Source organism: Thalassobaculum sp., from assembly GCF_040219615.1.
Classification (GTDB): domain Bacteria; phylum Pseudomonadota; class Alphaproteobacteria; order Thalassobaculales; family Thalassobaculaceae; genus Thalassobaculum_A.
In genome coordinates, this window is the sequence record NZ_JAVJSE010000038.1 from 224209 (window position 1) to 280396 (window position 56188).

General features: G+C 68.7%; 55 protein-coding genes and 1 riboswitch (2 of these 56 running past the window's edge). Of the genes, 16 read left to right on the plus strand and 39 right to left on the minus strand.

Annotation, left to right across the window (positions count from 1 at the left end):
• From RIC31_RS19885 to RIC31_RS19925, 9 genes are all read right to left on the minus strand, one after another.
• On the minus strand, positions 1-155 hold the start of the coding sequence (locus tag RIC31_RS19885) for a PAS domain-containing protein (protein WP_350111814.1). It extends 541 nt beyond the left edge of the window; only the first 155 of its 696 coding nucleotides appear in the window; its start codon is at positions 153-155; the stop codon falls past the left edge of the window.
• A gap of 85 nt (positions 156-240) precedes the next feature.
• Positions 241-999: an ATP-binding cassette domain-containing protein gene (locus tag RIC31_RS19890; protein WP_350111816.1), complete on the minus strand. Its 759-nt coding sequence runs from the start codon at positions 997-999 to the stop codon at positions 241-243.
• Positions 996-1940, minus strand: coding sequence for a sugar ABC transporter substrate-binding protein (locus RIC31_RS19895; protein ID WP_350111818.1), 945 nt, complete (start codon positions 1938-1940; stop codon positions 996-998). Before RIC31_RS19895 ends, RIC31_RS19890 begins: the two co-directional genes overlap by 4 nt.
• A 31-nt stretch (positions 1941-1971) precedes the next feature.
• Entirely contained in the window at positions 1972-2913 is a 942-nt protein-coding gene (locus tag RIC31_RS19900) for an ABC transporter permease (protein ID WP_350111820.1), read from the minus strand.
• A 163-nt stretch (positions 2914-3076) separates the two neighbouring features.
• Positions 3077-4516 (minus strand): xylulokinase, encoded by a 1440-nt coding sequence (locus RIC31_RS19905; protein ID WP_350111822.1) that lies wholly within the window; start codon positions 4514-4516, stop codon positions 3077-3079.
• Positions 4513-4947, minus strand: a complete 435-nt coding sequence (locus RIC31_RS19910) for a hypothetical protein (protein ID WP_350111824.1) — start codon at positions 4945-4947, stop codon at positions 4513-4515. The genes RIC31_RS19905 and RIC31_RS19910 overlap by 4 nt, the downstream gene beginning before the upstream one ends.
• Before the next feature lie 9 nt (positions 4948-4956).
• Entirely contained in the window at positions 4957-5580 is a 624-nt protein-coding gene (locus tag RIC31_RS19915) for a glutathione S-transferase family protein (RefSeq protein WP_350111826.1), read from the minus strand.
• Between the two features lie 126 nt (positions 5581-5706).
• Positions 5707-6423 carry an orotate phosphoribosyltransferase gene (locus RIC31_RS19920; protein WP_350111828.1) on the minus strand — a complete coding sequence of 239 codons (717 nt, stop codon included), beginning with the start codon at positions 6421-6423 and terminating at the stop codon, positions 5707-5709.
• A 277-nt stretch (positions 6424-6700) separates the two neighbouring features.
• Entirely contained in the window at positions 6701-7996 is a 1296-nt protein-coding gene (locus RIC31_RS19925; RefSeq protein ID WP_350111830.1) for an Hsp70 family protein, read from the minus strand.
• A gap of 174 nt (positions 7997-8170) precedes the next feature.
• Here RIC31_RS19925 and RIC31_RS19930 point away from each other — a divergent pair, with 174 nt between their 5' ends.
• Positions 8171-8533 carry a hypothetical protein gene (locus tag RIC31_RS19930; RefSeq protein WP_350111832.1) on the plus strand — a complete coding sequence of 121 codons (363 nt, stop codon included), beginning with the start codon at positions 8171-8173 and terminating at the stop codon, positions 8531-8533.
• Positions 8534-8664: 131 nt separating this feature from the next.
• Here the strand turns inward: RIC31_RS19930 and RIC31_RS19935 are convergent, their stop codons facing one another.
• From RIC31_RS19935 to RIC31_RS19955, 5 genes are all read right to left on the minus strand, one after another.
• Positions 8665-8871, minus strand: coding sequence for a hypothetical protein (locus RIC31_RS19935; protein WP_350111834.1), 207 nt, complete (start codon positions 8869-8871; stop codon positions 8665-8667).
• Between the two features lie 64 nt (positions 8872-8935).
• Entirely contained in the window at positions 8936-9661 is a 726-nt protein-coding gene (locus RIC31_RS19940) for an ABC transporter ATP-binding protein (protein ID WP_350111836.1), read from the minus strand.
• Entirely contained in the window at positions 9658-11346 is a 1689-nt protein-coding gene (locus tag RIC31_RS19945; RefSeq protein ID WP_350111838.1) for a branched-chain amino acid ABC transporter ATP-binding protein/permease, read from the minus strand. The genes RIC31_RS19940 and RIC31_RS19945 overlap by 4 nt, the downstream gene beginning before the upstream one ends.
• On the minus strand, positions 11346-12236 hold the full coding sequence (locus RIC31_RS19950) for a branched-chain amino acid ABC transporter permease (RefSeq protein ID WP_350111840.1): 891 nt from the start codon (positions 12234-12236) through the stop codon (positions 11346-11348). The genes RIC31_RS19945 and RIC31_RS19950 overlap by 1 nt, the downstream gene beginning before the upstream one ends.
• A complete protein-coding gene (locus RIC31_RS19955) occupies positions 12233-13363 on the minus strand; it encodes an ABC transporter substrate-binding protein (protein WP_350111842.1) in 1131 nt (376 codons plus the stop codon). Before RIC31_RS19955 ends, RIC31_RS19950 begins: the two co-directional genes overlap by 4 nt.
• A 59-nt stretch (positions 13364-13422) precedes the next feature.
• A riboswitch (TPP riboswitch) is annotated at positions 13423-13526 on the minus strand.
• 113 nt (positions 13527-13639) lie between these two features.
• Here RIC31_RS19955 and RIC31_RS19960 point away from each other — a divergent pair.
• Positions 13640-14563 (plus strand): allantoinase PuuE, encoded by a 924-nt coding sequence (locus RIC31_RS19960; protein WP_350111844.1) that lies wholly within the window; start codon positions 13640-13642, stop codon positions 14561-14563.
• Here the strand turns inward: RIC31_RS19960 and RIC31_RS19965 are convergent.
• A complete protein-coding gene (locus RIC31_RS19965; RefSeq protein WP_350111846.1) occupies positions 14560-15162 on the minus strand; it encodes an exopolysaccharide biosynthesis protein in 603 nt (200 codons plus the stop codon). The two genes, RIC31_RS19960 and RIC31_RS19965, sit on opposite strands and share 4 nt — an antisense overlap.
• A gap of 194 nt (positions 15163-15356) precedes the next feature.
• On the opposite strand from RIC31_RS19965, the gene RIC31_RS19970 reads away from it, so the two are divergent.
• Positions 15357-17018: a tetratricopeptide repeat protein gene (locus tag RIC31_RS19970; protein WP_350111848.1), complete on the plus strand. Its 1662-nt coding sequence runs from the start codon at positions 15357-15359 to the stop codon at positions 17016-17018.
• 299 nt (positions 17019-17317) lie between these two features.
• On the opposite strand, the gene RIC31_RS19975 is transcribed toward RIC31_RS19970, so the two are convergent.
• Positions 17318-17857, minus strand: a complete 540-nt coding sequence (locus tag RIC31_RS19975) for a PAS domain-containing protein (RefSeq protein WP_350111850.1) — start codon at positions 17855-17857, stop codon at positions 17318-17320.
• 176 nt (positions 17858-18033) lie between these two features.
• On the opposite strand from RIC31_RS19975, the gene RIC31_RS19980 reads away from it, so the two are divergent.
• The 7 genes from RIC31_RS19980 to RIC31_RS20010 all read left to right on the plus strand — a co-directional run bounded on the left by RIC31_RS19980 (position 18034) and on the right by RIC31_RS20010 (position 25527).
• The gene (locus RIC31_RS19980) at positions 18034-18213 is read left to right on the plus strand and encodes a hypothetical protein (RefSeq protein ID WP_350111852.1); all 180 of its coding nucleotides are present in this window, start codon (positions 18034-18036) and stop codon (positions 18211-18213) included.
• 60 nt (positions 18214-18273) lie between these two features.
• Positions 18274-19014 (plus strand): hypothetical protein, encoded by a 741-nt coding sequence (locus RIC31_RS19985; RefSeq protein WP_350111854.1) that lies wholly within the window; start codon positions 18274-18276, stop codon positions 19012-19014.
• 111 nt (positions 19015-19125) lie between these two features.
• Positions 19126-20304, plus strand: coding sequence for a peptidase C39 family protein (locus RIC31_RS19990; RefSeq protein ID WP_350111856.1), 1179 nt, complete (start codon positions 19126-19128; stop codon positions 20302-20304).
• A complete protein-coding gene (locus tag RIC31_RS19995; protein ID WP_350111858.1) occupies positions 20301-21770 on the plus strand; it encodes a RimK family ATP-grasp domain-containing protein in 1470 nt (489 codons plus the stop codon). Before RIC31_RS19990 ends, RIC31_RS19995 begins: the two co-directional genes overlap by 4 nt.
• 61 nt (positions 21771-21831) lie before the next feature.
• Complete coding sequence (locus tag RIC31_RS20000) at positions 21832-23532, plus strand: peptide ABC transporter substrate-binding protein (protein WP_350111860.1); 1701 nt, start codon at positions 21832-21834, stop codon at positions 23530-23532.
• Positions 23533-23665: 133 nt separating this feature from the next.
• Positions 23666-24634, plus strand: coding sequence for an ABC transporter permease (locus tag RIC31_RS20005; protein ID WP_350111862.1), 969 nt, complete (start codon positions 23666-23668; stop codon positions 24632-24634).
• Positions 24631-25527 carry an ABC transporter permease gene (locus RIC31_RS20010; protein ID WP_350111864.1) on the plus strand — a complete coding sequence of 299 codons (897 nt, stop codon included), beginning with the start codon at positions 24631-24633 and terminating at the stop codon, positions 25525-25527. Before RIC31_RS20005 ends, RIC31_RS20010 begins: the two co-directional genes overlap by 4 nt.
• 57 nt (positions 25528-25584) lie before the next feature.
• Here RIC31_RS20010 and RIC31_RS20015 read toward each other — a convergent pair whose 3' ends face one another.
• The 3 genes from RIC31_RS20015 to RIC31_RS20025 are packed head-to-tail and all read right to left on the minus strand — an operon-like array spanning position 25585 to position 28496.
• On the minus strand, positions 25585-26316 hold the full coding sequence (locus RIC31_RS20015) for a hypothetical protein (protein ID WP_350111866.1): 732 nt from the start codon (positions 26314-26316) through the stop codon (positions 25585-25587).
• Between the two features lie 3 nt (positions 26317-26319).
• Complete coding sequence (locus RIC31_RS20020; protein WP_350111868.1) at positions 26320-27669, minus strand: hypothetical protein; 1350 nt, start codon at positions 27667-27669, stop codon at positions 26320-26322.
• A complete protein-coding gene (locus tag RIC31_RS20025) occupies positions 27666-28496 on the minus strand; it encodes a spermidine synthase family protein (protein WP_350111870.1) in 831 nt (276 codons plus the stop codon). Before RIC31_RS20025 ends, RIC31_RS20020 begins: the two co-directional genes overlap by 4 nt.
• Positions 28497-28972: 476 nt before the next feature.
• On the opposite strand from RIC31_RS20025, the gene RIC31_RS20030 reads away from it, so the two are divergent.
• From RIC31_RS20030 to RIC31_RS20045, 4 genes are all read left to right on the plus strand, one after another.
• Entirely contained in the window at positions 28973-29386 is a 414-nt protein-coding gene (locus tag RIC31_RS20030; RefSeq protein WP_350111872.1) for a hypothetical protein, read from the plus strand.
• Between the two features lie 98 nt (positions 29387-29484).
• On the plus strand, positions 29485-30345 hold the full coding sequence (locus RIC31_RS20035) for a polysaccharide deacetylase family protein (protein WP_350111874.1): 861 nt from the start codon (positions 29485-29487) through the stop codon (positions 30343-30345).
• 13 nt (positions 30346-30358) lie between these two features.
• Positions 30359-31744 (plus strand): phenylacetate--CoA ligase family protein, encoded by a 1386-nt coding sequence (locus RIC31_RS20040; RefSeq protein ID WP_350111876.1) that lies wholly within the window; start codon positions 30359-30361, stop codon positions 31742-31744.
• A 20-nt stretch (positions 31745-31764) separates the two neighbouring features.
• Entirely contained in the window at positions 31765-33105 is a 1341-nt protein-coding gene (locus RIC31_RS20045) for an amidase (RefSeq protein ID WP_350111878.1), read from the plus strand.
• Here the strand turns inward: RIC31_RS20045 and RIC31_RS20050 are convergent.
• From RIC31_RS20050 to RIC31_RS20140, 19 genes are all read right to left on the minus strand, one after another.
• Complete coding sequence (locus RIC31_RS20050; protein WP_350111880.1) at positions 33057-34235, minus strand: M20 aminoacylase family protein; 1179 nt, start codon at positions 34233-34235, stop codon at positions 33057-33059. The two genes, RIC31_RS20045 and RIC31_RS20050, sit on opposite strands and share 49 nt — an antisense overlap.
• Positions 34236-34292: 57 nt before the next feature.
• Entirely contained in the window at positions 34293-35483 is a 1191-nt protein-coding gene (locus RIC31_RS20055; protein ID WP_350111882.1) for a metal-dependent hydrolase family protein, read from the minus strand.
• A 60-nt stretch (positions 35484-35543) separates the two neighbouring features.
• Positions 35544-36458 (minus strand): PfkB family carbohydrate kinase, encoded by a 915-nt coding sequence (locus RIC31_RS20060; RefSeq protein ID WP_350111884.1) that lies wholly within the window; start codon positions 36456-36458, stop codon positions 35544-35546.
• A gap of 13 nt (positions 36459-36471) precedes the next feature.
• On the minus strand, positions 36472-37434 hold the full coding sequence (locus RIC31_RS20065; protein WP_350111886.1) for an ABC transporter permease: 963 nt from the start codon (positions 37432-37434) through the stop codon (positions 36472-36474).
• Between the two features lies 1 nt (position 37435).
• Positions 37436-38428: an ABC transporter permease gene (locus RIC31_RS20070; RefSeq protein ID WP_350111888.1), complete on the minus strand. Its 993-nt coding sequence runs from the start codon at positions 38426-38428 to the stop codon at positions 37436-37438.
• Between the two features lie 87 nt (positions 38429-38515).
• Positions 38516-40084: an ABC transporter substrate-binding protein gene (locus RIC31_RS20075; protein ID WP_350111890.1), complete on the minus strand. Its 1569-nt coding sequence runs from the start codon at positions 40082-40084 to the stop codon at positions 38516-38518.
• 112 nt (positions 40085-40196) lie between these two features.
• Positions 40197-41297: an ABC transporter ATP-binding protein gene (locus RIC31_RS20080; protein ID WP_350111892.1), complete on the minus strand. Its 1101-nt coding sequence runs from the start codon at positions 41295-41297 to the stop codon at positions 40197-40199.
• Complete coding sequence (locus tag RIC31_RS20085; RefSeq protein WP_350111894.1) at positions 41290-42333, minus strand: ABC transporter ATP-binding protein; 1044 nt, start codon at positions 42331-42333, stop codon at positions 41290-41292. Before RIC31_RS20085 ends, RIC31_RS20080 begins: the two co-directional genes overlap by 8 nt.
• Before the next feature lie 5 nt (positions 42334-42338).
• Positions 42339-43310 carry an ABC transporter permease gene (locus tag RIC31_RS20090; protein WP_350111896.1) on the minus strand — a complete coding sequence of 324 codons (972 nt, stop codon included), beginning with the start codon at positions 43308-43310 and terminating at the stop codon, positions 42339-42341.
• Complete coding sequence (locus RIC31_RS20095) at positions 43303-44346, minus strand: ABC transporter permease (RefSeq protein ID WP_350111898.1); 1044 nt, start codon at positions 44344-44346, stop codon at positions 43303-43305. The genes RIC31_RS20090 and RIC31_RS20095 overlap by 8 nt, the downstream gene beginning before the upstream one ends.
• 85 nt (positions 44347-44431) lie before the next feature.
• On the minus strand, positions 44432-46021 hold the full coding sequence (locus tag RIC31_RS20100; RefSeq protein WP_350111900.1) for an ABC transporter substrate-binding protein: 1590 nt from the start codon (positions 46019-46021) through the stop codon (positions 44432-44434).
• A 197-nt stretch (positions 46022-46218) separates the two neighbouring features.
• Complete coding sequence (locus tag RIC31_RS20105) at positions 46219-46833, minus strand: ATP-binding cassette domain-containing protein (protein WP_350111902.1); 615 nt, start codon at positions 46831-46833, stop codon at positions 46219-46221.
• A gap of 2 nt (positions 46834-46835) precedes the next feature.
• Positions 46836-47531, minus strand: a complete 696-nt coding sequence (locus tag RIC31_RS20110) for an ABC transporter ATP-binding protein (protein WP_350112592.1) — start codon at positions 47529-47531, stop codon at positions 46836-46838.
• Positions 47531-48274, minus strand: coding sequence for an ABC transporter ATP-binding protein (locus tag RIC31_RS20115; protein ID WP_350111904.1), 744 nt, complete (start codon positions 48272-48274; stop codon positions 47531-47533). The genes RIC31_RS20110 and RIC31_RS20115 overlap by 1 nt, the downstream gene beginning before the upstream one ends.
• A 3-nt stretch (positions 48275-48277) precedes the next feature.
• Entirely contained in the window at positions 48278-49297 is a 1020-nt protein-coding gene (locus tag RIC31_RS20120; protein WP_350111906.1) for a branched-chain amino acid ABC transporter permease, read from the minus strand.
• Between the two features lie 4 nt (positions 49298-49301).
• Entirely contained in the window at positions 49302-50225 is a 924-nt protein-coding gene (locus RIC31_RS20125; RefSeq protein ID WP_350111908.1) for a branched-chain amino acid ABC transporter permease, read from the minus strand.
• A 219-nt stretch (positions 50226-50444) separates the two neighbouring features.
• Entirely contained in the window at positions 50445-51743 is a 1299-nt protein-coding gene (locus RIC31_RS20130) for an ABC transporter substrate-binding protein (RefSeq protein ID WP_350111910.1), read from the minus strand.
• A 112-nt stretch (positions 51744-51855) separates the two neighbouring features.
• Positions 51856-52272, minus strand: coding sequence for a cupin domain-containing protein (locus RIC31_RS20135; RefSeq protein ID WP_350111912.1), 417 nt, complete (start codon positions 52270-52272; stop codon positions 51856-51858).
• Between the two features lie 17 nt (positions 52273-52289).
• Complete coding sequence (locus RIC31_RS20140; protein WP_350111914.1) at positions 52290-53204, minus strand: NAD(P)-dependent oxidoreductase; 915 nt, start codon at positions 53202-53204, stop codon at positions 52290-52292.
• A gap of 198 nt (positions 53205-53402) precedes the next feature.
• On the opposite strand from RIC31_RS20140, the gene RIC31_RS20145 reads away from it, so the two are divergent.
• Positions 53403-54260 carry a MurR/RpiR family transcriptional regulator gene (locus tag RIC31_RS20145; protein ID WP_350111916.1) on the plus strand — a complete coding sequence of 286 codons (858 nt, stop codon included), beginning with the start codon at positions 53403-53405 and terminating at the stop codon, positions 54258-54260.
• 11 nt (positions 54261-54271) lie between these two features.
• Here RIC31_RS20145 and RIC31_RS20150 read toward each other — a convergent pair whose 3' ends face one another.
• On the minus strand, positions 54272-55513 hold the full coding sequence (locus RIC31_RS20150; RefSeq protein WP_350111918.1) for a NupC/NupG family nucleoside CNT transporter: 1242 nt from the start codon (positions 55511-55513) through the stop codon (positions 54272-54274).
• A 218-nt stretch (positions 55514-55731) separates the two neighbouring features.
• On the opposite strand from RIC31_RS20150, the gene RIC31_RS20155 reads away from it, so the two are divergent.
• On the plus strand, positions 55732-56188 hold the 5' portion of the coding sequence (locus tag RIC31_RS20155; RefSeq protein WP_350111920.1) for a VOC family protein. 380 nt of this gene lie beyond the right edge of the window; 457 of the gene's 837 nt are visible here — the first part of the coding sequence; it begins with the start codon at positions 55732-55734; the stop codon falls past the right edge of the window.

The following is a 56188-nucleotide window of genomic DNA, read 5'->3' on the forward strand; positions in this document are numbered from 1 at the left end:
CGCAGCCGCTCAGGCCCGAGATCGTCGCGCGTCGGAAGCCGGCCACCGAGGCTCTCCCGCACCTGGGCATAACCCCGCAACAGCCGGGCGATCGCGTTGTCGCCCGGCAGCCCCGCCAGTCCCTCATCGCGATCGCCCTCGGCGGCCACGACCATCGGCGCCCCTCCCCCGGACGATGCATGATCCTGGAACAAATTATGCCACAGGCAGTTAAGCAAAACCTAATCGAGCACGACGGCGTCAGGCCGCCTGCCGGCCGGTCATGACCATGTGGCTGAGGGCGTCGGCGTCGAGGCCGGCGACCGGGCGGTCGATCACCTTGCGGCCCTGCTTCAGGATCGCCACCCGGTGGGCGACCGCCACCACGTCGGCCATGTTGTGGCTGACCAGCACCACGGTCTTGCCCGTACGGTTGAGGGCCCGGATCAGGTCCAGCACCTGGGCGGTCTCCTTGACGCCGAGCGCGGCCGTCGGCTCGTCCATCACCACCACCTCGGCGTTCCAGCGCAATGCCCGGCCGATCGCGACCGACTGGCGCTGGCCGCCCGACAGGCTGGCGACCGGGCGGCGGGCGTCGGTGACCGCCGAGCCGAGCTGCGCCATCCAGCCGCTCGCCTGCTCGATCATCGTCTTCTTGTCGAGCACCCGCAGCGGCCCCAGGCGGCGGGTCAGCTCGGCCCCCATGAAGACGTTCTGATAGATCGCCAGCCGCGGCGCCAGCGCCAGGTCCTGGTAGATGGTGGCGACGCCCCGGGCCAGGGCGTCCTGCGGCGAGGCGAAGCGCACCACCTCTCCGCGCAGCCGGATCTCGCCCGCGCTCGGGGTGTCGGCGCCGGAGACCATGCGGATCAGGGTCGACTTGCCGGCCCCGTTGTCGCCGCAGATCGCCAGCACCTCGCCGGCATGAACGTCGAGATCCATACCGGCGAGCGCCTGCACCGCGCCGTAGCGCTTGGCGAGCCCGCGTACCGAGAGAACCGGCTCGCCGGTCGCCGTCAATTCAGGAAGTCCTTGACGTTGCTCGCGTCGACCAGCACCGCATCGGTGAACAGGTACGGGCCCGACACGATCGACTCCTTCGGCTTGCCGCCGACCGCGATCCGGTCCATCGCATCGACCGCGGCATTGCCCATCGCCTCGAACGGGATCGACACGGTAGCCGACAGCAGGCTGGTCGGATCGGCGATCCGGCGATAAGCCTCCGGCCCGCCGTCGATCGACACCAGGGTGATGTCGCCCTTCTTCAGACCCTGGGCCTGCAGGATGTCGTCGATGATGAAGGCCTGGCCGTCGAACGACGCCCAGATGCCCTGGATCTGGCCCTGGTTCTGCAGCAGCAGCGCCTGCATGCCGTTGCGGACGTCGTCGCGCCAGGACTTGGTGCGGGCCATGGTGTGGCTGCCGGCGACCTTCACCGCGGTGTTCTCGGACAGCACCGCGTCCAGGATCCTGCCGCGGATGCGGGTGCCGACATTGCCCTCGAAGCGCTGGGTCAGGATCGCGCCCTGGTAGTTCAGCTGGCCGAGCAGGTACAGCGCCGCCTCGGCGCCGACCTTGTATTCGTTGACCTGGACGTCGAACAGGGTGTGCGGGCTGGTGCCGCTCATCACCGTGATCACCGGGATGCCCTTGGCCTTGGCGGCGGCCAGCTGGGCGTCGGCCTCGACCGGCTTGCCCATGGCCACCACGATGGCGCCGACGCCCTTCTGCACCAGGGTCTCGAGCTGCTCCAGATGGGTCGGCATGGTGCCCGACGAGTTCAGCACGGTCACCGACCAGCTGCGCGCCTTGGCCGCGGCCTCGACCGCGTTGGCGACCCGGGCGTGGGTCTCGGCCGACATCTGGAACGCCACCACGCCCAGCTCGAAGGCCAGCGCCGACGACATCGTGGCGAGCGACAGCGCCGCCGCCGCGATCATCCCCGTAACGAGCTTCTTCATCTCCATCCTCCCCAAGGAACGTTTGCGACAGTCAAACCCCGAACGCCGCCTTCTTCAACGTGCTCGCCGACAGCGCCACCGAGCCGATGATGATCAGCCCGAGCACGATGTCCTGCACATAGTAGTCGGCGCCCAGCAGGATCAGGCCGTTCGACAGCACGCCGATCACCACGCCGCCGACCAGCGTGCCCAGCACGTTCGGCCGGCCGGGCTCGAACATGGTCATGCCGAGCAGCACGGCGGCGATCGCCGTCAGCAGGTAGTCGCCGGCCATGGTCGGCGCCGCCGAAGACAGGTTGGCGGTCAGCAGCACCGCGGTCGCCCCGGCCAGCGCGCCCGACAGGGTCAGGCCCAGCAGCTTCATCGAGCGCACCCGGATGCCGGCCAGCCGGGCCGGCTCCTCGGCCTCGCCGGTGCAGATCATGTGGAACCCGACCCGGGTGTTCTTCAGCACGAACAGCGCGACCAGCACGACCGCCGCCATCCACAGCACCAGCACCGGGATGCCGAACAGGTGGGCGCGACCGAGCGCCACGAAGCCCGGGTCCCAGCGGCCGACGAAGGCGACCCCTGCGGTCAGGTAGAACGCGACGCCGTTGGCGATCGAGGCGGTGGCCAGGGTGGCGATCAGCGACGGCACCTTGACCCGGGTCACCAGCAGGCCGTTCAACGCGCCGCCGGCGATGCCGAGCGCCAGCCCGGCGGCGATCGCCAGGGCCGGCGGATAGCCGTTGTGGATCAGCCCACCGGTCGCCACCGCCGCCAGGCTGGCCAGGTTGGCGAACGACAGGTCGAGCTCGCCGGTGGTCAGCGCGAAGGTGAAGCCGATGCCGAGGATGGCGAGGAAGCTGACCTGCTTGAGGATGTTCAGCAGGTTGACCGGATTGGCGAAGTTCGGCGCCGCGACCACGAAGAACAGGAACACCGCCAGGCCGGCGAGCGCGGTCCCGTAGGTCCCGATGAATGCGCGCATGCCCTCGCCCCGAACGCCCGTCGCTTCCCTGTCCTTCGCGGCCCCCGCTTACGCGGGGGCGCCTCAGGACGACAGGGTAGTATTACGATTCAACGCTTTAAATCCATCGCCCTGAGGTGCCCGTCGCGAAGCGGCGGGCCGCGAAGGGTGCGAAGGGCCGGTATCAGCCGCCGAGCCGCCGACCGACCTCGCTCGTCGCCGCCTGCATCTCGGCCCACAGCTCCGCCCGCCGGTCCATCGCCGCCGCCCGCGCCGGGTCCGGCTCGATCCGCCGGGCGACCCGCACGGTCGCCGCCTGCGCCGCCGCCAGGTCCGGGTAGCGGCCGAGCCCGGTCCAGGCCACCGCCGCCGCCCCGACCAGGCCGGCCTCCGGCTCGTCGGTCAGCTCGACCGGCCGGCCGAGCGCGTCGGCCTTGATCCGGGCCCACAGGTCGCTGCGCGCGCCGCCACCGCCGAGCCGGACCAGCACGGCCGGCCGCCCGGCGGCGGCCTCGGCCCGGCGCAGCACCTCGCGGTTCAGCAGGGCGATGCCCTCCAGCGCGGACCACAGCAGGTCGGCCGGGCCGTGCGCGGACGAGAGGCCGATGAAGGCGCCACGAAGGTCGGCATCCCAGTACGGCACCCGCTCGCCCTCCAGGAACGGCAGGAACAACGGCGGCTCGCCGGCGAACTCCGCGGTGTCCAGCGCGGCAACCGCCGCCGCCGGGTCCTCGTCGCTGCGCCCCAGCATCCGCAGCACGTGGCGCAGGGTGGCACCGCCGGTCTGGCTCGGCCCGCCGACCTGCCAGCCCTCGCCCCAGTCCACCGTCACCAGCCCCGGTGCGGCGACCGCCCGTTCGGTAATCAGCCCCAGCACCTCCGACGTGCCGGAGACGTTGTAGGCCCGCCCCGGCACCAGCGCGCCGAGCCCGACCACGCCGGCCCATGTATCGTGCGAACCGCAGAACACAGGCACCCCGGCGAGCCGGTCGAACGGCGGCGGCAGGCCCGGCCGGACCCGCCCGACCTCGGCGGTCGGCGCCACGATCTCCGGCAACATGCGCGCATCGAGACCCAGGGCATCGAGCAGCGAGCGGCCCGCCACCGGCGCCGCAGCGGCCCGCAGCCGCGCGGTCGAGATCGCGTCCGACCGCGCCACGCCGGTCAGCCTGAACGCCAGCCAGTCCTTCGGCTCCAGCACGGTGCGGGTGGCGGCGTGGTTGTCGGGCTCGGCCTGCTGCAGCCACAGCAGCCGGGCCGCCGGGTGATACGGATTGAGGTTGGCGGCCTCCGGCAGGCCCGCGAGGTCGAGGGTTTCCTCGGCCCGCTCTACCGCCTCGGCCGCCCGGGTGTCGCCGAACCCGATAGCGGGCCGCACCGCATCGCCGTCGGCGCCGACGAACACCTGGGTGCGGGTCATGCCGCAGATGCAGATGCCGGCGACGGCGGCGTCGGTCGCCGTCATGCTGTCGACCGCGGCGACGCAGAGCCGCTCCCACCATACCCGCGGGTCGGCGTCGACGGTCGCCGCACGGGTCGCAAGCATCCGGCCCTGGAGGTCGAGCAGCCCGACCCGCAGCCCGGAGCCGCCGAGGTCGGCCGCGAGAATCGCCGGCCCGGTCACGCCGGGACCGCCCGGCCGTCGGCGATCAGGATGAACAGATAGCTCGCCGCCGCGCCGACCAGCGCGATCAGCGGAAACGAGACCAACACGGCACCGGGCTCGGCACCGAACACCGACGATGCGGCACCGCCGCCGACACCCCAGAGGATGGCGCCGAGCTTCACCAGGAACCGACGGTCCCTCGAAGCCCGCAGGCGCCGGTACAACACGGCGAACAGGATGATCAGCGGCAGCGTCACGGCCGCCGAGACCGCCAGGGCGGACGGGACCGACAGCCCGGAACCGCTGCCGAGCTTGCTGCCGGCGACCGCGACGTTCAGCAGGAGCGTCAGCAGCAGGGGAACCGCGGCCCCCAGCACCGCGATGCCGAGCAGCCAGCGCCGCCACCCAAGCGGCGCGAGGCTACCTGCGGCTGGCGCGCCGGTGTCCACCGTTCCGCCTCACGTCAGCGGCGTGACCCCGCACCACTTCTTGAACGCCGGCCGCGCCATCAGCCGGTCGTACCAGGCCTCCAGGTGCGGCATCGACGGCCGGTCCTGGATCAGCACCATCCAGCGGTGCAGCTGCGGGCCGAGCGGGATGTCGGCCATGGTCAGCCGGTCGCCCATGACGTAGTCGCGGCCCTTCAGCCGCTCGTCCAGGATCGACCAGACGCCGATGCCGTCGCGCCGGGCCTGCTCGATCACCTCGGTCTTGCGCTCGGCCTCGGGCGTGCGCACCAGGCCCCAGAAGATCGGCGTCATGATCGGCAGCACCGTGGTCTGCTGCCAGTCCATCCAGCGGTCGGCGTCGGCGTATTCCCGCGGGTCGGACGGCGCCATGCCGCCCTTGTCGTGCTTGCTGCAGAGATAGCGGGTGACGGCGTTGGACTCCCACAGAACGAAGCCGTCATCATCGATGGTCGGCACCCGGCTGTTCGGGTTCATCGCCAGATATTCGGGGGTCTTGGTGCGCCCGAACGAGCCGCCGACGTCCTCGCGCTCGAACGGTACGCCCATCTCGTCGCAGGCCCACAGCGGCTTCATCACGTTGGCCGAGTTGGCGCGGCCCCAGATCTTCAGCATGGTCGGCTCCTCCTGCCCTTCGCGGCCCCGCTGCGCGGGACACCTCAGGGCGACAGGGTTGGTGGGCGGCTCAAGGTGATTCTATCGCCCTGAGGTGCCCGTCGCGAAGCGGCGGGCCGCGAAGGGCTAGGCGGTGGCGTTCTTCTCGACTTCCGGGCGGTGACGGGCGTCCCAGGCCTCCGGGTCGGCCAGGAAGGCGCGGACCTCGTCGAGCTGGGCCTCGGTGTAGCCGCGCGCCGGGGCGGCGGCCAGCACGTCCCACCAGGTGCACAGCCCGTGCAGCTCGACCCCGCGCTCCTTGAGGTTGGCGACGCTCTGCGGGAACACCCCGTAGTGGAACACCACGAAGCAGTGGGCGCATTCCATCCCGGCCTCGCGGATGCCGTCGACGAAGGACAGCTTGCTGCCGCCGTCGGTCGCCAGGTCCTCGACCAGCAGGACGCGGGCGCCGTCCTTCACCTCGCCCTCGATCCGGGCGTTGCGCCCGAAACCCTTCGGCTTCTTGCGGATATAGGCCATCGGCAGGTCGAGCAGCTCGGCCATGAAGGCGGCGAACGGGATGCCGGCGGTCTCGCCGCCGGCGACGATGTCGAAGGCCTCGACCCCGGCCTTGTGCGCCAGCATCTCGACGCCGAGCTGCATCAGCCGGCGCCGGGCGCGCGGGAAGGCGATGATCTTGCGGCAGTCGACGTAGACCGGGGACAGCCGGCCGGAGGTGAAGGTGAACGGTTCCTCCGGGCGGATGTGCACCGCCTGGATCTCCAACAGGATGTCGGCGGCAACCGCCGCCGGGCCCTTGTGCCAGTCGGGCGTAAGACTGGCGGGCGTGAGCGCTCCGGTCATGTCGTCTCCTTCGGGGCGTGAGGCTCGCCCGTCATACGCCGGGGGGACCGGCTTCGGCAACTGTCCGACGACGCGGCGGCGGGTGGGTTCCGGATCCGTCCCGCCTTCGGCGGCCCGGCCCGGAATGACGTCAGGGAGGGCGGGCGTCCCGGCTCCTCCTCCTGACGCCGGAGAGGGCGGGCGCCCCGGCTTCCTCCCCCCTGACGTCATTCCGGACGGACGCGCCGCCCCGGCGCGGCCGAGCCGGAACCCACCCGCCGCTCCATCCTCCCGACCCTCACACCCCGTCGTAGGTCCAGGCCCGCCTGTCGTCCGCCAGCCCGATCAGGGCCAGGCCCTTGGCGACCGACTGAAACTCGTCGCCGGCCTGGATGCGGTCGGCCCCGAAGCGCCGCTCGAACAGCCGGCGCACGGCCGGGACCAGAGAGCTGCCGCCGGTCATGAACACCACGTCGACCTGGCCGGCGGCGCGGGCGGTGTCGTCGAGCACCAGGTCCAGGTGGCGCTCCAGCTCTGCCAGATCGTCGGCGATCCAGTCGTCGAAGTCGTTCCGGGCGATCTCGCAGGCGATGTCGACATCCAGGTCGGCGAGCGACAGGACCACCGAATCGGCCGCCGACAGCGCCGCCTTGGCGGCCGTCACCCGGTGGTTCAGGTGGAAGCCGAGATTGCCGTCGACCAGCGCCAGCAGCCGCTCCAGGCGCTCCGGCGCCTCGGCCTGGCGGGCCAGCTGGCGCAGGTCGCGCAGCACCTCCGGCGTGCGCAGGAACGAGAACTCGTGCCAGTTGGCGATTCGATTGAAATAGGCGGCCGGAATGTCGAAGCGCTTGCCGAACGAGCGGTAGCCGGTGCCCTTGCCGACCAGCGGCGCCACCGCGTTCTGCACGATCCGGAAGTCGAACCGGTCGCCGCCGATGCCCACACCACGGTGCGCGATTGGGGTCACCCGGGGCGGCCCGTCGCCGATCCCGTAGCGGATCACCGAGTAGTCGGTGGTGCCGCCGCCGAGGTCGGCCACCAGCACGGTGGCGTCCTGCGTCAGGCGGGTCGCGAAGTAGTAGGACGCCGCCACCGGCTCGTAGGCGAAGCCCGGACGGCCGAGCCCGGCCTCGCCGTAGGCGGCACGCAGCCGGGCCATCGCCAGGCCGTCGTCCGGGTCGCTGCCCCAGAACGTCACCGGCCGGCCGGCGACGCAGGCGGGAACCGGCCCGTCCAGCCCCTCGGCGCGTGCCGTCAGCTCGCCGAGGAAGGCGGCGACGATGTCCTCCAGCTTGTACGCCCGCCCGTAGATCCGGGTCTCCTGGAACAGCCGGCTGCCGAGATAGGACTTCGGCGACTGCACGAACCGGCATTCCGCCGGTGCCGCGAGGTAGCGGCGGATCGCCCAGGGGCCGATCTCCACCTCGACCGGTGCGGCGGCGGCGTCGCCCGGCGTGAAGGTCAGCACCGTGCGGCAGCCGCCGGCGGTGGTTCCGTCCAGCGTGAAGCGCGCGGTCGCGACGCTGCCGTCCGCCTGTGCCAGCGCCAGCACCGTATTCGTGGTCCCGAAATCGATACCGATCGAGGCGACCATGGCGGTCCTCCCGGTGCGCTGGGCGGGGCTGCGGGGATGGCGAGGGGCCGCGTGAGTAGCCGATACCGCGGTTGCAGTCAACGCATGGCAGAACTCGCCCATGGCCTGCCATAGCGAGGCCATGCCATCATTCCGTGCACATGCCCGATCAGGCTCCACGACCGGAACGACCCGATGCGCCGCACCCTGCCGACCGTGCTGACCCTTATCGCCGCCGGTCTGGCCGGCGGCTGTGCCACCCAGGAATACGTCGACGCCTGGAAGGTCTGCAGCCGGGAATGGGCCGGCCGCATCCCGCCCGACTACCGGCAGGTCCTGGTCACCAGGGAGCGCCGCACCGAGGTCCCGGACGGCACCGAGACCTGCAGGACGGACGGCTTCACCAAACGCTGCGAGAAGGGCATGCGGACCGAGTGGATCCCCTACACCGCGGTCGAGACGGTCGACGCCAATGCCCCGCAGCGCGAGCAGCGCACCCGCGAATGCACCGAGGCCCGCTGCGCCAGCATCTACGGCAACCCAGACTGCAAAGTGTGAGGCGCTGTTACCGCAAACCGGAAACCCTCATCCCGGCCGCAACGCAGCGGAAAGCCGGGCCCCGATCGCCGGCAGGTTGGCCGGCGCGGCGGGACGGATCGTCAACCCGCCCATGCCGCCCGCCCGCCCGCTCAGTCCGATAGCATGGACATGGCGGCGCGGCGCTCGCCGGGCTTCAGCTTCAGGAACAGGGTCCGCGCCCGCTTGGCGTCCGATTCGGTGCCGCTGTCGGCCGCCTTCTGCATGGCCAGGGTGGCCGCGTGCTGCGGCCCGCAGATGAAGCTCAGGGCCTTGGCCAACCGGCCCATGGCGGCCGGGTCGATGCCTGTCTCGTCCATCACGATGTCCTCTGTTGAGTCCCGGGCCCGCCGCCGATCCCGGCCGGATGGCGGCTCCCGGCGGTCACGCGCCGATTAGCGCCTGCTCGAAGTCCGGGTTGCCGACCGCGACCTCGGTCGGCCAGTCGAGCAGCAGCCGGCCGCGCGACAGTACGACAACCCGGTCCGCCACCGCCAGCGCCCGGCCGGTATCCTGCTCGGCCAGCAGCACCGCCGTCCCGGCCGCGGCCAGGCCGCGCACGCTCTCGAACACCTGGTCGCGCACCACCGGGGCGAGACCGAGCGACGGCTCGTCCAGCAGCAGCACCACCGGCTCGGCGATTACCGCCCGGGCGATCGCCAGCATCTGCTGCTGCCCCCCGGAGAGCCGCCAGGCGGTCTCGTGCCGCCTGTCCGCCAGCACCGGGAACCGGTCCAGCATGGCGTCGATCCGCGCCGTCCGGGCGGCGGCGTTGCCGGGGGCGGCCACGTCCAGCGTCTCCTCGACCGTCAGACCCGGGAACAGACGCCGCCCCTCCGGCACCCAGCCGACCCCGGCGCGCGCCCGGCGCTCGGGCGGCCAGTCGGAGATCTCCGCCTCGCCGACCCAGATGCGGCCGCGGGCCACCGGATCCGCCCCGGCGACCGCGCGCAGCAGGGTCGACTTGCCAGCGCCGTTGGCGCCGAGAACGGCGACCACCGACCCCGGCTCGACGACCACCGACACCGGGCCGAGAACCGTCGAGCCGGCGATCCGGACCTCGACGTCCCGGACGGACAGGCCATCGCCCTGCGACCCGTCGTCGATCATGCCGCCACCCCCTGGCCCAGATAGGCGGCGACCACGGCCGGGTTGCGACGGACCTCCTCGGGCGTGCCCGCCGCCAGGACCTTGCCGGCGTCCAGGCAGACGATCCGGTCGGCCAGTGGCATCAGGAAGTCCATGCCATGATCGACCACCAGCACCGCCAGCCCCTCGGTCGCCAGCCGGCGCAGCAGGGCTGCCAGCGCCGCGCGCTCGTCGCCGGTCAGGCCGGCCGCCGGCTCGTCCAGGATCAGCGCCTCCGGCCCGGTCGCCAGGGCCCGTGCCAGGTCGAGCCGTCGCAGCTCGGCGGCCCCCAGCGCCGCCACCGGGTCGGCCGCCCGCCCCGCCAGCCCGACCCCGTCCAGGGCCGCCATGGCGACCGTCCGGTCGGCGGCGCCGACGGCGACCGCCTCCAGCACGAAAAGCCCCTCCGGAACCTCCGGGTGCTGGAAGCCGCGGCCGAGCCCGAGGACGCTGCGGTGATGCGCGGCGCGGTCGCCGAGCGGCACGCCGCCCAGACGGATCTGGCCGCCGTCCGGCGTCTCCAGCCCACTGATCAGGTTCAGCGCGGTGGTCTTGCCGGAGCCGTTGGCGCCGATCAGCCCGACCACGGTGCCGGCCGGGACCGAGAACGAGACGCCGTCGAGCGCCGTCACCCCGCCGAAGCGCTTGCGCAACCCGTCGACGATCAGGGCCTTGCCGCGCCGGCGGACGGACGGCCTGGCGATCTCCGGCAGGCGCGGCGGCCGGCGCGGCAGCCGGTCGCGCAGCCGGCCGTCGAGGCCGCGCGGCACCAGCACGATGGCCGCCAGCAGCACCACGCCATAGGCCACCAGGTAGCCGCCCTCCAGGAAACGCATGAATTCCGGCAACGGGACCAGCAGCGCCGCCCCGGCGACCGCGCCCAGCGCGCTGCCACGGCCGCCGACCACGGCGATGGTCAGGATCGTCACCATCACCTCGAACCCGGTGACCGCCGGCGACACCACGCCGAGCCCGTGCGCCTGCAGGCCGCCCGCCAGACCGCCGAAGCCGCCCGCCACCGCGAACAGGGCGAGGCGCGCCGGCACCGGGTTCAGGCCCAGCGTCAGCGCGGCGTGCGGCGCGTCGCGAATGGTCGCCAGCCGGGCCAGGCGCCCGCCGGACAGCACCCAGCGCGAGACCAGCAGGGCGGCCAGCACGAGCGCCCATACCAGCGCCAGCATCGGCAGGCCGTTGCCGACCGAAAGCGGCCCGATCTGGACCGGGCCGCCGGCGATCGGCGGCACCCCGTACAGGCCGTTGGCGCCGCCGGTGATCTCCAGGTTGGTCGCGGCCAGCAGGGCGAGTTGGGCGAGGCCGAGGGTGGCGAGCGCCACGTAGTGCGACTCCAGCCGGGCGATCGGCAGCGCCACCAGCGCCCCGACCGCCGCCGGCACCAGCATCGCCGCCAGCAGGCCGATCGGCGCGGGCAGGCCCAGTTCGAGGCACATGATGGCGCTGGCATAGGCCCCGATACCGAACAGCGCACCCTGCGCCAGCGACAGCAGGCCGAGCCGGCCGAACACCAGCTGGTAGCCGATCGCGGCGATCGCGTAGATCCCGACCAGGGTGGCGACGCGCAGCACATAGGCATCGCCGAGGCCGACGACCGCGCCCAGGCCGAGGACCAGGGCGGCCAGGTAGACCAGGGTGCGGCGATCCGGTGCCATCACGCGCGTCGCCCCGCGGCCTCGCCGAACAGCCCGCGCGGGCGGAACGCCAGCACCGCCAGCACGCCGACATAGAGCAGCGCCTCGGCCACCAGATAGGATGCGGCGGCGGCGACCAGGGTCTCGAACACGGCGATCGCGAAAGCGCCGAGCGCGGCGCCCCAGATCCGCCCCCAGCCGCCGATGACCGTGGCGATGTAGGCCTTCAGCATCAGCATGCCGCCGTCGGTCGGCGTGACCAGGTACTGGTTCGACAGCAGCAGGCCGGCCGCCCCGGCCAGCGCCGCCGCCAGGGCGAAGCTGACCGCGATGGTGATCGGTACCGGGATGCCGATGGCGCGGGCCATCTCCGGGTCCTGGGCGGCGGCCCGCAGCCGGCGACCGAACCGCGTGCGCTGGAGCAGGACATGGACGGCCAGGATCAGCGCCGCGGCGGCGGCGATGGTCGCCAGCTGCTGGTGCGACAGCCCGATGCCGGCGATGTCGACGACACCGCCGTCGACCAGCGGCGGGCCCCGCCGCGGCTCCGGCCCGATGCCGGCGGTCACGCCGTGCTGGACGATCAGGCCGACCGCGATGGTGGCGATGAACACCGAGGTCGGCGGCGCCCGGCGCAAGGGCGCGTAGGCGACGGCGGCGACGACCAGGCCGGCGACCGCCATGACCGCCAGCACCGCCGGCAGCACCACCAGCCCGGGCAGCGCGGTGTCGGCCGGCAGCAGCGTCGCCGCCCCGACCGCGACCATGCCGCCGAGCATCACCAGTTCGCCATGTCCGAAATTGACGGCGCCGACCGCGCCGATCACCAGCACGAAACCGAGGGCCACCAGCGCGTAGATCGCGCCGAGCGCAATGGCATTGACCGCGAGCTGCGCCGCCGCCTCGATCACTTCACCCCGTCCACCGCGTCATATCGTTTCACGACCGCGGGCACCCGCCCCACGCCGTCGTAGCACACGATGACCGCGTCGTGCGCCATGTTTCCGGTGCCGTCCGACACATAGGTCATGGCCAGTCCCCGGTAGCGGTGGCCGGCCAGCCAGTCGCCGACGGCTGCCGGGGTCCGGGCCCCGTCGGCGACTGCCGCCAGCACCATGCGCATGCCGTCGTACTGGCCGAGCGCGAAGGCGTCCGGCTCGGTCCCGAAGCGCTTGCGGTAGGCCTCCGCGAACGCCGCCATCTCGCCGTCAGTGTCCGACACCGGGGAGGACGCGGTCTCGGCGCAGACCCCCTTCAGTTCCACCGGTTCCACCAGGGCGGCGGTGGTCGGCTGGTGCATCGCCGATCCGGCGACGATCGGCAGGCCGATCCCGAGGCCGTGGGCCTGCCGCACCGCCAGCGCGGTCGGCCCGGAATGCAGCTGCAGCAGCAGGCTGTCGGCGCCGGCGGCCCGGGCCCGCTCGAGCGCCGGGACCAGGTCCCGGATGCCCGGGTCGATGGCCTCCTGCAGCACCGGCTCGACGCCCAGTTCCTTCAGGGTGCGGACCAGGTGCTCGCGGCCGCTCTGCCCGTAGGCCGTCGTCTGGTAGAGGATCGCCGGCTTGCTGGCTCCCAGTTCCTGCACCGCGTAGCGTGCCTGGGCGACCTTGACCACGGCGTCGGTCGGGAAGAACCGGTACACCACCTTGTGGCCGAGTTCGGTCAGCTTGGCGGTGCCGGAGACGGTGATCAGCGGCACCCCGGCCCGGTCGGCGATCGGCGCCATCGCCAGCATCTGGGTTCCGAAGATCGGCGCCGCTATCGCCACCGGGTTCTCGCGGTCGAGCGCGCGCTGCAGGGCGGTGACCGCGACTTCCGGCGAGGTCGCGGTGTCGGCCACCTGGTAGCTCACGGTCACGCCCGGCGGCGGGTTGTCGAGCGCCAGCACCGCGCCGTTGCGCTGGGCGGTTCCTTCGAGCGCCAGAAATCCGGTGATCGGCACCAGCACCGAGACCGCGACCGGCTCGGTTGCGTTCGCGGCGACCGGGGTCGCGGTCAGGGCGGCGGTGGTCAGAAGGATCGGCAGCAGGCGGCGCATCGGTTTCGCTCCTCGGGCCCGGACGGGGCGGGAGGGACTTCGGCCTTGCGATGGGGATCGTCCAAGACCGTGACGTCTCCCTCCGCCGGCGCGACCCGGTTCAGGTTCGATGGGTTTGCTCTCAGCCCGCCGCACGACACGGCGGGCACCCCAGCATCACGTAACGGGCGCGAGGGTGCGGAATGCCGGGCGCGGAGTCAACGGGGGTGGCACGTACTGTTGGTGACACGTGTCGGACACGTTGCCGCCGGGCCCTCGCCATGCTCCCATCCCTCCATGACCGACCCCAACCTGCAGCCCCATCTCGCCCGCGACTTCGTCGGCTACGGCCGCACCCCGCCGAAGGCGGACTGGCCCGGCGGCGCCCGGGTGGCGATCAACTTCGTGATCAACTATGAGGAGGGGTCGGAGTATTCGATCCCCGACGGCGACGGGTTCTCCGAGGCCGGCCTGACCGAGTCCCCGGACTCGCCGAACGGCCCGGGCTCGCGCGACCTCGCCGCCGAGAGCATGTACGAATACGGCACCCGGGTCGGGTTCTGGCGGGTGCATCGGCTGTTCACCGAGCGCGGGCTTCCGGCCACCGTCAATGCCTGCGCCCTGGCGCTGGAGCGCCACGACGAGGCGGCCGCGGCGATCCGCGAGACCGACTGGGACATCTGCTGCCACGGCTGGCGCTGGGTCGAGCACTGGCGACTGAGCGGAGCAGAGGAGCGCGAGCACATCCGCCGCGCCGTCGCCTCGCTGGAGCGCACCACCGGGGCGAAGCCGCCCGGCTGGTACTGCCGGCACGGGCCGAGCGTGAACACCCGGCGCCTGCTGATCGAGCATGGCGGCTTCCTGTACGACAGCGACAGCTACAACGACGAGCTGCCGTACTGGACGCGGGTCGGCGACACCCCGCACCTGGTGGTGCCCTACTCGCTCGCCACCAACGATTCCAAGTTCGCGCGCAACCACTTCCCGACCGCCGACGACTACGTGGCGCATGTCCGCGACGCCATCGACATGCTGTGGGAGGAAGGGGCGGAGACCCCGCGCATGATGTCCTGCGGCCTGCACCTGCGGCTGATCGGCCACCCTTCAAGGGCCGCCGGCCTGGCCCGGCTGCTGGACTATTGTGCGGCCAAGGAAGGCGTGTGGGTGACCCGGCGCGTCGACATCGCCCGGCACTGGGCAAAGAAGCATCCGGCCCCCTAGAGCACGAGACTTCCGACGAAGAATCCGGCTGCCACGGTCAGCGCCAGCGCCATGATCGACAGCAGCCCGTCATGGGCCGACAGCGCCAGGGCGTACACCGCGACCACGGCCCCGATCACCGAACTGGCGGTCGGGAGCAGTTCCAGGAACGGGACGACCGATGCCATCAGCATGCAGATGGCCGCTATCAGCCGTGCGAACGGTCCCATCGTCAGGAACTCCAGCCGCGGCCCGACGACACGGTCGATGCGCCTTCCGACCCTGCCGAACCACTTGCCGGCGGCGCGCAACCGGTCGCGATCGATGCCGCGGTTCACCACGAGGCCGGGAACCCACGGCCGACGCCGACCGATCAGCATCTGGCCTGCCACGAGCATGATGCAGAGCGCGACGAGACTCGAGAAACCCGGTATCGCACTCAGCGGCGAGACCACCAGAAGGCTCGGCACGAGCAGCAACGGCCCGTAGGACCGCGGGCCGACATGCGCCAGGATCTCGCCGATCCGCACCTGCCGGCCATCGCCCGCCTCGAGGATCCGCTCGACGATCTCGCTCAGGCTCTGGACCCGCGGTGGCGGCCGCCTGCTGCAATCGGTCATGTCGCTCCCGGTTGTCGCTGCTGGAGGGCAAACGCGCCGCCGACGCCGGTACCGGCCGCTGCGGGGTGAACGCATGCCGACGCCCATCGTTGCGACCCTGGCGGACCGAGGACTCGGTTCGAGTGCTTCCCCTTCGGGGCGGGTCCGCCTAGTGTCGCCGCATCCGGCATGAACGGGGCCGACCGGGAGCGCGCATGGACTATCCCTTCGAACTGGGACCCTGGTCGCGCCGGGTCACCGCCGCCTCGAGCGCCGCCCAGGCCTGGTTCGACCGTGGCCTGAACTGGACCTACGCCTACAACCACGAGGAAGCCGTCGCCTGCTTCAGGCAGGCGCTGAAGGAGGATCCGTCCTGCGCCATGGCGTGGTGGGGCATCGCCTGTGCCGCAGGCCCGTTCTACAACCGGCCCTGGATCCGCTACACCGACGCCGAGGTCGCCGCGACCCTTGCGGTCTGCCGCGAGGCGATCGAGCAGGCCCTGGCCCTCGCCGGCAACGCCGACCCGGCCGAGCAGGCCCTGGTCCACGCCCTCGCCAGGCGCTACCGGAACCGGCACGACACCGACCGCGCGGTCCTGAACCGCTGGCAGTGGGACTATGCCGACGCGATGCGCGATGCCGCGCAGCGCTTCGGGGACGATCCGGACATCGCGGCGCTCTACGCCGAGGCTGCGGTCACCTGCACGCCCCGCCAGCTCTGGGACCTGACGACCGGCGAGCCGAACCCGACCGCCCGGACCCACGAGGTGATGCCGGTCCTGGAGCGCTGGGTCCGGCGGATCGAGCATGACGGGCCGGTCCACCCCGGCATCCTGCACATGTATATCCACGCCCTGGAGATGTCGCCGTTCCCGCAGCGCGCGCTGAAGGCCGCCGACATGCTGCGCGGCTACGCCCCGGACGCCGGCCATCTGGAGCATATGCCGGCGCATGTCTACGTGCTGTGCGGCGACTACGCCCAGGCGGTCGCGCAGAGCGAGCGGGCGGTGCGGGCCGACGACAAATACCTGGCGTTCGCCGGCGACGCGAACTTCTACACGACCGCGCGCTGCCACAACCTGCACCTGTTCATGTATTCGGCCATGTTCCTCGGCCAGTACGGCAAGTCCCTGCACGCCGCCGACCGGATCTGCCGGATGGCGACGTCCGACCTGATCGCCGCGAGCCCGCCTTTCATGGCGTCGATCCTGGACGGCTACTCCGCCATGCGGACCCATGTGCTGATCCGGTTCGGGCGCTGGGCCGACCTGGTCGCGATGCCGGCCCCGGACGCGCCCGCCCTGCGCCCGATCGGCACCGCCATGCACGCCTATGCCCGCGGCGTGGCGTACGCCGCCCTCGGCCGGATCGACGAGGCCGAGGCCGCGCGGCTGGCCTTCACGCAGGCGGCGCAGGCGATCCCCGAGGACGCGATCTTCCTCAGCAATCCGGTGCGGGTGATGCTGCGGATCGGCGAGGCGATGCTGGACGGCGAGCTGGAATACCGGAAGCGCAACCACGACCGGGCATTCGCCAGCCTGCGGCTCGCGGTCGAGCGCGACGACGCGCTCAACTACACCGAGCCATGGGCCTGGATGCACCCGCCGCGCCACGCGCTGGGCGCGCTGCTGGCCGAGCAGGGCCGGTTCGAGGAGGCGGAGGCGGTGTACCGGACGGATCTCGGCTACGACCAGGGCATCCCGCGCTGCTGCCAGCACTCGGACAACATCTGGGCGCTGCAGGGGCTGGCCGAATGCCTCGCACGCTCCGGCGACGCCGGCGAGCTCCGGCTCCTGCGGCAGCGGCTGGAGTTCGCGAAGTCACGGGCCGACGTGCCGATCGAGTCGTCGTGCTTCTGCCGCTCGGCGTGCCATTGACGGGAGCGTGTCCTCAGAGCTTGAGAATGTATTCCGGCATGGCCTGCGTCGCGTCAGGAAGTCCGGCGGCCAGGAGCGGCGGTGAAGGCGATGCGGCGCATCGGCGAGACGTCGCGACGCCGTCGGCGGGCTTCCTGACGCGACCCGAAGGGCCGGTTTTCCGCGCCCGTCCGCGGCGTCGGCCGGCTTGCCCGATGGCACCGCATCGCGCTGCGCCGCCCTCCTGGCGGACGAACGCGGAAAGCCGGCGCAGGCCATACCGGAATACATTCTCAAGCTCTCAGGCCCGGGCCGTCGCCTCACAGCTCCGGCTGGCGCGGAGCCCGCTCCATCCCGATCAGCAGCCGAACGACCTTGCCGTCGCGCATCAGCGGAAGCCCGATGCGCCACCAGGCCGACAGGAAGAACTCCATGGCCGGCGTGTATCGCAACAGCAGCGGTTCCGGGCGGAGCAACTGCGCGCGATAGGTAACGATCAGAAACGCCATGAACGGCACCGTCATCTCGCCGACCTTCATGCCGGTCATGTCCATGCCGAGCGTGTTGCCGACGTCGGAGCCGTGCAGGCGGATCTGGAACTCCCGGCCCTGGTCGAGGACGTCGAGCAACGAGACCGACCCGAGCGCCGGTCGGAGTGCCAAGGGATCGACCATCTCCGGCGGCGGCGGACCGTCTGCCTCGGCCATCGAAGCGTGCCACCAGCCTATGAGATGACGGAGAGCCTCCGACTCCAGGTCGTCCACCGGCGGGTCCCAGACGATCAGCGGCGGCGGGCTGCCGAGACTGGCCATCAACGCATCGCAGCAGTCGGTCTGCCCGTCGGCGAGGCGTCTGGCCAAAGCCCATGACTCGTCTGCCGGCAGCGTCGTGATCGAACGCCGGTACCGTTCCTCGCGAGTTCCGAAGGCCAAGCCCATGGCCTTGCCCTTTCCGGATGCCCGGCCAGCAATGCCCCGAATGTTACCCGAATCCGCGACCGATACTAAGTACGTATGACGAGACGCCGGCCCGCCCCGTGGTCGAGCGCACGGCGCACGCCTTCCAGGCCGCCCTGATGGTCGCCCACGCGCCGGCCGAGGTGGCGGCGGCGTTCTGCGCCACCCGGCTCGGCGACGGCTGGCGCGGGGATTTCGGCGGCGGCGCGGCCGATCTGCCGGTGCACGCCGTCGTCGACCGCGCGCGGCTGGCGAGCTAGGGAATTCGCGGCTTCTGCCGAGGCTCTCGACGACCCGGACCGGACCGATACACTCGCGCCATGCTGCGCGAAGCCCTCGACTGGCTGGTCACCCCCAGCCTGCCGTTCGCCCGCCGTTCCGGGCACCTGTCCGAGTTCGTGGCGATCGCCGCGCGCCGGCGGCGTCACCGCGCCGCCTGGGCCCCGCACGAGGCGCGCAGCCGGGCCGCGGTGCTGCGGGCGGCCATGACGGTCGATCCGGACGGCACCGCCGTAATCCTCGGGGCGGGCCACCTGTACGACGTGCCGCTGGCCGAGCTGGCGGCCCGGTTCCGGAGGGTCGAGCTGGTCGACCTGGCTATCTCGGCCGCAACCCAGCGGGCCGCGCGCCGGCTCGGCAACGTGACCTGCATTCGTCACGACGTCACCGAGTCGCTGCCCGAGCTGCCGCGGGTCGCCGCCCCCGGCTTCCTGCTCGACCGCCCGGACCTGCGCTTCGTCGCCTCGGTGAACCTGCTCTCGCAACTCGCCGTGGTGGCGACCCGCGAGCTGGAGGACGACGCGGCCGACCGGCTCGGCCGGGCCCTGGTCGAGGCGCATCTGGACTGGCTCGGCCGGCTGCCCTGCCCGGCCGCCCTGGTCTGCGACCGAGCCATCGAGATCGTCGGGCCGGGCGGGGAAATCGTCGCCAGCCTCGACCCGCTGAAGGGCGCGGCTGCGCCGACCGCCGACGAGACCTGGACATGGGACCTGGCGCCGCGCGGCGAGGTCGACCGGGTGCATTCGGTCCGCCATGTGGTCGGCGCAACCGATCGATCGTGAAACGCCGCCCAGTCATGCGCTTGACGCAGTTGACTTGAAACACGGATCATCGATCTAGAAGGCCAGCGGCACGTTGTGCTCCGCAGCCCCGACGCGAAAGGCGTCCCCGAGATGTCCCCGCACGCCCTGCAGGATCTCGAAACCCCGGCCCGGCCGCAGCGCCGGAGCGAGCCCGTCACGATCCGGCCGGGGTCGGTGGCGGACATCCCGGCGCTGGTACAGCTCGAGGAGACCTGCTTCGAGTCCGACCGGCTGTCGCGCCGCAGCTTCCACCACATGCTGACCAGGGCGAAGGCGTCGCTGTTCGTCGCCGAGGCGCCGGGAGCCGGCGGCGGCATCCTCGGCTACGGCCTGGTGCTGTTCCACCTGGGGACCGCGCTGGCCCGGCTGTACTCGCTGGCCGTGCACCCGGACGCGCGCGGCCGCGGCATCGGCATGAAGCTGCTCGACTACGCCGAAGCCGAGACCCGGCGACACGATTGCGTGGCCCTGCGGCTGGAGGTGCGGGCCGACAACGCGGCGGCGATCGCCCTGTACGAGGGCCGCAGCTACCGCCGCATCATGCCGCTGCCGCACTACTACGAGGACGAGGGCGACGGCTGGCGCTACGAGAAGCGCATGACGTTCAGCCCGCCGCCGACCATGCCGCAGGTGCCCTACTACCACCAGACAACCGAGTTCACCTGCGGACCGGCCTGCGTGATGATGGCGATGGCGGCGCTCGACCCGTCGCGCCAGATGCACCCGAACGACGAGATCCGGATCTGGCGCGAGGCCACGACCATCTTCATGACATCGGGCCACGGCGGGTGCGGGCCGTACGGCCTGGCCCTGGCTGCGCACCGGCGCGGCTTCGACGTCCGGGTGGTGGTGACCGAGAGCGGGCCGCTGTTCCTGGACACCGTCCGCAGCGCCGAGAAGAAGCGTATCATGGAGCGCGCCCAGGCGTCGGTCCGGGAGGACTTCCGCGAGGCCGGCCTCGAGGCCGAGATCGCGCCGATCACCCCCGCCGACCTGCAGGCCGCCCTCGAGGACGGCTGGATCCCGATCCTGCTGATCAGTTCCTATCGCTTCAACGCCGAGAGAGTCCCCCATTGGATCGTCGTGACCGGCGTCGACGATCGCTTCCTGCTGGTGCATGACCCGGACATGGACGACGACCTGCTGAAGACCGACATGGACTGCGTGCACGTGCCGGTCCCCCGAACCGCCTTCGACAGCATGACCCGCTACGGCCGGTCGCGGCTGCAGGCGGCCGTCCTGATCCGCGGCCGGGAGCTCGTGACGTGAGCGTCCTCGTCGTCCTGGTCGACCGCATGGAGGACCTGCCGATCCCGCCCGAGGGGCTGCGGGTCGTGCGCACGCGCGACTACCTCACCCAGCCGATCACCTTCGGCGACGAGACGGTCCGTATCGTCAACCTGTCCCGCGACCTGGTCTATCTCGGCCAGGGCTACTACGCGTCGCTGCTGGCCGAGGCGCGCGGCCACCGCGTGATCCCGTCGGCCGCCGCGATCCTGTCGCTGAAGGAACGCGGCCGGGCCTGGACCGGCATGCGCGCGGTCGAGCGGGTACTGCTGCGCGCGCTGTCCCGCATCAAGGAGACGCCGGAAGCCTCGTTCTCGATCGACGCGTATTTCGGGCGCACCGCCGACCCGCGCTACGAGCGCGTGGCGCGCGAGGCGTTCGACCGGTTCCGGGCGCCGATCCTGCGCGTGCAGATCCGCCGCGACCCGGAATGGGGCTTCTACGTCAAGGCGATCCGGCCGCGCACCATCGACGAGCTGCACGCCGCCGAGCAGCCGACCTTCGCCGCCGCCCTGGAGGCCTATACCCGCCGGGCCTGGCGCGCGCCCAAGGGAACCTCGAAGCGCGTCCGCTACACCCTCGCGGTCCTGCACGATCCCAAGGAGGCGCTGCCGCCGTCGGATCCCAAGGCGCTCGCGACCCTCGAGCGGGTCGGCGCCCAGATGGGGGTGTCCGTCGAGCTGATCCAGCCGAAGGACTACTCGCGGCTCGCCGAGTTCGACGCGCTGTTCATCCGCATGACCACGGCGCTCGACAACCCGACCTACCGGTTCGCCCGCAAGGCCGAGGACGAGGGCATGCCGGTGCTCGACGACCCGACCTCGATCCTGCGCTGCACCAACAAGGTGTTCCTGGCCGAGACCCTGATCGCCCGCAAGATCCCGGCGCCGAAGACCCTGGTGCTCGATGCCCGCAGCCTGAAGCGGGCCACCGAGGAGCTGTCGTTCCCGATCGTCCTGAAGATCCCCGACGGCTCGTTCTCGCGCGGCGTCACCAAGGCCGACAACCTCGACGAGCTGAAGCGCAAGTCGAAGGAACTGTTCGCCGACAGCGACCTGATCCTGGCGCAGGAGTTCATGCCGACCGAGTTCGACTGGCGGGTCGGCGTGCTGGACGGCAAGCCGCTGTTCGTCTCGCAGTACACCATGGCGCCCAAGCACTGGCAGATCTACAACCACGGCGCCACCGGCCGCGCCAAGCACGGCGGCTTCCGGACCTTCGCGGTCGAGGACACGCCGAAGCAGGTGCTGGACGTGGCAGTCGCCGCGACCCGGCTGATGGGAACCGGCCTGTATGGCGTCGACCTCAAGCAGAACGACCGCGGCGTGTTCGTGGTCGAGGTCAACGACAACCCGAACATCGACGCCGGGGTCGAGGACAAGGTCCTCAAGGACGCCCTGTACCGGACACTCCTGGAGTCCTTCGTGCGGCGCATCGAGGCCGGGTGAACAGACGGTAATTTGACGGGCCGCCGGACGCCCCTATCCTCGCTCAGAGGAGGTCCCGCCGATGATCCGACGCCGCCCGCTGCTCGCCCTGCTCGCCGCCCTGCTCGCTGCCGCCACGATCGGCGCCATGTCCGAATCGCAGGCATCGGCGGCTCCGCGCGACGCCCTGACCATCGGGCTGACCCAGTATCCGGGCACCCTGAACCCGATGATCGATTCGATGCTGGCCAAGTCCTATGTGCTCGGCGCCACCCAGCGGCAGATCACCGTCGAGGGCCCGGACTGGCAGCCGGTCTGCCAGCTCTGCGTCAAGCTGCCGAGCCTGGAGGACGGCGACGCCGTCCGCTTCCCGTCGAAGACCGAGGCCGGCGAGCCGGTCGACGGCGTGCGCAAGACCTACACCCTGCGCGACGACGCGTTCTGGGCCGACGGCACCCCGGTCACCACCGCCGACGTGCTGTTCGCCTGGGAGGTCGGCCGCCATCCGGACACCGGGGTCGCCAATTTCCGGGCCTACCGCGACGTCCTGGACATCGAGGTGCACGGGCCGAAGCGGTTCACCCTGGTCGAGCGCAAGCTCGACTACCGCTACCGCTCGGCCGGCGACTTCCAGGTGCTCCCCGCCCATCTCGAGCGTCCGGCCTTCGAGGTGCCGCGCGAGTACCGCAACCGCACCCTGTACCAGACCGACCCGGGCAATCCCGGGCTGTGGAACGGCCCCTACCGGGTCGCCGGAGTCGAGACCGGCTCCCGCATCGTGCTGGCCCGCAACGAGCACTGGCAGGGCCGGCGGCCGGCCTTCGACCGGGTCGAGATCCGGGCGATCGAGAACACCTCGGCTCTGGAGGCCAACCTGCTGTCCGGCACGATCGACATGATCGCCGGCGAGCTCGGCCTGGCGGTCGACCAGGCGATCGCCTTCGAGAAGCGGCACGGCGACCGATACGCCGTGACCTATCAGCCGGGGCTGGTCTACGAGCACATGGACGTCATGCTGGACAACCCGGTCCTGGCCGACCGCCGGGTCCGGCAGGCGCTGATCCTGGCGGTCGACCGGCAGGCGATCAACGACCGGCTGTTCGCCGGCAAGCAGCCGGTGGCGGACAGCAGCGTTCACCCGCTCGACTGGGTGCACGCGACCGAGGGCGTGCCGACCTACGGCTTCGACCCGAAGCGTGCCGAGGCGCTGCTGGACGAGGCCGGCTGGAAGCCCGGGCCGAAGGGCCTGCGCGTGAACGCCAAGGGCGAGACCCTGTCGGTCGAACTGATGACCACCGCCGGCAACCGCACCCGCGAGCTGGTCGAGCAGGTGCTCGCCGACTACTGGAAGCGGGTCGGCATCGAGACCCGGATCCGCAACGAGCCGGCCCGGGTGTTCTTCGGCGAGACCGTGCAGAAGCGCCGGTTCGCCGGTCTCGCCATGTTCGCCTGGCTGTCGGCGCCGGAGAGCCTGCCGCGCACCACCCTGCACTCGGAGTCGATCCCGACCGAGGCCAACAACTGGGCCGGCCAGAACGCCACCGGCTTCCGCAACGCCGAGATGGACCGCCTGATCGACGCCGCCGAGATCGAGCTCGACCGCGACCGGCGCAAGGCGATGTGGGCCGACATCCAGCGGATCTACGCCACCGAGCTGCCGGCGATCCCGCTATATTTCCGGGCCGAGCCCTACATCCTGCCGAAATGGCTGACCGGGCTGCGCCCGACCGGCCACAAATACACCACCACCAACTGGATCGAGGACTGGCAGGTGGTGGAATAGGCATGGCGCCCATCGCTCCCCGCCCGGCCCTTCGTGGCTCGCTGCGCTCGCACCTCAGGGCGACAGGGTTGTTCCTCCTCTATCGCCCTGAGGTGCCGCGCGGCGCGCGGCCGCGAAGGGCCGGGTAGCCGCCATGCTGCGGTATCTCGTCTTTCGCCTGCTGCAGGCCCTGGTCGTGCTGCTGCTGCTGTCGGCCGCGACCTACGGGCTGCTGGGGCTGATGCCGGGCGATCCGATCGACCTGATGGTCGGCGCCGACCCGCGCATCACCTCGGCCGACATCGCCCGGTTGAAGGCGCTGCAGGGCCTCGACCTGCCGCTGTGGGAACGCTACCTGAACTGGCTCACGGCGGCGCTGCAGGGCGACCTCGGCTATTCCCGGCTGTACACACAGCCGGTGCTCGACATCGTCGCCGAGCGGATGCCGCGCACCCTGCTGCTGATCGGGCTGGCGCTGATCCTGGCACTGGCCGTCGCGATCCCGGCCGCGGTGGTCGCGGCCCGCAATCCCGGCGGCGCCGTCGACCGCGGCGTCAACCTGCTGTGCTTCGTCGGCATCTCGGTGCCGGCGTTCTGGTTGGCCCTGATCCTGATCATCCTGTTTGCGGTCGTGCTGGGCTGGTTGCCGGCCGGCGGCACGGTCGGCGCCCAGGGCGGCGGGGTTGCCGACCGGGCAGCACACCTGGTGCTGCCGGTCGCCACCCTTGCCGCCGCCAGCGTCGCCGCCTACACCCGGCACCTGCGGGCCGCCCTGATCGAGGCGCTCGGCGAGGACTACGTCCGCACCGCCCGCGCCAAGGGACTGAGCGAGCGCGTGGTCACCACCCGCCACGCCCTGCGCAACGCCCTGCTGCCGGTGGTCACCCTGCTCGGCCTCGATCTCGGCAGCCTGGTCTCCGGCGCGCTGGTGACCGAGACGATGTTCGCGCAGCCCGGCATGGGCAAGACGATCTACGACGCGGTCATGGGCAACGACTACAACCTGGCCCTGGTCGGGCTGCTGGTGGCGGCGGCCGCCACCCTGCTCGGCAATCTCGGCGCCGACCTCGCCTATGCCCGGCTCGACCCGCGCATCGTCTACCGCACGGACCCGGCGACATGATCCGGCGGCTCGGTCCCGGCCCGGCCCTGGCCGCCGCGGCGCTGCTGATCCTGGTGCTGGCGGCGATCGCCGCCCCCCTGGTGGAGTTGGCGATGGGTCTCGACGCCGAGGCGGTCGACCTGTTCGGCCGGCTGCAGCCGCCGTCGGCCGAGCACCCGCTCGGGACCGACGAACTCGGCCGCGACCTGCTGCTGCGGCTGCTGTATGGCGGCCGGGTCTCGCTGACCGTCGGCGTGGTGGCGGCGCTGGCGGCCTCGTCGATCGGCACCGCGGTCGGGCTGGCCGCCGGGTATCTCGGCGGCCGGGCCGACGCCCTGCTGATGCGGCTGGCCGACGGGGTGATCGCGCTGCCGCTGCTGCCGCTGCTGATCGTGCTGGCCGCGGTCGACCTGACCAAGCTCGGGCTGTCGCCGGAGGCCGCCGGCTCGCAGACCGTGCTGCTGGCCCGGCTGGTGGTGCTGGTGGCGCTGGTCGGCTGGCCGACCACGGCGCGGCTGGTGCGGGCCGCCACCCTCAGCCTGCGCCAGCGCGAGTTCGTGGCGGCCGCCCGTGCCCTCGGCTTCTCGCCGCTGCGTGTCGCCGTGCGCCACGTGCTGCCGAACGCCGCGGCGCCGATCCTGGTGGCCACCACGCTCGCCGTCGGCAACGTGGTGCTGTTCGAGAGCGTGCTGAGCTTCCTCGGTCTCGGCATCCGGCCGCCGACGCCGTCCTGGGGCAACATGCTGACCGGCGCCCAGGAGCTGATCTGGGAGAGCCCGCGGCTGGCGGTCTGGCCCGGCATGCTGATCTTCGCGACGGTGGTCAGCGTCAACCTGCTCGGCGACGCCCTGCGCGATGCCCTGGATCCACGGTCGCGGCGCCGGTCGGCCGGCGGTGCTCAGAGCGGCCAATGAACGCTCTGCGTCAGGTCACATCGAGAACAAATTCACCAAAACAAATAATCCCATCATTCACTCACCATTTCCATTCACGTAACGGCATACAACGACAATCGACTTCTTCGTCACGGCATAGTAAAATCCCTTGATTTCTGCAATAAATGCTAAGCAAAAAAATCCACTAAATGCAACAAAAACATAACCCAAAGACTGTCCAGCAATCAATCCTCCTGCGGCCAGGAATACTAAAAACATGCTGATAGAGTACATAAGATCCGCCAGAACAATATTTATCGCATTAGAATCATTACCAGCAAATAACACGCGGTTCATCACCAATATATAACCGACGATTGCAGATATTTGGACAAGACCAAAGAATATTGCAAAAAATAGATATGGCTTATCAAGGGCTCCAACGAAAAGCAAAGAACTCGAGTACAATAAAAATCTCAATATCACCTCGCGGCGCTTCGTTACCTCTGGCTCGCCGCGCAAATGCAGCACAAACTCGCTATTGTAATCCACAAAATGCGTACCAAAATAAATACGCAAGTACCCGAACCCCACCAGAGCCCATAGTATAACATTCAATACACCGCCATCCTCCCCATCCCCCAATAGATTTTTATGCGCGGCCGAAAGAATTCCTGAATCCACACCGCCTATCACACTTGAATAAAATTTAAACCCAAGACTGGCAATAACGTAAGAGGTCAAAGCCAACTCTAGTATTAACTTAGCTGCCTCCTTCCGCTCATCATCGCTCGGCTCACTGGTGGCGAGACCCGTTGGCTCAGTCATGGCTCACCGCTCCACTTTTCCAAAGCGACAAAGGTACAAAATTACTATCGCTAAAGGAATCCCAAAGGTCGGAACAATCAGCAGGTAAATATTTTCTATTGATACAGCACCAGAAATAGCGGCCGCCGCAATTAAACATACATTCAAACCTATAGAAATAGCAATGCCAAAATCTGACAGATACCTCTTCACTCCAAACAAAAGAGGACCTGGCAATGCTAATAAGAAATACAAAAGCCACGTATATATTTGTACTAGATTCACAAAATAAATCGCGAACAGTGCACTCATCCCCGTCACCACGGAAAGAGAGCAAACATAGGAGTAGTTTGCATATTTTGGACGTACCGACTTTCCATACGTCTCAATAACCGCCTTCGTAACAAGCCCCGAGACTAAAAACAACTCGGTGTCCGCTGTCGACAAGAGTGCTGCCAAAAGCAAAAAGACAATTACGTACGGGGCATCTCCCGCGAGGGTTGGCCCGATGGCGGTAAAAAACGCATCATCCGGAGAAGAGTTTGGGTCAATGGCAAAGGCTGACATTCCGATATAGGATAACAAACCTCCATAGATAAGCAAAGCGATCCCACCGCAAATACCGCCTCGCAACGCACTTTGTGGTTTATTGGTCGCCAGTATTCGTTGCCACACATCCGCACTACAGATTCCGACCAAGAAACCCACTACGGCTAGCCCCCAACTGTACGCGAACGGGGCCGACTCGAAAGCTGTAATATCTGGCTGCGACCCATTAGTAGCGATTTGAGCCACGAAGACAAGCAAGAGCGCAAACATTAATATTGCTTGAAAAATATCCGTTCGAAATACTGCTCGCATTCCTCCGCGGTATACATAAACCATCAGAACAAAACTTGATATAACAATAACCACTTCGCGACTAAATGAAGTTACATTCGTTAACACCAACCCGAGTGTTGAAAACTGAAGCATTAGCAACGAAAAAAACGCCAATATTGAAATAATAAGAACTGCACTACCCGTCAAGGGGCCAAAGTGAATTTTACAATAATCAACAAGTGTCGATGACTTTATTGCTTCTTTTGTTGAAACAAGTCGACTTGAGAGAAGGCCCACTCCTATAAATGCTAAACCGTAACCGAGAAATAAAAACATCCCTGCAAATCCAAATAGAAAAGATAAGGTTGAAAGCGCGACTATTTCACCGGCTCCAATCAAAGTGAACATTCCCGCAGCAATTTGCAGAAAAGATGCTTGTTTGTTTGCAGAAAAAAGATCTACCCAATCGGAACTGTTTGCTCGGCGTGCCGATAGCCCCACAACAAGAAATGCTATGAGAGCGACAAGGATGGCGATCTCTGATCCATTCATTTTCTTAACACCACAACGTTGACAAACTCGCCCTGCGCATACTTACAACTCACTGGAATACTCGAAGAAACAGGAACGTATTTAACGTTCGAGAATCCAGATTCTATTAGCTCGGCTTCATTAATATTCACTCTTCCGGTCACATCTAACTGAACTAATTTTCCACCCGGCGAAATGATATCATGAAGTGCTCTCGCACTGTTCATGATATATTTAGACAAATCAACGGGGTCATAAAGACGATCAGCAGCGATATCCGTAAATGGCAAATACGCATCGTTAATTATTGCATCAAAATACTGATGGCGAAGCGCAGGAACAACCAGCTGCCAAGCTCCGTTAATTATGACCGCACTGCTATCCCGTGACAATGCATTTGATGCAATGGCGGCTATTAGAGGATGAACTTCAATACATACGTAACTATCGTAACTATTACGCCTGAGAATGTCTTCCGATGCGATTCCGGCTCCATAACCTAACTCTAATATGTTTGCTGGATTGCTTACCAATGCTTCACCGACCATAGAGAGCTGCGCAGGAGTTTCCCAGGATTCGATCTGGGTAGACTCGCCTATTCGTAAACTAGAAAACGTATGCTGAACTGTTGCGTTTGCAAAATCCCTCATCGCAAGAAGTTCTTCGGCCGCGAGAAATGATGATTTCATTTGATATTTCATTTGAACGCTGATCTCATTCTTAAAATCTGAGCTAGGTTTATTTGGGCTTGTCGCTTCACGCAATCCAGCATAGCCGCGGCACTTCTTAATGCGATCCGGTGCAGGCCTAGCGCGCAGACCATAATACTGGTGATTGCTGATCGTCATTGCGTTGATTCCCAGCCCTCTGAGAATGATGATAACCCAAGTTTGCTGCAACTATGAAGTGGATTCCTGTCCTGGCGCAATCGCCGCGGATCCACATTAAGCCCGACCGTGTCGTTCGAATTTGCGTCTGTCCGGGTGTGTGCAGGCAGTGCTGTCGACTTTCGAGGCCGCTGAGGTGAGTATGACAGTGTCGCTTTGCCGTCCTGGTTCGACGACCGTCATTGCCGGGAGTACAGGCTTAGCACTGTGTCGATTGGGGGCTTGTTGATCGATTGACACAGCCATCGGGCTTGCTACTTGCTATTTCGGTGACCGGACCGACGTCGTGCTGAGGCGGCTGGCTGACGGGATGATCGCGCTGCCGCTGCTGATCGAACTGGACACCGTCGACCAGACCGATCTCGCGACGCCGGTCGGCCGGCGGCTGACGGTCGGCCGCGATTGCGAGCGGCGCGCGAAACCGCCACAGTCGGGGCATGAGTCCAATCCGCACCGCCCTGCTCACCACCGCCCTGGCGTTCGGCCTGCTCACCGGCTGCGAAGAGCAGCAGCAGGCCACCGGCCCGGAGAACCTGCGCGAGGTGAAGCCGCCCTCCGGTCCGGAATACACCGGCGACCTGTGCGCGGTGGTCCGCAACCGCGCGCCGTTCACCATCACCGGCCGGATCATCATGAAGAGCCGCGAGCGCGCCACCTTCCGCCTGGCGCGCAACGAGACCCGCAGGCTGTGCCTGTCGGGCACCACCTACGGCAACTACACGGTCTCGTTCGTGCTGACCAACTTCGTCACGATCCCGCTGTTCAGCTGCTACACCACGACCGACCAGGCGATCGAGGTGTTCGCCTATCAGCGCGGCGACAGCTGGCTGTACAACGCGACCTGCCGGTAGGTGCCCTTGTTGTGGCCACGCGGGCCTTCGCGTCCGGCCGGAACTGTGCTCCGAATAGGCTCCGCATCCCGCGGCGGGTTCCGAAGTTGGGAGAGGCAATGAGCTCCGTCACCTGGCCGAACGGCGCGCGTCTGGCGCTGTCGATCGTCGTGAATGTCGAAGAGGGGTCCGAGCTTTCCATTGCCGAGGGCGATCGCGGACCCGAGCCGGTGGACGAGCTCGGCGTGACCCTCAAGCATGCGCTGCGGAACTACGGCAACGAGAGCAACTACCGCTACGGCCTGAAGGCCGGCGCGCCGAGGGTGATGAGGCTGCTGCGGGACCGCGGCGTCCGAGCGACCTTCACCGCCGCCGCCCTCAGCCTGGAGCGCGCGCCGGACCTGGCCCGGCAGATCGTCGCCGACGGACACGAGGTCTGCGCGCATGGCTGGCGCTGGATCCACCAGTTCCGCATGGACGAGCCGACCGAGCGCGATTTCATCCGCAAGGCGGTAGCCTCGATCGAGCGCACGACCGGCGAGCGCCCGCACGGCTGGTTGTCGCGCTATCTTCTCACCGACAATACCCGCCGGCTCCTGGTCGAGGAGGGCTTCACCTATCACATGGACGACTACTCGGACGACGTGCCGTTCTGGGACGCGACCGCCGACAGGCCGATCCTGATCCTGCCCTATGCGATCGACAGCAACGACATGAAGATGTGGACCGCCCCGGGCTTCATGCCGGCGGACTGGCTGCAATACGCGATCGACAGCTTCGACTGGCTCCGGCGCGAGGGGGCCGACGCGGCGCGCATGATGTCCCTGGGCGTGCATCTGCGGATCATCGGCCGACCGGGCCGCATCGGCTATCTCGAGCGGTTCCTGGATCACGTTCTGCGCCATGACGACGTGTGGGTCGCCCCACGGATCGAGATCGCGCGGCACTGGGCCGAGGCCGATCCGTATCGGCTGGTCTGAGGGGCCGGGACACATGGCGGCCCGGTACTTCGACGAGGCGGACCCGCGCCGGATCCTCTCGGAATACCCGATCGGCGAGGCGTTCCTCAGCGGGCCCGCAAGGATCGGTGCGGATGAGCTTCGCGCGCTGCAGGACAGGCGGTTTGCTGTCCTGATGCGGCGCGGCTGGGAGATTCCCTTCTATCGCCGCCTCTGGGGGCGGGCCGGCGTCGAGCCCGGCGACGTCCGGGACATCGACGACCTGCCGAAGCTGCCGAGCTTCTCGAAATCGGACCTGATGGCGAGCGTGGAGGCGCATCCCCCCTATGGCGACTTCCACGGCATCGACCGGGCCGACGGCCGGCGCAGCGTGGTCATGCACACGACCAGCGGAACCACGGGAACCCCGCAGCCGCTGTTCTTCGGCGCCTGGGATCGCGAGGTGCAGAACGCCCTTCTGGCGCGGGCTTACCGCCTGCAGGGCATGACCGAGCGGGACGTCGTCCATTCGGTCTACGGGTTCGGAATGGTCAATGGCGGGCACTACATCCGCGAGGCGATCCTGCATTTCGTCGGCGCCATGCTGCTGCCCGCCGGAACCGGGCTGGAGACCCGGTCGGAACAGCAGGTCGAGCTGCTGCACCGCTTCGGGGCCACGGCGATCGTCGGCTTCGCCGACTACATCCTGAAGCTCGCCGCCGTCGCCCGGGAGAAGGGGCTGGAGCCCGGTCGCGACCTGCCGGTCCGCATGATCTCGGGACATCTATCGGCCGACGGTCACGAGGCCATGGCCCGCGCCTGGCCCGGCGCGGAGACCTACGACTGGTACGGCGTCGGCGATACCGGCGTCATCGCCGCCGAAGGACCGGACCACGACGGGCTCTACATCTGGGAAGACGCGCACATGGTCGAGATCCTCGATCCCGACCGTCTCACGCCGGTCGCCGACGGCCAGCGCGGCAACATCTGCGTGACCGTGCTGTTCAAGAACACGATCTATCCGGTCATCCGGTTCAACACCAACGACGTCTCGTCGATCCTGCCGGGCCGCGGCGGCATGGGCGTCAACTTCCGTCGGCTGGCGGGCTTCCAGGGGCGCAGCGACAACATGGTCAAGCTGCGCGGCATCAACGTCTATCCGACCGGCATCGGCGCGATACTCGGCGACATCGGGGACCTGAACGGCGAGTACGTATGCCGCTGGATCCGGCAGGACGGACGCGACGAGCTGATCGTCGTGGCCGAGGTGCGGCGTCCCGGCATCGAGTCCTCGGCCGGACTGCAGCGGCAGACAGGCGACCTGCTGCGCCAGCGGCTCGGGGTCGGGGTGCTCGTCGAGCTGGCGCCGCCCGGCGGAACCGCGCTGCTGACCCAGGTCGACTCCCGCCAGAAGCCGATCCGGCTGGTCGACGAGCGATGAGCGCGCCGGCGGACATGGGGGTGAGCGAGGCGGCGGCGGCGCTCGCCGGCGGGACCGTCTCGGCGCTCGAGCTCGCCGAGGCCTGCCTCGAGCGACTCGAGGGGCCGCGCGGCCGTGCGCTCAACGCCTTCATCCATGTGGCGGGCGAGCTTGCCAGGGACCAGGCCCGGGAAAGCGATAGACGGCGGGCGGCCGGCAGTCCCAGATCCCCGCTGGACGGGGTGCCGATCGCGATGAAGGACAACATCGACGTTCGCGGAATGCCGACCACCAACGGTCTCGCGACCAGTTGGATTCCAGGCTCCGACGCCCCGGTCGTCCGGCGCCTGCGCGAGGCCGGCATGACGTTCCTCGGCAAGCTGAACATGCACGAGGGTGCCCTCGGGGCAACCACCGACAACCCGCATCACGGGCGCTGCATGCACCCTGCGCTGCCCGGCTTCACGCCGGGCGGCAGCAGCGGCGGGTCGGCGGCGGCGGTCGCCGGCGGGCTCTGTCCCGTCGCACTGGGCACCGACACCATGGGATCGGTCCGCCTGCCCGCCGCCTACTGCGGCATCGTCGGCTTCAAGCCTTCGGCGGAGTACTGGCCGGTGACGGGCGTCATGCCGCTCGCCTTCGGGCTCGACACGGTCGGGGCGCTGGCCGGCCGGGTTGCGGACATCGCCCTGCTGTTGGGCGAGACCTTGGACGGGCCCGTCCTCGGCCGGCTGCGTTTTGCCCGGCTGGCCAATTCCGATGCCATCGATATCGAGCCGGAATGCCGGGCCGCGTTCGATCGCGCGCTCGCCCGGATGGCCTCCGCCGGCATCGACATCGAGTGCGTCCAGGTTGACGGATACGACCCGGGGGCTTGCCGGCGGGCGGGCTTCGTCGTCGCCGAGACCGATGCCGCCGTCGCCCATGCCGAGCTGCTCTCGACCGTCCCCGGGGCCTTCTCACCGGCCTTCCGGGCCATGCTCGCCTATGGAGCGACGGTTTCGCCCGAGCGCTATAGCCGGGAGCGGGAAACGATCGAGCGGGCGGGAGCCGCTCTCAGGGCCGTCCTGGACCGGTTCGACGTGGTGATCACCCCGGCGACGCCGCAGCGTGCCTTCCGTTTCGAGGACCCGGTGCCCGCGAACCAGGCGGACTTCACCGCGATCGCCAATTTCGCCGGGTGTCCCGCCGTCAGTATCCCGCTGCCTCCGCCGGGCGACGGACGGCCGGTCGGCCTGCAATTGCTGGCGGCACCCGGCCGGGATTCCACGTTGCTGTCGGTCGCATCGGCCCTCGAGGCGGCGTGCGGACCAGCCCCGCGGCCGCGCTCGGGTCAGGCCCCGGCGCGCGGCAGCTCGCTCTCGACCAGCTTCGACCAGTAGCTGGCACCCAGCGGCAGCACCTCGTCGTTGAAGTCGTAGCCCGGGTTGTGGAGCATCGCCCCGGCCTCGGCCTCGCCGTTGCCGATCCAGATGTAGCTGCCGGGCCGGGCGTTCAGCATGTAGGCGAAGTCCTCGCCGCCCATGCTGGGAGTCGGGTTGCGGTCGACCTTCTCCTCGCCGACCAGCGCCGCCGCCACCCGGGCCGCGATCTCGGTCTCGGCCTCGTGGTTGACGGTCGCCGGATAGCCGCGCCGGAAGTCGACCTCGCCGCGGCCGCCATGGGCCGCGGTGATGCCGTCGACCAGTTGCCGCATGCGCCGCTCGGCGATGTCGGTGACCTCGTCGCGGTAGGTCCGCACGGTGCCGCACAGCTTCACCTGCGGCGGGATCACGTTGTAGGCGTCGCCGCCGTGGATCTGGGTGACCGACACCACCACCGAGTCGAGCGGGTGGGTGCTGCGGCTGGCGATCGACTGCAGGGCGCCGACCAGCTCGGACGCCACCAGGATCGGGTCGACGGTCTGGTAGGGCATGGCGGCGTGGCCGCCGCGGCCGTGCACGACGATGTCGAACTCGCTGGTGCCGGCCATCATCGGCCCGGCCTTCACCGCGAACTCGCCGACCGCCATGCCGGGGATGTTGTGCATGCCCCAGACGCTCTCGACCGGGAACTTCTCGAACAGGCCTTCCTTGACCATCCGGTCGCCGCCGGCCCCGCCTTCCTCGGCCGGCTGGAAGATGAAGTAGACGGTGCCGTCGAAGTTGCGGGTTTCGGCCAGGTACTTGGCCGCCCCCAGCAGCATGGTGGTGTGGCCGTCATGGCCGCAGGCATGCATCCGCCTCGGGTTCAGCGAGGCATGCTCGGCGCCGGTCGCCTCGGTGATCGGCAGCGCGTCCATGTCGGCGCGCAGCCCGATCGCCTTGCCGTTGTCGGAGCGCCCGACCAGCTTGCCGACCACTCCCGTGACTGCCAGGCCGCGATGCACCTCGATCCCGAAGGACTCCAGCTGCCGGGCTACGAAATCGCTGGTCCAGCGCTCCTCGTAGGACAGCTCCGGATGCCGGTGCAACTCGCGCCGCCAGGCGGTCATGTCGGCATGGAAGTCGGCGATGCGGTTGATGATCGGCATGGGTCGGATCCGAAGAATGTGAGGTCACGCGAGAGTAGTGCCGGTTTCCGGTATGCGCTACCGAACCTTCGCCACCACCCCATTCTTGACGACCATCCGATGGTTGGCCGCCAGCGCCGCCATGGCGACGTCCTCGACCGGATTGCCGTCGACGATCAGCAGGTCGGCGGCCTTGCCCTCGGCGATGGTGCCGCGGTCCGGCACCCCCATCAGCTCGGCGCCGTTCCTCGTCGAGAAGATCAGGCTGTCGGCCGGCGAGATGCCGGCCTCGTCGACCATGTACTGCAGTTCCAGCGCGTTCAGGCCGTGCCTGTTGTACGGGGTGCCGGCGTCGGTCCCCATCGCGATCCGGCCGCCGGCCTGGTAGAACATGCGGATCGAGCGGATGTGGTCGACCACCACCCGCTCGCACTTCTCGACCGCATAGGCCGGCACGCCCTGGTCCTTGTGGGCGATGATGTTCTTCACGGCCGCCAGGGTCGGCACCAGGTAGGTGCCGCGCTTCGTCATCTCCTCGACGCACTCCTCGGTCATGAAGATGCCGTGCTCGATCGAGTCGATGCCGCCGCGCACCGCGTTCAGGATGCCCTCCGAGCCCTGGGCGTGGCTGGCGCAGCTCTTGTGGAAGCGGTGGCCCTCGGCGATGCCGGCCGCCATCTCCTCGGCGCTGTAGTGGGCGTCCTCCGGGTTCACGCCGGGGGTCATCACGCCGCCGGTCGCCATGATCTTGATCAGGTCGGAGCCGGCATGCACCTGCTCGCGCACCGCCTTGATCACCTCGTCGACGCCGTCGGCGATCCGGCCGAGCCGGTTGCCGTGGCCGCCGGTCATGCAGATCATCCGGCCGGACGCCCGGATCGTCGGGCCGAGCTGCTGGCCCGAGTTGCAGGCGTCGCGCACCGCGAATTCCAGGTAGTCCTTGCCGCCGCAGTCGCGCACCGAAGTGATGCCGCCGCGCAGCGTGGTCTGGGCGTTGGCCAGCGCCTTCATGACGATCTGGCTGTCGCGCAGCACCACCATGGCGGCGTGCGGGTTGGCCTCGCCGCCATGGCAGAGATGGACGTGGCAGTCGACCAGCCCCGGCAGCAGGGTGCCGCCCGTCGTGTCGACCCGCTCGCCCGCGAAGCCATCGAACTCGCCGAGCGGGGCGACCCGTGCGATCGCCGCCCCCTCGACCAGCACGCCGTGCTCCTTCAGCACCCTGCCGGTGCCGTCGAATACCAGCCCGCCCGCGTAAAGCGTCGCCATGCGTCTGTCTCCTGAGCGATTGAGGGCCGGCGTCCGGCCGCAACGAGGGATCGACGATGGTTAGTCCAGCCGGCGGGCCGGGGCAAGTTCGCCGAGATGGATCTCGATCGCCGCCGCGTCCGGCAGGCTCGGCATCGCGCCCTCCCTAGTGCAGGCCAGGCCGGCGGCGACGCTGGCGCGATGCAGGGCCTCCGGTAGCGTGGCCCCGCCGTCGAGGGACGCCGCCAGCACGCCGACGAAGGCGTCGCCGGCACCGACGGTGTCGACCGCCTCGACCGCCAGCACGCCGACCGACCAGGCATTGCCGTCCGGGCCGGCGGCGATCGCACCCTCGCGGCCAAGGGTGACCACGCAGGTCAGGTCGTGCCGGGCGGCCAGGGTGCGCGCGAGTCCGAGCGGCGTGCCGGCCTGGCCCTCCAGGCTCTCGGCTTCGGGCTTGTTGACCACCAGCATGTCGACTTCGGCCAGCGCAGCAGCCGTCACCGGCCTGGCCGGCGCCAGGTTCAGGACGGTGCGCGCGCCCGCCGCCCTGGCACGCCGCAGGGCCTCGGCGGTCTGGTCCGGCGGGATCTCCATCTGGCAGACCAGGGTGGTGCCCGGGCCGAGCGGCACGGCGTCCAGCAGGTCGGCGGTCACAGACAGGTTGGCGCCGCTCGCCACCACGATCTGGTTCTCGCCGCCGGCCTCGACCATCACGACCGCCGTGCCGGTGACGCCCGGCAGCCGCCGCACCCGCGACACGGCGCAGCCGGTCTCCGCCAGCGCCGCCAGCACATCGCCGCCGGCGGCGTCCTCGCCGATGCAGCCGAGGAACAGCGTCGACGCTCCGGCCCGGGCGGCGGCGGCGGCCTGGTTGGCGCCCTTGCCGCCGGGCCGAACCGTCATCCCCGGCGCCAGCACGGTCTCGCCGCGCCCCGGCAGCCGGTCGACCGCAAAGAACAGGTCGACGTTGATCGAGCCCAGGACCACGATCATCGGGCCGCCTCGATCAACGCAGCTTCGGGTTCAGGGCGTCGCGCAGCCAGTCTCCGAGCAGGTTGACGCTGAGCGCCAGCACCACCAGCGCCAGGCACGGGAAGAAGGTGATCCACCACTCGCCCGAGAACAGGAAGTTGTTGCCGATGCGGATCAGGGTCCCGAGCGACGGCGTCGTCGGCGGCATGCCGACGCCGAGGAACGACAGGGTCGCCTCGCTGATGATCGCCAGCGCCAGGCCGATGGTGGCGATGACCAGCACCGGTCCCATGACGTTCGGCAGGATGTGCCGAAGCATGATGAGCGCCGGATGGATGCCGATGACCCGGGCGGCCTGGACGTACTCCTTGTTGCGCTCGACCAGGGTGGCGCCGCGGGTCACGCGGGCGTATTTCGGCCAGTCCGAGACGCCGATCGCCAGCACCAGCACCATGATCGCCAGCTTCTCGTCCATCTCGCCGCCGAACTGCACCCGCACCACGCCGTCGATCATCAGCGCGACCAGGATGCCCGGCACGGTGAGCTGGATGTCGGCGGTGCGCATGATCACGGTCTCCAGGAAGCCGCCGACATATCCCGACAGGATGCCGAGCGAAATTCCGAGAACGGCCGAGAAGATCACCGCGGCGAAGCCGACCAGCAGGGAAATGCGGGCGCCGTAGACCAGTGTCGAGAGAATGTCCCGGCCCTGGTCGTCGGTCCCGAGCAGGTAGGCCGCCATGCCGTCCTCGGTCCAGGCCGGCGGCGTGAAGGCGTCGGCATAGACCAGGCTGGCGGGATCGAAAGGGTTCTGCGGCGTGATCAGCGGGGCGAACAGCGCTGCCAGGAAATAGGCAAGGGTCACCGCCGCCGCGGTCACCGTCAGCGGCGACCGCGTGAAGCTGAACCACATGTCGGTGTCGCGCAGCCGCTCAAGCGCCGACCGACCCGGAGACTGGACTGCGGCCGCCGTCCGCGGCTCGACCTCGACCGCCATCTCAGCTCAACCGCCCGACGGCGGCCCCCTTGTCGACCTTCAGGCGCGGATCGACTGCGTAGTACAGCAGATCCACCATCAGGTTGATGGAAACGAACACGAACGCGACCATGGTGAGATAGGCGGCCATGATCGGCACATCGGCGAACTGCACGGCCTTGATGAACAACAACCCCATGCCCGGCCAGTTGAAGACGGTCTCGGTGATGATCGAGAACGCGATCAGCGATCCGATGTTCAGGCCGACGATGGTGATCACCGGCACCAGGGTATTCTTGAGCGCGTGGCCGAAATTTATCGCCCGGTCGGACAGGCCGCGGGCGCGCGCAAACTTGATGTAGTCGGTGCGCATCACCTCCAGCATCTCCGAGCGGACCAGCCGCAGGATCAGCGTCAGCTGGAACAGGCTGAGCGTGATCGACGGCAGGATCAACGCATGCCAGCCCGACACGGTCAGGAAGCCGGTGCTCCACCAGCCCAGCTGCACGACTTCCCCGCGCCCGAACGACGGCAGCCACAGCATCTGGACCGAGAACAGGTAGATCAGCAGGATGCCGATCACGAAGGTCGGCAGCGACACGCCGACCAGCGACAGCGTCAACAGCGTTCGGCTGATCCAGGACTCGCGGTGGATCCCGCAGTAAACGCCGAGCGGAATGCCGGTGATCAGAGCCAGCACCGCCGAAACCGCAACCAGCTCGAGGGTGGCCGGCATGCGTTCGACGATCAGGTCCTCCACCGGTCGCTGCAACCGGTATGAGATCCCGAACTCGCCCTGCAGGGCATCGATCACGAAGTTCGCGAACTGGATCGGGAACGGGTCGTTCAGGCCGAGCCGGTCGCGCAATGCCTGGCGGTCCGCCTGGGTCGCCTCCTGGCCGACCATGTTGTTCACCGGGTCGCCGGCAAACCGGAACAGCGAGAACGACACGAACGCCACGACCAGCATGACGAGCGCGGCCTGCAACAGCCGGCGGATCACATAGGACACCACGACCCATTCCCCCGCTTGGTGGCGGGGTGGCCCGGCGTCGCCGGGCCACCCCCTCTCGTCGGCGAATTCAGCCCCCCGCGGCCTGCGTCACTTCCACTGCGCGGTACGGAACTGCGGCGAGTCGTTCGGCACGATCGGCAATGTCAGCCCGTCCTTCAGCCCCCAGGCGATCACCTGGTGGTGCAGCGGCAGATAGGCGTTGGAGGTCTTCAGGATCTCCCACGCCTCCTGGATCATGGCGTCGCGCTTGGCGGCGTCGGTTTCGGTCTCCATCTGCGTGGTCAGTTCGTCGAGCCGTGCATCCGACAGGCCGGTGAAGTTCCAGCTGCCCTTGGAGGCCGCCAGGTAGGAGAAGACGTAGTGGGAGTCGAGGGTCGGCACGCCCCAGCCGAGCATGTAGAAGTCCGACTCCTTGTTCTGCAGGCTCTTGAAGTGGATGCTCTTCGAGCGGGCGTTGAGCGACACCTCGATGCCGATCCGGGCCAGCATGCCGACCGTCGCCTGGCAGATCGCCTCGTCGTTGTTGTAGCGGTCGTTCGGGCAGTCGAGCTGGACCTTGAAGCCGTTCGGATAGCCGGCGTCGGCCAGCAGCTTCCTGGCGGCGTCGGGATCGTATCCGAGCCGCTGGTCGAGCGCCTCGGTGTAGCCATGCACGCCCGGCGAGGTGATGATGCCCGCCGGGAAGCTGAGGCCCCGCATGGTCTTCTTGCGGATCGTGTCGATGTCGATCGCGCGGTACATGGCCTCGCGAACCTTCGGGTTCCTGAACGGGTTGCCGCCCTCGACCTCGGTATGCCGCAGTTTCTCGGCGCCGGTGTCCAGGCCGTAGAAGATCGTCCGGATCTGGTTGATCTCCTCGACCTTGAGGCCGGGGGTCGCCTTGATCCGAGCCAGGTCCTGCAGCGGCGGGTCGAGCACGAAGTCAAGCTCGCCCGACAGCAGCGCCGCCACCCTGGTCGCCGGATTGGCGATCGGCCGATAGATGACCTCGGTGACATTGGTCTTCGGGTCGGATACGCCCCAGCCCCACCAGGACTCGTTGAGCTTCATCCTGGTCTCGATGTCGGGGTCACGCTTGGTGAGGACGAACGGCCCGGTGCCGTTGGCATTGCGGACCGCGTAGGTCTCCTCCTTCTCCTTGTAGTTCTGCGGAACCTGCACGCCGTGCTGCTCCGACCATTCCTTGTCCATGATCCGGATCGAGCTGATCTGGTCCGGCAGGATCGGATTCGGCCCCTTGGTGGTGATCCGCACCGTGAAGTCGTCGACCTTGTCGACCGTCTCGATCGAATTCACGTAGTTCTTGAAGTCGGAGGTTTCCGAGAGCGCCCGCTGGAACGAGAACACCACGTCGTCGGCATTGAACGCCTGGCCCTCGTGGAACTTCACGTTCTCTCGCAGCTTGAACTCCCAGACGGCGGCCTCCACCGGCTTCCAGGACACCGCCAGTCCCGGAATCTTGGCGAGCTTGGAATCGCGCAGGATCAGGGTGTCGTAGACCTGCGCGCTCATGGTCCCGGTCGGACCCTCGTTCTGGGCATGCGGGTCCATCGTCAGGGCGTCGCCCTGGCTGGCCCAATTCAGGGTCTTCGCGCTGGCGCCACCGGCGAATGCCACCGCTGCGGCAAGTCCGACTGCGTATGCCACTTGTCTCATGACGGTTGTCCCCTGTTGTCTCGTTTTTCGAGGCGCGATCTCGCGTCGCGCGCAGGGGGAAAGTCTAGTGAAGGTCGCGGGCCTCCGCCACCGGATTGCCCGAATGCCGAATTCAGCCTTGCGGCGCGTGAACGCTGCCCGCGAGCCCGTTCGGCTTCGGCGGCGCCGCCAGCACCGGTCCGACCGGCACCCGGTCCTCCTCGACCCCGTGGCAGGCGACCGTCGCACCGCCCGGCATCGCGATCGGCTTCGGGATCTCGGCCCGGCAGCGGTCGTTCGCGAACGGGCAGCGCGGATGGAAGCTGCAGCCCGGCGGCGGGGTGATCGGGTTCGGCACCTCGCCGCCGACCGGCGTGCGCGCGCGACCGGTCATGTCGAGGTCCGGGATGGTGTCGAGCAGCAGCCGCGTGTAGGGGTGCCGCGGGGTGGCGAACAGGGTCTTGGCCGGCGCCTGCTCCACCATCTTGCCGAGGTACATCACCCCGACCCGGTTGGAGATGTGGTAGACGACCGCCAGGTTGTGGCTGATGAACAGATAGGTCAGCCCGAGGTCGCGCTGCAGGTCGCGCATCAGGTTCAGGATCTGCGCCTGCACCGACACGTCGAGCGCCGAGGTCGGCTCGTCGCACACCAGGAACTCGGGATTCGAGGCGAGCGCCCGGGCGATCGAGATGCGCTGGCGCTGGCCGCCGGAGAACTCGTGCGGGAACTTCTCACCGTCGCGCGGGTTCAGCCGCACCTGCTCCAGCAGCTCGCCGACCCGGCGCTCGACCGCCGCCCTGTCGGCCGCCAGCCCGAAGGCGCGGATCGGCTCGGCGACGATGTCGCGCACCCGCCAGCGCGGGTTCAGGCTGGCATAGGGGTCCTGGAAGATCATCTGCAGCCGGCGGCGGACCGGGGCCATCTCGCGGCGCGACAGCCCGGCGACGTTGCGGCCCTCGAGCTCGACCGAGCCGGCGGTCGGCCCGTGCAGCCCGACGATCAGCCGCGCCACCGTCGACTTGCCGCAGCCGGACTCGCCGACCAGCCCGAAGGTCTCGCCGCGGGCGATCTCCAGGTCGATCCCGTCGACCGCCTTCAGGATCTGCCGCGGCTGGCGCTCCAGCACCCGGTTCAGCCAGGGCGGCGAGACGTCGAAGTAGCGCTTCAGCCCGGCGACCTTGAGCACCGTGGCGCTGGCGCCCGGATCGTGCCGCTTCACCGCTTCAGACATCGGCGCGCTCCACCGGGGTTTCGGCGCGGGCGGACACCACCGCCTTGGCCTCGTCGACGCTCATGGCGTTGGCCGGGTCGTACAGCCAGCACGACACCCTTCCGTCCTCCACCGGGATCAGTTCCGGCCGCTCGCGCCGGCAGCGGTCGAAGGCGTGCAGGCAGCGCGGGTTGAAGGCGCAGCCCGGCGGGATGTCGGTCAGCCGCGGCATCGAGCCGGGGATCTGCTCCAGCCGCTCGGCATCGTGGCCGATCGCCGGGATCGAGCCCATCAGGCCGTGGGTGTAGGGGTGCTTGGCGTTCTTGATGACCTCGCGCACCGGCCCGACCTCGGCGATCCGCCCGGCATACATCACCGCCACCCGGTCGGCGGTCTCGGCGATCACACCCATGTCGTGGGTCACCAGCATCACGGCCGTGCCGTGCTCGCGGCACAGCCGCTTCAGCAGGGCGATGATCTGGGCCTGGATGGATACGTCGAGCGCCGTGGTCGGCTCGTCGGCGATGATCAGCCGCGGGTTCACGCACAGCGCCAGCGCGATCACCACCCGCTGCCGCATGCCGCCCGAGAACTGGTGCGGATACTGGTCGACCCGCCGCTCGGGTGCCGGGATGCCGACCTCGGCCAGCAGTTCGACGGCGCGGGCCCGGGCCCGGGTGGACGACAGGTCGGTGTGGGTCTGGATGGTCTCGACCAACTGGCGGCCGATCGAGTACAGCGGGTTCAGGCTGGTCAGCGGGTCCTGGAAGATCGCGCCGATGTGCCGGCCGCGGATCTGCCGCATCTGCTCGTAGGGCAGGTTGTCGATGCGCCGCCCCTCCAGCAGGATCTCGCCGGCGGCGATGCGTCCCGGCGGCTCCAGCAGCCCGATGACGGCGGCCCCGGTCATCGACTTGCCGGCGCCGGACTCGCCGACCACGCCCAGCACCTCGCCCTCCGCGATGTCGAAGGAGATGTCGTCGACCGCGGTCAGCGTGCCGCGGCGGGTCGGGAACTCGACGACCAGGTTGCGGACCTGCAGCAGGGGTGTCGACATCGCGCTCACCGGAGCTTCGGGTTGAGGGCGTCGCGCAGCCAGTCCCCGAGGAGATTGACCGCGAGCACCAGAATGGCCAGCGCCGCGCCCGGGAAGATCGTAACCCACCATTCGCCCGAGAACAGGTAGTCGTTGCCGACCCGGATCAGGGTGCCGAGCGACGGCTCGGTCGGCGGCACGCCGACGCCGAGGAACGACAGGGTCGCCTCGGCGATGACCGCCAGCGCCAGCTGGATGGTGGCGATCACCAGCACCGGGCCCATGACGTTCGGCAGGATGTGCCGCAGCATGATCTTGACCGGGTGGATGCCGATCACATGGGCCGCCTGGACGTATTCCTTGCCGCGCTCCACCAGGGTCGAGCCCCGCACCGTGCGGGCGTACTGCACCCAGTTCGACAGGCCGATCGACAGCACCAGCACCACATAAGCGAGCGTGACCTGGTCGACCTGCCACTCCGGATGGGTCTTGAAGTAGCCGATGACGACGCCGTTGATCAGCAGGGCCACCAGGATCGCCGGGAACGACAGCTGGATCTCGGCCATCCGCATGATGAAGGCGTCGATCGCGCCGCCGACGAAGCCCGACACCAGGCCGAGCCCGATCCCGAGCACCATCGACAGCAGCACGCTGGCGAAGCCGATCAGCAGCGACACCCGGCTGCCGTAGATGATGGCCGACAACATGTCGCGGCCCTGGTCGTCGGTGCCGAGCAGGTAGCGCGGGTCGCCGTCGGCACTCCAGGCCGGCGGCAGCAGGCTGTCCAGCAGGTCCAGCTTGGCCAGGTCGAACGGGTCGTAGGGCGCGATCCAGGGACCGAACGCCGCCATCATGAAGTACAGCAGCGTCACCAGCGCGGCGCCGACGGTGATCGGCGAGCGCTTGAAGCTGGCCCAGACGTCACCGTCGAAGAACCGCCGCAGCGGGTACAGGATCATCGCGGGCCGGCCGGCCGGCGTGACGGGAACATCAGCCATGGCCGCTCACCTTGCCGGTGTCGACGCGCAGGCGCGGGTCGACCACGTAGTACAGCATGTCGACGATCAGGTTGATCACCACGAAGAAGAACGCGATCAGCATCAGGTAGGCCGCCATGATCGGGATATCGACGTTCTGCACCGCCTGCAGGAACATCTGCCCCATGCCCGGCCACTGGAACACCGTCTCAGTGATGATCGCGAATGCGATGATCGAGCCGATCTGCAGGCCGGTGATGGTGATCACCGGCACCAGGGTGTTCTTCAGCGCGTGGCCGAAATGGACGGCGCGGTTGCTGAGGCCGCGGGCGCGCGCGAACTTGATGTAGTCGGCGCGCAGCACCTCCAGCATCTCCGAACGGACCAGCCGCATGATCAGGGTCAGCTGGAACAGTCCCAGCGTGATCGACGGCATGATCAGCGCCTTCAGGCCGTCGCTGGTCAGCAGGCCGGTGCGCCACCAGCCCAGGTCGACCGTGGTGCCGCGCCCGAAGGACGGCAGCTGCAGCACCGACAGGTCGATGGCGAACAGTCCCAGCACGGAGATCGGCGGAATGTTGGCCAGGGTCACGGAGAAAACGAAGATCAGCAGGATGCCGATCAGGAAGGTCGGCAGCGAGATGCCGATCAGCGAGATCGTCAAGAACACCTTGGCCAGGAAACCATCGCGGTTGAGGCCGGTGTAGACCCCCATCGGGATACCGACGACCAGCGACAGCAGCGCCGACACCAGCGACAGCTCGAGGGTCGCCGGCAGGCGCTCCAGCAGCATCTGCGCGACCGGCCGCTTGTGCTGGTAGGAGATGCCGAAGTCGCCCGACACCGCGTTCACGATGTAGTGCCAGAACTGCACCACCATCGGGTCGTTCAGCCCCAGCCGCTCGCGCAGTGCGGCCCGCTCGGCGAGGCTCGTCTCGACGCCGACCATCTGGTTCACCGGGTCGCCGATGAACTGGAACATCGCGAACGACACAAGCGCGACGAAGAACATCACGAACAGCGACTGCAGCAGCCGGCGGATGATGAATGCGACCATGGGGTCGTGATTTCCCGCAGAACGATGGGCGAAACGACGACCGGCCGGCGACCATGCCGCCGGCCGGTCGGATCGTGTCAGGCCGTCAGTTCACGTTGACGTAGTACAGCATGAACTGGTTGTCGGCGCGCTGGGCCAGGTCGACGTTCTTGCGCGTGCCCCACGCCAGGCCCTGCTGGTGCAGCGGGATGTAGCCCCAGTCCTGGTCCAGGAGACTGTACGCCTCGAAGATCATCGCATCGCGCTTGGTGGCGTCGGTCTCGCTCAGGATCTTGGTGGTGAGCTCGTCGATCTTCGGATTGGAGTAGCCGCCCAGGTTGAACTTGCCGCGGCCATCCTCCGCCGGGGTGGCGATGATGTTGTACAGCACGTTCCAGCTGTCGAACGAACCCGGGGTCCAGCCCAGCAGGTAGAAGCTGGTGTCGCGCTTCGGCCGCAGGACCTTGGCGAAGTACTGGGCCTTCGGCTGGGCCAGCAGGTCGACCTTCACGCCGACCTTGGCCAGCATCGCCACCACCGCCTGGCAGATCTTCTCGTCGTTGACGTAGCGATCGTTCGGGCAGTCCATGGTGACCTCGAAGCCGTTCGGATAGCCGGCATCGGCCAGCAGCTTCCTGGACTTCTCCGGGTCGTAGCCCGGCCGCTTGAACTCGTCGGACCGCGAGAACAGGAACGGCGAGATCATCAGCGAGGTCGGGGCCGACAGGCCGCGCATGATCTTCTTGTGGATCGCCTCGATGTCGATCGCGCGGTAGAACGCCTCGCGGACCTTGACGTCCTTGAACGGGTTCTTGCCCTTGACGCTGGAGTACAGGAGTTCGTCGTACTCCTGGTCCATGCCCAGGAAGATCGTGCGCAGTTCGGGGCCGGAGAGAACGTTGGTGTTCGGATCGCTCTCGAGCCGGTTCATGTCCTGCACCGGCACCGGGTACATCATGTCGATCTCGCCCGACAGCAGGGCCGCCACCCGGGTCGAGTCGGAGCTGATCGGGGTGAACACCACCTCGGTCAGGTTGTGCTTCTTGTTCGCGGCATCCCACCAGCCGTCGAACGGCTTCAGGACGGTCTTCACGCCGGTCTCACGCGAGGTGACCATGAACGGACCGGTGCCGTTGGAGTTGCGGGTCGCGAAGTTCTCCTTGCCCGCGGTCACGTCGGTCGGAGCGGTGGCGTCGTTCGCCTCGGACCACTCCTTGTCCATGATGCCCCAGGTCGCCCACTCGTAGTGCAGGATCGGGTTGGGCGCGTCGGTGACGAACTCCACCGTGTGGTCGTCGACCTTGACGATATCGACCACGCCGGCGAGCCGGGTCTTCAGGTCCGAGCCCTCGGCGCGCACCCGCGCGGCCGAGAACAGCACATCGTCGGCGGTGAAGTCGTTGCCGTTGTGGAACTTCACACCCTTGCGCAGATGGAAGCGCCAGCGGGTCGGCTCGACGATCTCCCAGCTCTCGGCCAGGGCCGGCTGAATCTGAAGGTTCTCGTCGCGCCGGATCAGCCCCTCGTAGACATTGCCGAGCAGGCCGAGGGTGAAGGTCTCGTTCAGCGAGTACGGATCCAGCGACTGGGCATCGCCCTGGAAGGCCCAGCGAAATGTCTTCGCCTCCGCCGCCGGGGCAGCGAACGCCCCCGCGACCACGGCCGCCATGGCGGCGGCCATCAACGTCTTACGCATTGCAAAAGCTCCCACGTGTGTCGCCTGCGCCTGCGGATCCGAGGCTCTCCTGGCACGGATTGCCGCATTCGTCTTCTTGGTGCCGGTTGTACCGGCCCGTGGAGGCAATAAAGCGGGTGAGCCGCAGGGCGTCAATCGGAGTTCCCCGGCCGGGTATCGTCAGCGACGCTACGGCCCCTCCCCGCCGCGCCGCGCGATCAGCGCAGCAGGCTGCCCAGATATTCGCGCACCGGCTGATGCCCGGTCAGCTCCTCGAAGCTGTCGGCATGGGTCAACGCACCGTGCCGGACGAAGACGAAGCGCTCGCAGATCTCGCGCAGGATCTCGAGGTGGAACGACTCGTTCGGATGCAGGCACAGGAACACCAGCCGGCCCTCGTCCCGCAATCGGCGGAAGAAATCGAGCATGAAGCCGATATAGCCGTCCTGGGTGTTGAACTGCGGCTCGTCGAACAGATGGACGACCGGGTACTCGCTGCCGGCCCGGTCCATCATGAAGGCCGGACGGGTGCGCCGGAAGTGCCGGACCTGATAGGACTGGTGGTAGTGGATCGCCAGCCGGTCGCGCTCGTCGTAGCGGACCGCGTGGATGTCCCGGCCCTGGCACAGCACCCGGCCTGCGGTCGGGGCGTTGGAGCCGGTGATCAGCTCGAACAGCGTGGTCTTGCCGGAACCGTTCGGCCCCATCACGCCCACGACGGCCGGCCCCTCGACCGTGAAGTCGGCCTCCAGCCGGAACGTTTCCTGCGGGCGCAGCAGGCCGCGGGTGTAGGACTTGCGCAGGCCGTCGACGCGCAGGATCGGCTCGCTCATGCTCAGATCCCCAGCAGGCGCTGGCGCAGCGCGTCGTCTTGCAACAGGGCTGCCGCCGGCCCTTCGTGCACCATGCGGCCATGGTCCATGACGTAGACGCGATCGGCGACGGCCAGTGCGCTCATGGCGTTCTGCTCGACCACCAGGCAGGCGATGCCTTCGTCGCGCAGCCGCCGGATCGTCGCCATCACGTCCTGCACGATCTTCGGCGCCAGGCCCTGGGACGGCTCGTCGAACAGCACCAGGCCGGGCGAGCCGAGCAGGGCGCGGGAGATCGCCACCATCTGCATCTCGCCACCCGACAGATTCTCGCTGTCGCGCGGCATCAGGTGCTCCAGCGCCGAGAAGATCGCGAACATCTCGTCCAGCCGCCACGAGCGGAACCGGGTGCGGCGGCGAGCGATCGCCAGGTTCTGCGCCACCGTCAGGGTCGGGAAGATCCGCCGGTCGTCCGGCACCCAGCCGACGCCGAGGCGGGCGATCTCGTGGGTCGGCGCGGCGGTGACGTCGGTGCCGTCGAACCGCACCGTTCCGGACCGGGCCGGAGTCAGCCCGAGGATCGAGCGGATCGTGGTGGTCTTGCCGACGCCGTTGGCGCCCAGCAGGGCGACCACCTCGCCGGGCCCGACCTCGAGCGACGCGCCGAACAGCACCTGGGTCTCGCCGTAGAAGGTCTCGATGTCGCGGACCTGCAGCATCACGCCAGCCCTCCCAGGTTGGAGCGCCGGACCCAGGGATTGTCGCGCAGCTCGTCCGGCGTGCCCTCGGCGATCACCTGGCCCCAGTGGATCACCGAGATCCGGTCGGCGAGGCCGAACAGGAAGCGCATGTCGTGCTCGATCATCACGATCGTGGTGTGCGCCTTCAGCTCGCCGATCAGCTCGGCCAGCCGACCGGTGGCGGCAGTGCCGAGCCCTGCCGTCGGCTCGTCGACGAACAGCAGCCGCGGCTCGGTCGCCAGGGCCACCCCGATCTCCAGCGCCCGGCGCTCGCCGTAGGACAGCCGGCGCGCGTTCACCCGCTCGCGGCCGCGCAGGCCGACGCGCTCCAGGATGGCGGCGGCCCGGTCCTGCGCCGCGGAGTCGCCGTCCAGGGCATGGGTAACCGAGAACCCCCGCGCCCGAACTTCCGGCAGGGCGATCACCACGTTGTCGAGGGCGCTGTACTCGTCGAACAGGTTCATGATCTGGAACGACCGTGACACGCCGCGCGCCACGATGCGGTGGGGCGCCAGCCCGGTGATGTCCTCGCCGTCGAGGGTGACCGTGCCGCGATCCGGCTTGTAGCGGCCGGTCAGGACGTTGAAGCACGTAGTCTTGCCGGCACCGTTCGGCCCCATGATGCCGGACAGCTTGCCGGCCTCGAAGGCGAGGTCGATGCGCTCCAGCACCACCTGGTCGCCGAACCGCTTGTGCAGGCCGCGGGCCTCGAACAGCGCCATGGCTCAGCCCTCCGCCCGCGAGACCGCGGCCGACGTCCCTGCCCGGCGCGCCGCGACGCGCCGCGCCAGGTCCTGCCAGATGCCGGCGATGCCCTGCGGCTTGAACATCACCAGGACCACGAACATCAGCCCGAACCACAGCAGCCAGGTCTCGGTGTAGGCGCCCAGGACGTCGCGGGCGACGAAGTACAGCACCACCCCGAGCACCGGCCCCCAGAAGCTGACGAAGCCACCGCCGATCAGCACCATCAGCACGATGATGCCGGACCACTGCAGGCTCATGACGTTGATGTAGGCGCCCTCCTGGGCCATCGCGAACAGGCCACCGGCCAGCCCGGCGATCGCGCAGGACAGGGTGAACACCGACCATTTGTAGAGCGTGACCGGATAGCCGATGAAGGCGACCCGGGTCTGGTTCTGCTTTATCGCCCGCAGGATCCGGCCGTAGGGCGAGTTGGTCAGCCGCCACAGCACCACCACCAGCACCGCGTAGACCGCAAAGCACAGATAGTAGAGCGCGTCGTTGTCCCGGATCGAGAACGCCGCGACCCCCAGGTCGACCGGCAGCCGTTCGATGTTCAGCAGGCCGTCCTCGCCATGCGTGACGTCGGTCCACTTGCTGGCGATGAAGAAGTAGATCTGGCCGAAGGCGATCGACATCAGTGCGAAGTAGATGCCGCGCCGGTGCGACAGGAACAGGGCGGTCACCGCCCCGAACAGCGCGGTCACCGCGATTGCGGCGGCGAGGCAGAACCACAGGTTCGCCCAGACCTCGAACTGCGCGAGCCCGAAGGCGTAGGCGCCGATCCCGAGGAACGCCCCATGCCCGAAGGACGGCAGGCCGGTGTAGCCGAGCAGCAGGTTGAAGCCGAGCGCGAAGATCACCCAGATCAGCACCTCGACGCCGAGATACTGGTACAGACCGACCGTCTCGATCCACAGCGGCAGGGTGCCGAACAGGACCAGGGACAGCAGGATCGGGCCGGTCACCCAGGCCGCCGTCTGCTTGGTATCGTAGTCCATGCCGTCAGGCCTCCAGCACGCTGGACTTGCCGGCCAGGCCGCGGGCCCGGAAGGTCACGACCGCCAGCAGCAGCAGATACATCGACAGCAGCGACCAGTCGGTCAGGAAGGCCGCCGTCAGCGCCACGACCAGCCCGACCATGATGCCGGCGCTGACCGCCCCCCAGAAGCTGCCGACCCCGCCGAGCACGATGATCACGAAGGCCGGGATCACCGCGTCGACCCCGACCACCGGGCGGATCCCCCAGATCGGCGCCATGACGATGCCGGCGATACCTGCCAGCGCCGCCCCGAAGCCGAACACCAGCAGGCGCAGCCGCGTCAGGTTGTAGCCGAGCGCCCGCACCATCTCGCTGTCGTGGGCGCCGGCCTTGATGACCGCGCCGTAAGGCGTCTTGTTCAGGAACAGCCAGAGCACGCCGATCATCCCGGCGGCGAACAGCGCGGCGTAGATCCGGTAGGTCGAGTAGATCAGGTCGCCGGCGATGAAGCCGCCGGAGATGCCGCCGGGAATCGGCAGGTAGTATTCGCTGCTGCCCCAGATCAGCCGGATCATCTCCTCCAGCACCAGGGCGGCCCCGAAGGTCAGCAGCAGGCCGTACAGCGGGTCGGCACCGTAGGTGCGCCGCAGGCACAGCTCCAGCCCCATGCCGACCACGCCGGCGACCAGCGGCCCGACCACCAGCGCGATCAGGTAGCGGGCGACCGCCGACAGCGCGTAGTACGGCTCCATGAAGGCGTAGGGCAGCCCGCCGTCGGGCGCCATCACCGCCAGCGCCACATAGGCGCCGATCGCGAACAGCGAGCCATGCGCCAGGTTGATCACCTCCATCACGCCGATGATCAGCATGAATCCGAGCGCCAGCAGGGCGAACAGCAGCCCGAGCGCCAAGCCGTTGATCACGTGCGGTATCAGGTCGAGCAGCATGAGCAGGCTGTCTCCGGTTGGAGGCGGGGCGGTCGCAGCCCGTCGGCGGGTGGGTTCCGGCTCGGCCGCGCCGAGGGCGGCGCAGCCGTCCGGAATGACGACAGGGGGCGGGCCGGTCGGTGCCCCGGCCCTGATCTTCTCCCCCTTTTGCCGTCATTCCGGACCGGACCGCCGCAGGCGGGCCGGAGCCGGAACCCACGGTGCGACGGGCGGCCAGCCTCACCCCTGGTCGTAGCTGGGCGTGTCCGCGTAGGACTCGAGCTTGCACTCCTTGCCGGCCGCCGACCGGATCGACTCCGGATCCGAGCTGCTCAGGATCTCGAAGTAGTCGGAGTCGTCGCGCGGCTTCGGGTTGCCCTGGGCCAGGTAGATGGTCTGCTGCACCTGGTGGGAGTCGGCGTCGATCACCGCGTCGTGGTGCTGCATGCGGTCGTCGGCCTTCATGACCCGGCCTTCGAGCGCCTTGATGACCTTCATGTTGTCGGTCGACCCGACCTCGCCGACGACCCGCAGCAGCTCGCGCATGGCGACATAGCCGTTGTAGGTGACGTTGCCGGGGACATCGATCCGGGTGGTCGGGTAACGCTCCTTGTAGCGCTTCACGAAATCGGCCACGCCGGGCAGGTCGAGGTAGTGGTACCAGGTGGTGCCGAACACCCCGAAGGCGGCTTCGCGGCCGAGGCCGTAGATGTCCGGCCAGTCCTGCTGGTTGTTGATCCAGGCCGGCTTGCGGTCGAGCTTCATGTCGCTCACCTGCTGGCGCATGACCTTGAAGTCGTCGCCGCCGACGGCCGCCGCCACCACGTCCGGCTTGGCCTGCTGGATGCGCAGCAGCACGCTCGACCAGTCGCGGGTGCCGACCGGGATCGCCACCTCTTCCATGACGGTGGCACCGTACTCGGTCGCCACCGCCTTGGTCGCGGCGTTGGTGTTCTGGCCCCAGACGTAGTCGTTGTAGATCAGGAACCAGTTCTTGCCGAAGCTCTGGATCGCGTTGCGCGCGGCCGCCTTCGAGAAGTTCTCGCCGTTGCCGTCCCACACGAACTTCACGCGATGGCAGTTCTTGCCGGACTCGGTCGGCGAGCTGGAATTGGTGTTGAAGTAGACGCAGCCGTATTTCTGCGCGACCTGGCTGATCGCGTTGGCCGCGCCCGATTGGATGGCGCCGACCAGGAAGTGGACGTTCTCCCGGGTGATCAGCCGCTCGGCGACCCGGGTGCCGGTCTGCGGATTGGTCTCGGTGTCCATCCAGACCGTCTCGATCTTGCGGCCGAGCAGGCCGCCGGCCTCGTTGAACTCGGCGACCGCCATCTCGGTGCCGCGGCGCTCGGCCTGGCCCGAGTTGGCGAACTGGCCGCTGGCATCGTGGGTCAGGCCGATCCGGATCGGCTTGTCGGAGGCCGCGGCATAGACCCGGTTGTGCTTCCACGGGCCGAACAGGGCCGCACCGCCGGCCGAGCCGGCGAGTAGCGAGGTCTGCAGGAAACTGCGGCGCGAGATACTGCTTCTTCTGGACATGGCATCCTCCCCTGCGGCGGGCATCGGTGCCGCCGTGTCGTTGGCCGGACCGTCGTGACTGCGGCCCCGGTGGTCGCGCCCCGAAGGGCGGAACTTCTGCGCCGGCGCGTCTTCAGGGCGCCAGTTCGACGGTCTCGGCATCCGCCGGGACCATCAGTTCGAGGGCGGTGTAGTCGTCGGAGTACTCGATCACCCGGTGCGGGATCTCCGGCTCCTGATACATGCAGGAACCCTCCTCCATGCGCACCTCGCCGACGCCCTCGAACCAGACCCGGGCCCAGCCCTTCAGGACGTAGACCATCTGGAAATCCAGCCTATGGGCGTGCAGGTCGCCCTCGCCGGGACACGGGGCGTTGGGCCGGTGCACATGGGCCCTCAGCTTGCCGCCGGTCTTCTCGACCATGCCGAGGTCGCGGTAGTCGAAGAAGCCGCGCAGGCCCGGCTTCCACTCGGCGTCGCGTTCGTGCTGCACGTGGAACGCGCCGCGGCCGAAGGCCTTGGGCTCATACTGGTCGCTGTCGGCGGTCATGGTGCTTGTGTCTCCGATCAGGTGGAGCCGGGAGCGGCGCGGCCGTTGACCTGCGCCTGTGCCGCGATCAGGTGGCCGACCAGGGACTCGGCGAAGCCCAGGTTGCGGGCCTCGACCAGGGCGTGGCGGACGGCATGGCCGAGATTGCCGGTCAGCGGCACCGCGTCGGTCATGCGCGTGTAGTAGCCGAGGTCCTTGGCGGCGTTGCCGATCCCGAAACGCATGCCATCCAGGTCGCCGTCCTTGGCGGCCCCGGCCACCATCCGGAAGATGCCGCTGTTGGCGCCGCCGGCCGAGATCACCTCGAACAGCTTCGCGAGCGGCACCCCGACCGCGCTGCAGGCGGTGAACGCCTCGGCGATCAGCGTGGCCTGGCCCATGGCCAGGAAGTTGTTGACCAGCTTCATCTTGTGGCCGGCGCCGACCGGGCCGACGTGGAAGATGTTCTCGCAGAACGCCTCCAGGACCGGACGGATCGCCGCCATGGTGTCGTCGTCCGCCCCGACCATGGTGTTCAGCGTTCCGGCCTCGGCCTCGACCGGGGTCCGCGCCAGCGGGGCGTCGGCGAATCGTCCGCCGGCGGCCGCCACCGCGGCGGCGACCCGCTCGGTCGAGCTGGGCTCGCTGGTCGAGCAGTCGACCACGACGAGGCCCGGCCGGGCCCCGGCCAGCAGGCCCGACTCGCCGAGCACCGTCTCCTCGACCTGCGGCGATCCCGGCACGCACAGCACCACCACGTCGGATGCCGCGGCGACCGCACGCGGGCCGTCGACCACCGCGGCCCCCTCGCCGGCCAGCCGATCGGCGCCGGCGCGGCTGCGGTGGGCGGCGACGGTCAGACGGAAACCGCGCCGCAACAGGTTGCTGCCCATGCCCTGCCCCATCATGCCGAGGCCGATGAGGCCGATCGCGGTTGGCTGGTCCGACTGCATCGCGGTTCCGCTCCCCAGGTCCGACGGTTGGCCCGTCTTTGAATGAAATTTCTATAGACGTATTTTGAAAGAAAATTCACTCTCTATGTCAATACGGAATTTTCATTTCTTTCCTGTGGATGGAATTCCCGTTCGAATCGCGCTAGGCAGGCCGCCTTCCGGCCGTCGGGTGCGGCCGCATCAGGCTAGGAGTGCTCAATGGCCCCAGACGCATCGGCGCCGGCATCGTTCGACAGCCTCCGGCACGAGGTGCAGGCGCGGTACGACGATCTGAGTCCGCATCTGCAACGGCTTGCCCGGCTGGCCCTCGAGGATCCGAACCGTTTCGCGCTGGAGACCGTGACCAGCCTGGCCCAGGCCTCCGAGGTCCAGCCGTCGACCCTGATCCGGTTCGCCAAGGAGTTCGGCTACTCCGGCTTCAGCGACATGCAGAAGGTGTTCCGGCTGCGGCTGATCGAGGGTGCGCCGGCCTATCGCGAGCAGATCTACCAGCACCGCAGCCGGCTGGAGGCGACCGCCGAGCGCGACCCGATGGCGATCCTGCAGGAGTTCACGGACGCCTCGATCCTGTGCCTGGAGCGCCTGAAGGACACCGTCGAGCCGGCCGCGCTGGCGCGCGCCATCGAGATGATGGCGGCGGCCGACCATATCTACGTCATCGGCCAGCGCCGGGCGTTCCCGATCGCCGCCTACATCGCCTACGGCCTGGCCCGATTGGAGCACCGCACGCAGCTGCTCGACTTCGTCGGCGGCATGGTTCCGCAGCAGGTGGCGACGCTACGGCCGACCGACCTGCTGATCGCGGTGGCCTTCGCAGAGTACACCCCGGCGGTGGTCGAGGTGGTGCGCGACGTCCACATCCGGAACATTCCGATCCTGGCGCTCACCGACGTCCCCACCAGCCCGCTGGCCAAGCACAGCGAGCTCTACTTCTGCGTCGACGACGCCGACATCCACCGGTTCCGGCCGATCGCCGGCTCGATGAGCCTGGCACAGTCGCTGATCATCGGCCTCGGCTACTACAAGGACGCCCGCAAGGAGGTATCGGCGACCTGACGGCAGGTCCGCTACAGCAGCCCGATCACCGCCCCGGTCGACAGGGTCGCCAGCGTACCGGCCACGATCGACTTCATGCCGAGCCCGGCGATCTCGCCGCGGCGGTCGGGAATCAGGGTCGCCATGCCGCCGATCATGATCCCGAGGCTGCCGAAGTTGGCGAAGCCGCACATCGCGTAGGTCAGGATCAGCCGGCTGCGCTCGGACAATGCCTCCGGCGGCAGCCGCGCCATGTCGAGATAAGCGACGAACTCGTTGATCGCGGTCTTGGTGCCCATCAGCCGGCCGCCGACCGCAGCCTCGTCCCAGGGCAGCCCGATCAGCCACACCATCGGCCGCATCGCCCAGCCGAAGATCCGGCCCAGCGACAGCGGCTCGCCGCCGATCGCCGGCAGCAGGCCGAGGATCGAATCGACCAGCGCCACGAGCGCCACCATCACCAGCAGCATGGCGACGATCCCGAGGAACAGCTGCAGTCCGGCCTGGGTGCCGCGGGTGATCGCGTCCATGGTGCCGCTGGCCTCGGAAACCACGTCGAGCTCGCCGCCGCTCGGCGCTCCCTCGCGCGGGATCATCAGGGCGGCGATGGCGATGGCGGCCGGGGCGCTGATGATCGAGGCGACCAGCAGGTGGCCGGCGGCGTCCGGCAGCACCGGGGCGATGATGGTGGCGTAAAGCACCATCATGGTGCCGGCGATGGTCGCCATGCCGCAGGCCATGACCATGAACAGCTCGCCACGCTCGAGCCGGGCGAGATACGGCCGGGCGAACATCGGCGCCTCGACCATGCCGACGAAAATGTTGGCGGCGGCCGACAGCCCGACCGGCCCGCCGATGCCCAGGGTGCGCGCGAACAGGAAGGCGAAGCCGCGCACGATCCAGGGCAGCACCCGCCAGTGGACCAGCACCGCGGTCAGCGCCGAGATCACGATCACCAGCGGCAGCGCCCGGAACGCCAGGATGAAGGCGGCACCGGGACGGGTCTCCTCGAACGGCAGCGGCCCGCCGCCGAGATAGCCGAACACCAGGGTGGTGCCGGCCTCGGTCGCCGCCTGCAGGGCCAGCACCGCGCCGTTGAGGGCCGCGAACATGGCCCGGACCGGCGGGACGTAGAGCACCACCGCGGCGATCGCCAGCTGCAGGGCGATCCCGACCAGCACCACCTGCGGCCTCACCGCCCGGCGGTTCTCGCTGATCGCCCAGGCGATCGCGAAGATCGCCACCAGCCCGAAGCCGGATTGAAGTCGTTCCATCGCCGCCCTGCCCCGCCGTCCCGACCCTTCGTGCAACCGCCGGCGCGAGTGTGGCGGCGGTGCCGGCGGCGCACAACCCGGCCGAAGCGACAGACGCCGTCGCCGGTGCCCACAGGTTTTGTCGTTTGACCTTGCGGCGCCGACCCGGCATTCCGGTGTCGTCGAGACGGCGCCCCGCATCCGTGGAAAGGCCGCCGCCGCAGCGAGGGAGAACCGCCATGCCAGCCCGGGATATCGACCACGTCGTGGTGATGACGCGCGACCTGGAATCGGCGCGCGCCGGCTGGGAGCAGCTCGGCTTCACCACCACGCCGCGGGCCGTGCACCCGTTCGGCACCGCCAACAGCCTGATCCAGCTGCAGGGCAACTTCGTGGAGCTGCTGGAGATCGACGACGAATCGCGGATCGCGCCGCCGGCCGCGGACGCGTTCAGCTTCGCCGCCCACAACCGGGCGTTCCTGGCGGCCCATGGCGAGGGCGGCTCGATGCTGGTGCTGACCAGCGCCGACCGCGACGCCGACATCGCCGGGTGGACCGCGCGCGGGCTGCGCACCTACGCGCCGTTCGACTTCGAGCGCAAGGCCCGGCTGCCCGACGGCAGCGAGACCCGGGTGGCGTTCTCGCTCGGCTTCACCGGCGACCGATCGCTCGACGGCCTGGGATTCTTCGTATGCC

Excerpts from the sequence above, each read along its gene's own strand:
- RIC31_RS20075 (WP_350111890.1), bottom strand. The coding sequence starts at position 40,084 with ATGAGACAAGTGGCATACGCAGTCGGACTTGCCGCAGCGGTGGCATTC.
- RIC31_RS20140 (WP_350111914.1), bottom strand. The coding sequence starts at position 53,204 with ATGCAGTCGGACCAGCCAACCGCGATCGGCCTCATCGGCCTCGGCATG.
- RIC31_RS19990 (WP_350111856.1), top strand. The coding sequence starts at position 19,126 with ATGTCCCCGCACGCCCTGCAGGATCTCGAAACCCCGGCCCGGCCGCAG.
- RIC31_RS20035 (WP_350111874.1), top strand. The coding sequence starts at position 29,485 with ATGAGCTCCGTCACCTGGCCGAACGGCGCGCGTCTGGCGCTGTCGATC.
- RIC31_RS20115 (WP_350111904.1), bottom strand. The coding sequence starts at position 48,274 with ATGGCGCTGTTCGAGGCCCGCGGCCTGCACAAGCGGTTCGGCGACCAG.
- RIC31_RS20065 (WP_350111886.1), bottom strand. The coding sequence starts at position 37,434 with ATGGCGGTCGAGGTCGAGCCGCGGACGGCGGCCGCAGTCCAGTCTCCG.
- RIC31_RS19970 (WP_350111848.1), top strand. The coding sequence starts at position 15,357 with ATGGACTATCCCTTCGAACTGGGACCCTGGTCGCGCCGGGTCACCGCC.
- RIC31_RS20105 (WP_350111902.1), bottom strand. The coding sequence starts at position 46,833 with ATGAGCGAGCCGATCCTGCGCGTCGACGGCCTGCGCAAGTCCTACACC.
- RIC31_RS20110 (WP_350112592.1), bottom strand. The coding sequence starts at position 47,531 with ATGCTGCAGGTCCGCGACATCGAGACCTTCTACGGCGAGACCCAGGTG.
- RIC31_RS20080 (WP_350111892.1), bottom strand. The coding sequence starts at position 41,297 with ATGTCTGAAGCGGTGAAGCGGCACGATCCGGGCGCCAGCGCCACGGTG.
- RIC31_RS20055 (WP_350111882.1), bottom strand. The coding sequence starts at position 35,483 with ATGGCGACGCTTTACGCGGGCGGGCTGGTATTCGACGGCACCGGCAGG.
- RIC31_RS20030 (WP_350111872.1), top strand. The coding sequence starts at position 28,973 with ATGAGTCCAATCCGCACCGCCCTGCTCACCACCGCCCTGGCGTTCGGC.
- RIC31_RS19965 (WP_350111846.1), bottom strand. The coding sequence starts at position 15,162 with ATGACCGATTGCAGCAGGCGGCCGCCACCGCGGGTCCAGAGCCTGAGC.
- RIC31_RS20125 (WP_350111908.1), bottom strand. The coding sequence starts at position 50,225 with ATGCTGCTCGACCTGATACCGCACGTGATCAACGGCTTGGCGCTCGGG.
- RIC31_RS20010 (WP_350111864.1), top strand. The coding sequence starts at position 24,631 with ATGATCCGGCGGCTCGGTCCCGGCCCGGCCCTGGCCGCCGCGGCGCTG.
- RIC31_RS20085 (WP_350111894.1), bottom strand. The coding sequence starts at position 42,333 with ATGTCGACACCCCTGCTGCAGGTCCGCAACCTGGTCGTCGAGTTCCCG.
- RIC31_RS20050 (WP_350111880.1), bottom strand. The coding sequence starts at position 34,235 with ATGCCGATCATCAACCGCATCGCCGACTTCCATGCCGACATGACCGCC.
- RIC31_RS19985 (WP_350111854.1), top strand. The coding sequence starts at position 18,274 with ATGCTGCGCGAAGCCCTCGACTGGCTGGTCACCCCCAGCCTGCCGTTC.
- RIC31_RS20095 (WP_350111898.1), bottom strand. The coding sequence starts at position 44,346 with ATGGTCGCATTCATCATCCGCCGGCTGCTGCAGTCGCTGTTCGTGATG.
- RIC31_RS20000 (WP_350111860.1), top strand. The coding sequence starts at position 21,832 with ATGATCCGACGCCGCCCGCTGCTCGCCCTGCTCGCCGCCCTGCTCGCT.
- RIC31_RS19955 (WP_350111842.1), bottom strand. The coding sequence starts at position 13,363 with ATGCGCCGCCTGCTGCCGATCCTTCTGACCACCGCCGCCCTGACCGCG.
- RIC31_RS19960 (WP_350111844.1), top strand. The coding sequence starts at position 13,640 with ATGACCGACCCCAACCTGCAGCCCCATCTCGCCCGCGACTTCGTCGGC.
- RIC31_RS20100 (WP_350111900.1), bottom strand. The coding sequence starts at position 46,021 with ATGCGTAAGACGTTGATGGCCGCCGCCATGGCGGCCGTGGTCGCGGGG.
- RIC31_RS20145 (WP_350111916.1), top strand. The coding sequence starts at position 53,403 with ATGGCCCCAGACGCATCGGCGCCGGCATCGTTCGACAGCCTCCGGCAC.
- RIC31_RS19935 (WP_350111834.1), bottom strand. The coding sequence starts at position 8,871 with ATGGACGAGACAGGCATCGACCCGGCCGCCATGGGCCGGTTGGCCAAG.
- RIC31_RS20120 (WP_350111906.1), bottom strand. The coding sequence starts at position 49,297 with ATGGACTACGATACCAAGCAGACGGCGGCCTGGGTGACCGGCCCGATC.
- RIC31_RS20015 (WP_350111866.1), bottom strand. The coding sequence starts at position 26,316 with ATGACTGAGCCAACGGGTCTCGCCACCAGTGAGCCGAGCGATGATGAG.
- RIC31_RS19930 (WP_350111832.1), top strand. The coding sequence starts at position 8,171 with ATGCGCCGCACCCTGCCGACCGTGCTGACCCTTATCGCCGCCGGTCTG.
- RIC31_RS19915 (WP_350111826.1), bottom strand. The coding sequence starts at position 5,580 with ATGCTGAAGATCTGGGGCCGCGCCAACTCGGCCAACGTGATGAAGCCG.
- RIC31_RS20040 (WP_350111876.1), top strand. The coding sequence starts at position 30,359 with ATGGCGGCCCGGTACTTCGACGAGGCGGACCCGCGCCGGATCCTCTCG.
- RIC31_RS20135 (WP_350111912.1), bottom strand. The coding sequence starts at position 52,272 with ATGACCGCCGACAGCGACCAGTATGAGCCCAAGGCCTTCGGCCGCGGC.
- RIC31_RS20150 (WP_350111918.1), bottom strand. The coding sequence starts at position 55,513 with ATGGAACGACTTCAATCCGGCTTCGGGCTGGTGGCGATCTTCGCGATC.
- RIC31_RS19925 (WP_350111830.1), bottom strand. The coding sequence starts at position 7,996 with ATGGTCGCCTCGATCGGTATCGATTTCGGGACCACGAATACGGTGCTG.
- RIC31_RS19940 (WP_350111836.1), bottom strand. The coding sequence starts at position 9,661 with ATGATCGACGACGGGTCGCAGGGCGATGGCCTGTCCGTCCGGGACGTC.
- RIC31_RS20090 (WP_350111896.1), bottom strand. The coding sequence starts at position 43,310 with ATGGCTGATGTTCCCGTCACGCCGGCCGGCCGGCCCGCGATGATCCTG.
- RIC31_RS19895 (WP_350111818.1), bottom strand. The coding sequence starts at position 1,940 with ATGAAGAAGCTCGTTACGGGGATGATCGCGGCGGCGGCGCTGTCGCTC.
- RIC31_RS20130 (WP_350111910.1), bottom strand. The coding sequence starts at position 51,743 with ATGTCCAGAAGAAGCAGTATCTCGCGCCGCAGTTTCCTGCAGACCTCG.
- RIC31_RS19920 (WP_350111828.1), bottom strand. The coding sequence starts at position 6,423 with ATGACCGGAGCGCTCACGCCCGCCAGTCTTACGCCCGACTGGCACAAG.
- RIC31_RS19900 (WP_350111820.1), bottom strand. The coding sequence starts at position 2,913 with ATGCGCGCATTCATCGGGACCTACGGGACCGCGCTCGCCGGCCTGGCG.
- RIC31_RS20025 (WP_350111870.1), bottom strand. The coding sequence starts at position 28,496 with ATGACGATCAGCAATCACCAGTATTATGGTCTGCGCGCTAGGCCTGCA.
- RIC31_RS19945 (WP_350111838.1), bottom strand. The coding sequence starts at position 11,346 with ATGGCACCGGATCGCCGCACCCTGGTCTACCTGGCCGCCCTGGTCCTC.
- RIC31_RS20060 (WP_350111884.1), bottom strand. The coding sequence starts at position 36,458 with ATGATCGTGGTCCTGGGCTCGATCAACGTCGACCTGTTCTTTGCGGTC.
- RIC31_RS20020 (WP_350111868.1), bottom strand. The coding sequence starts at position 27,669 with ATGAATGGATCAGAGATCGCCATCCTTGTCGCTCTCATAGCATTTCTT.
- RIC31_RS20005 (WP_350111862.1), top strand. The coding sequence starts at position 23,666 with ATGCTGCGGTATCTCGTCTTTCGCCTGCTGCAGGCCCTGGTCGTGCTG.